This is a genomic window from Pseudomonas sp. JUb42, from assembly GCF_024807945.1.
Classification (GTDB): Bacteria; Pseudomonadota; Gammaproteobacteria; order Pseudomonadales; family Pseudomonadaceae; genus Aquipseudomonas.
Window position 1 is genome coordinate 1 of the sequence record NZ_JANUFD010000007.1, and the last position, 57,296, is coordinate 57,296.

Genomic DNA, 57,296 nt, shown 5'->3' on the forward strand with positions numbered 1-57,296 from the left:
GACAGCGGTGAAGGATCAAAGCCCCGTTATGTCAGAGGCGGTCGAGGGAAGATACGACGGGTGTTGTACATGGCCGCGTGGGTCATGGTCAGGTACGACGCTGGCTTCAAGGCGAGGTACGAACGCTTACGAGAACGAGGTAAGTGCGCGAAGGTGGCGATCGTAGCTTGTATGCGGGTGATTGTCCGTTTGAATGCAATGCTGCGTGATGGCACGCCCTGGCGTTCTGAAGTTATCTGATTCGCCGTCGATGCCTTGCTGAGGCCAGAAAGACACCGACTTGCTCGGCGGGGCAGGACTTACGACGCCCTGAGGTAATTAGTCGTGATCAAAGGCACTGAAGACAGTTGCTCCTACTGACGCATGGTGTCAGGTGCTCTCGCGCTCAATCAAATGGCAATCCAGCAGATTCAGCCGCTGGATCTCACCCTCCGGCACCAGCACTCCGAGGCTTTCCAGCACCCGCTGCGCCGCCAGCACGCCGATCTCCAGAGCGGGCGGTTTGATGGTGGTCAGGCTGGGCATCAGCATGTGGGCGAAAGGGTAGTCGCCAAAGCCCATGATTGCGCAGTCCTCGGGGATACGCAGGCCCGAGCGTTGCCCCGCGAGCAGGCCGCCGGCGGCGAGGTTGTCGTTGGCGAAGATAATCGCGTCGGGGCGCTGTTCACCTGCCATCAACTGCTGCATGGCCTGTTTGCCTGCCTCGAATGGCGCCAGGTCCGGCTCCGGGGCGAACACCCAGGGTTGCAGCCCCAATAACTCCAGGGTCCGGGCATAGCCGTTGCGCCGCTCAAGGGCGCTGAGGTCGCCGACGGCGCTGTTCTGCACGAAGGCGATGCGTCGATAGCCCTTGTCATGCAGGTAGCGGGCGGCCGTCACGCCGACTTCGTCGTGGGAGAAACCGATCTGCATCGGCCCGCGTTCGGGCTGATAGTCCCAGGTCTCGACCACCGGGATATCTGCCTGCTCGATCATCTTTTCCGTCGCGGCACTGTGGAAATGACTGGTCAGCACCAACGCCGCTGGCGACCAGCCAAGAAAGGCCCGCACCGCGCTTTCTTCCTGCTCTTCAGAGAAGTAACTGGATGCCAGCAGTAACTGGAAGCCGTGGCGGCTGAGGGTGTCGCTGAAGCCCTGGATGGTGTTGGCGAAGATCGGCCCGGAGATGTTCGGAATGACCATGGCGACGATACGGCTGCGTGCCGAGGCCAGCCCGCCGGCCACCAGATTGGGCACATAGCCCAACTCACTGACGGCCTCAGCGATGCGCTCGCGGCGCTCCGGCGAGACCTGGTCCGGCTGATTGAAATAGCGCGAAACCGTAATGGCCGAGACCCCGGCGTGCCTGGCCACGGTATTGAGGGTTACCCGGCCGACGCCCTTGCGTTTGCGTGTGGCTGGCGAGTCATCCGACATGGGCAATCATCCGCATAGGTTTAAAAGGCATATAAAAGTAATTTTTCATTATTTGACGATCTATTCGTCCCTTGCTGATACTGATGATGTTAGCGCTACCAAGTTGGTTTGTCTGCTACTCGCTCAAGCGAATGCCCAAAACCGCGCAGGTACACAACTTCAGGCGTCAGTCCGCAGAAGACTGACCGATCAGGGCATATCGAGCAGGCACACCATGCAAAACACAATCGGGGAAATCGTCAAACGCACGCTGCTGGCCCAAGCCATCAGCCTGGCCGCACTGCCAATGGTGCAGGCCGCTACTTCCGGCGACGAAGCCGTCAGCAGTCAGGAACCCGTGCTCAAGTCAGTGACCGTTACGGCAACCCGTCGCGAAGAGTCGCTGCAAAAGGTGCCGGTAGCGGTATCGGTGATCGACGGCGAGCAACTGGAGCGCGATAACCGCAACGGCGTGGCCAGTATCGTCCAGCAGATTCCGTCGCTGAACTTCCGTACCGGCGCATCGAACAAGGACACCTCGCTGTTCATTCGCGGCGTCGGCACCATCTCCACATCGCCGGGCGTCGAGCCGACCGTGGCCACGGTGATCGACGGCGTGGTCTATGGCCGCCCCGGCCAGGCCACCCTGGATCTGCTCGACCTGGACCGCATCGAAGTCCTGCGCGGCCCGCAAGGCACGCTGTTCGGCAAGAACGCTTCCGCCGGTGTGCTCAACGTGGTGACCAAGGCGCCGACCGAAGAGACCCACGGCTATATCGATCAGTCGTACTACAGCGGCAATGAAAGCCGCACCCGTTTCGGCATTGGCGGCAGCCTGATTCCCGGCACCTTGAAGGGCTCGGTAACGACCCTGTTCGGCAGTTACGACGGCAATGTCGACAACAAGCTCAATGGCCAGGAGGTCAACGGCTACAACCGCAAGGGCATTCGCGGCAAGCTCGAGTTCACGCCCAATGAAGACGTGACCTTCACCCTGGCCGCCGACTACATGCAGTCCAGGGACGACACGCCCAATGGCGTGGTCAGCAAGGCCCTGACCCCGGCCTTCGCCAGCGCCCTGGCGCCGGTCAGCGCGCAGAGTGACAGCCGCAAGCTGAGCAGTGATTTTCGCAGCCATGTCGACGACATCAACAAGGCCTGTCCGGCCAGCTCGACTGGAAACTGGGCGACTACACCCTGACCTCGATCACCGCCTGGCGTGGCTGGAACAACGCGCAGTATCAGGACGGCGACCGCCTGGGCACCATCACTGCGGCCTTCCCCGGCACCGAAGACAAAGGCCGCCTGGACTACGACCAGTACTCCCAGGAGCTGCGCCTGGCATCGCCCAAGGGTGAGTTTCTCGAATATGTCGGTGGCCTGTTCTACATGCACGGCAAGGACACCGAAACCTACCAGCGCACGCTGATCACCACGACTCGACAGGACCGTGGGGTGGCGGACTACAGCACCACCAGCGACAGTTCCTCGGTCTTTGGCGAAGCCACCTTCAACTTCCGTCCGGATCTGCGCCTGATCGCCGGCCTGCGCTGGACCCACGACGAACTGGAATACGATCACCGCCGAGTCTCGACCTCGGCGACGACAGTCAGCGGCATTCAGCCAGCCACCAGCAGTTCGGGTTCGGTGGATGAAGACGGCAAGTCCGGGCGCCTGGGCCTGCAATACGACCTGAGCGACAGCGTCACCAGCTACGTTACCTATTCCCGTGGCTACAAGGGCCCGGCGTACAACGTGTTCTTCAACATGCAGCCGCGTGACACCGATGCGCTCAAGCCGGAAACCTCCAACACCTGGGAAGTCGGCATCAAGGCGACCAGCTGGAACAATCGCCTGACCACCAACCTGGCGGTTTTCCACAGCGACTACGACAACTATCAGGCTAATTTCTACGACACCGTGGCCGGGCAAGTGGTGACCCGCCTGATCAACGCAGGCAGCGTCAGCACCGAGGGCGTCGAGCTGGATTACGCCCTGCAGGCAACGCGCAATCTGAAGTTCTCCGGCGCCCTGGCCTACACCAAGGCACGCATCGACAGCTTCCAGTGCCCGCCTGGCGCGGCGGCGTCCTGCAACGTCAATGGCAAGACGCTGCCCTACAGCCCGGACTGGAAAAGCTACGTGCGCGCCGATTACACCATCCCGCTGGATAACGGCCTGGATATCGAGCTGGGCACCGATTACAGCTGGCAGAGCGAAGTGCAGTACGACATCAGCCAGAACCCGGACACCAAGCAGGGCGCCTACGGCATCTGGAACGCCAGCGCGGCCCTGGCCGACTACAGCAATGGCTGGCGTGTAGCGCTACTGGCGAAGAACCTCGCCGACAAGTCCTATTCGCCGATGCTGGCCAGTGGCACCGGCTACATCTACCGCGCCGTCCCAAGAGACGACGAGCGCTATTTCGGCGTGCAGTTGCGTAAGGATTTTTGAGCCGTTGCGTGCGACAACCCTCAATGAATCGCTAAGGAACAGGTTATGAGTCGTCAAATGAAGCTGGGCGCGTTTTTAATGGCCACCGGGCACCATGTCGCGGCCTGGCGCCACCCGGATGTGCCCGCCAATGCCGGGCTGGATATTCGCCATTACCGCCACTTGGCACAGGTTGCGGAAGCGGCGCGGTTCGATGCGCTGTTCGTCGCCGACAGCGTGGCGGCGCCGACCGGGGATATTGCCAGCCATATGGCGCGCTCCGATCATTTTGAACCGCTGACCCTGCTCTGCGCCCTGAGCGCGGTGACCGAGCACATCGGCCTGATCGCCACCGCGACCACGACCTATAACGAGCCGTACCATGTCGCGCGCAAGTTCGCCTCCCTTGATCACCTTTCCGGTGGCCGGGCCGGCTGGAACCTGGTGACCTCCGATGCCGCTGCCGAGGCGCAGAACTTTGGTCGCGACCAGCACCTGGGGCATGCCGAGCGATACAGCCGTGCTCGGGAGTTTCATCAGGTCGTGACCGGGCTATGGGACAGCTGGGCTGACGATGCTTTTATCCGCGACAAGGCCAGCGGTCGCTACTACGAGCCGAGCGGGCTGCATGTGCTGAATCATCAGGGCGAGCATTTCTCGGTGAAAGGCCCGCTCAACGTCGCCCGCTCGCCCCAGGGGCAGCCCGTGGTGGTGCAGGCCGGATCGTCCGAAACCGGTCGCGATCTGGCGGCGCAGACGGCCGAAGTGGTGTTTACCGCCCAGACTTCATTGCGCAACGCCCAGGCGTTTTACCGTGACCTCAAGGCACGCTTGGCCGACTACGGGCGCAGCGAGGACTCGCTGAAGATCATGCCGGGTGTCTTTATCGTGGTCGATGAAAGTGCCGAGCGGGCGTGGGAGAAGTTCGAGGCGTTCCAGGCGCTGGTTGAGCCGCAAGTTGGCGTGGCGTTACTGGGGCGCATGCTCGGTAACTTCGACCTGTCGGGCTATCCCCTCGATGGGCCGCTGCCTGAGTTGCCGTTGACTGACAGCGGTCAGCGCAGCCGCCAACTGTTACTGACCGAGCTGGCAGGGCAAGAGCAACTGACGCTTGCCCAGTTGGGTCGCCGCATCGCCGGAGGTCGCGGGCATTACAGCCTGGTCGGTACACCGACGCAGATCGCCGACGAGCTGCAGGTCTGGTTCGAACAGGGCGCCGCCGATGGCTTCAATGTGCTGGTGCCGCATCTGCCTGGCGGCCTGGAAGATGTCGCGCGCTTGCTGGTGCCGGAGTTGCAGCGACGCGGGCTGTTTCGCACTGAGTATGAAGGCAGCACGTTGCGGGAGAATTTGGGGCTGCAGCGGCCAGCCAATCGATTTCAATTCAAACAGTCATAGGTTGTTTATGAGAATACGCACATTGTTCGCCCTGACGCTGGCGCTCTGGGCCTTTGCCAGCACCATCTGGGCTGCGGCCCCGCCGGGACTGCGCATCGGTTACCAGAAAGGCTCCATTACACTGGTACTGGCCAAGGAGCACGGCCTGCTGGAACAGCGCTTTAACGGCACGAAGATCAAATGGATCGAGTTCCCCGCCGGGCCGCAGATGCTCGAAGCCCTGAACGTTGGTAGCCTCGACCTTGCCTCGACCGGGGATATCCCGCCGATCTTCGCCCAACTTGCCGGAGCCGATCTGGTGTACGTCGGCAGTGAGCCGAGCAAGCCCCACGCGGAAGTGATTCTGGTGCGTAACGACAGCGCCGTGCGCAGCGTGGCGGATCTGAAAGGGCGCAAGGTGGCGTTCCAGAAAGGCTCGACTTCGCACAATCTGGTCCTGCGCGCCTTGAGCAAGGCGGGGTTGAGCTTCAAGGATATCCAGCCGATTTACCTGACCCCGGCCGATGCCAAGGCGGCCTTTGAAAACGGCAGTATCGATGCCTGGGCGATCTGGGACCCGTACTACTCCATCGCCCTTGAAGAAGGCCGCAGCCACTTGCTCGCCGACGGTGAAGGGCTTGGCCTGTCAGGGCCGGTCTACACCGCGCGCCGCGCCTATGCCCAGGCCAATGCTGAGTTTATCCAGCAGGTGCTGAATGAGCTGAGCGCTGCCGAGGACCTGACCCGCAGTCAGCGTCAGGCCAGCATCGATATCCTCACCCGCAGCATGGGTCTGCCTGCCACGGTGATTGCCCAGTACATCGACCATCGCCCGGCCTCGCCGAGCCAGCCGGTCACCGCCGCGACCATTGCGGCCCAACAAGTGACCGCCGATCTGTTCTACGACAACCATCTGTTGCCCAAGCGGGTCGACATCCAGCAAGCCGTTTGGCAGAAGCCGGCACTCTGACTCTTCACTGGACAACGCAAACGATTGCTACACACTGGTAATCGTCCGACAACATTCAACAAGAGAGGATCCGATGACGTATATCGCTGCCGAAAATCGTTACGAAGCCATGCCCTATCGCCGTACTGGCCGCAGCGGGCTGGTCCTGCCTGCGTTGTCTTTGGGGCTGTGGCATAACTTCGGCGACAGCACGCCGATCGATGTCCAGCGCGCCATGCTGCGCACCGCATTCGACCTGGGTATCAACCACTTTGACCTCGCCAATAACTACGGCCCGCCCTACGGCGCCGCCGAGATCAACTTCGGCCGTCTGCTGCGCGAAGACTTCAAGCACTACCGCGACGAACTGATCATCTCCAGCAAGGCCGGTTGGGACATGTGGCCGGGGCCTTACGGCCAGGGCGGCGGCTCGCGCAAGTACGTGCTGGCTAGCCTCGACCAGAGCCTGCAACGCATGGGCCTGGACTATGTGGATATCTTTTATTCGCACCGCTTCGACCCCGACACCCCGCTGGAAGAAACCGCAGGCGCATTGGCCACTGCTGTACAGCAGGGCAAGGCGCTTTACATCGGTATCTCTTCGTACTCCGGGGCGAAAACCCGTGAGATCGCGGCATTGCTGAAAGAGTGGAATGTGCCGCTGCTGATTCATCAGCCGGCCTATAACCTGCTCAATCGCTGGGTCGAGAAAGACCTGCTGGACGCTACCGAAGAGCTGGGCGCCGGGGTGATTGCCTTTACCGCGTTGGCCCAGGGCCTGCTGTCGGACAAATACCTGAACGGCATTCCCAAGGATGCCCGGGTCAATCGTCCCGGTGGCGGCTCGCTGCAGGCCTCGCACTTGTCGGAAGAGAACATTGCCCATGTGCGTGCACTGAACGAAATTGCCCAGCGTCGCGGCCAGAGCCTGGCGCAAATGGCCCTGGCCTGGACCCTGCGTGACCCACGGGTGACCTCGGCCCTGATTGGCGCCAGCCGCCCGGAGCAGATTGTCGAAAACGTCGGCGCCTTGAGGAATTTGGCGTTCAGCGCTGAAGAGCTGGCTGAGATTGACCGTTTTGCGGTGGAAGGCGGGATCAACTTGTGGGAAAAGCCGTCGACGGCTGAATAGCAACCAAGGCCTGCCTGGGAGCGAGGCAAAACTTACTGGATCACGGTAACTTTGTGGGAGCGAATTCATTCGCGAATGAATTCGCTCCCACGGGATTTTCTCCCATTCCCCCTAGGTCTTGGGAGCGCCTCAGCGCGCGGGGGGAGATCTCTTACTGATCGGATCAGGCTATATCCACCCGCAAAATCGCCCCATCCTGCGCCACCACCCGCACCTGGGCGCCAACCGGCGCATCAGGTCCGGTGACGATCCACACGCCATCCCCGACCTTGATCTTGCCGCGTCCTTCGACAATGGCGGTGTGCACGGCGAAGGTGCGGCCGATCAGTTCCTGCCCACGCATGTTCAGCCCCGGCTGATCGGACGGGCGATTGACGCTGCGCTGGCGCCGCCACCAGTACACCGCCGTGAGGATCGACAGCGCGGCAAACAGCAGAAATTGAATCGTCCAGTGCATGGGCAGCAGGAAGGTCAGCACGCCGACCCCCGCCGCCGCGATGCCGACCCACAGCAGATAGCCGCCGGCGCCGAACACTTCAAGAATCAGCAGCACCGTGCCCAGGCCCAGCCAGTCCCAGAACGACAGGTTTTGCAGGTAGTCCCACATCAGACTTTCTTGCTGTCGAAGGTGGCTTTGACGATCTCGCCGATACCGCCCACGGCGCCAATCACCTGGCTGGCTTCCAGCGGCATGAGGATGACCTTGCTGTTGTTGGCCGAAGCCAGTTTGCCCAGGGCGTCGATGTACTTCTGCGCGACGAAATAGTTGACCGCCTGCACGTTGCCGCTGGCAATCGCTTGCGATACCACTTGGGTTGCCCGGGCTTCTGCTTCGGCCTGGCGCTCCCGGGCTTCAGACTCAAGGAAGGCCGCCTGACGACCGCCTTCGGCTTCGAGAATCTGCGCCTGCTTCTTGCCTTCGGCGGTGAGAATCGCGGCGGCGCGCAGGCCTTCGGCTTCGAGTATCTGGGCGCGCTTGATGCGCTCGGCTTTCATCTGCCCGGACATGGCCGCCATCAGGTCGGCGGGTGGGCTGATGTCCTTGATCTCGATGCGAGTGATCTTGATGCCCCACGGCGCCGTGGCTTCGTCGACCGTGCGCAGCAGGCGTTCGTTGATGTTGTCGCGCTGGCTGAGCATGGCGTCCAGTTCCATGGAGCCGAGCACGGTGCGGATATTGGTTTGCAGCAGGTTGCGGATCGCATGTTCGAGGTTGTTCACCTCATAGGCTGCCTGGGCAGTGTTGACCACCTGGAAGAAGCACACGGCGTCGATCTGTACCGTGGCGTTATCTGCGGTGATGACTTCCTGGGGCGGGATATCCAGCACGCTTTCCATCACGTTGATCTTGCGCCCGATGCGATCCATCACCGGCACGATGATATTCAGGCCCGGCTTGAGCGTGGTGGTGTAGCGGCCAAAGCGTTCGACGGTCCATTGATAGCCCTGGGGCACCACCTTGAAACCCATGAACAGAATGACGATCGCCAGAACGACGAACAGCAGGACGACGGTACCTAGTTGCATAACTTTTCCCTGTTTTACACTTATTAATACATCGATTAGCCGCCGGTTGTGGGAGCGGATTTATCCGCGAAGAGGGCATTCCAGTCGATGAAGATTTGTCGAATGTACCTGCCTCTTCGCGAATGAATTCGCTCCCACATATAAAGCAATCGGCGGGAATGGTCTGTCTTTAGCGCTGCTCACTCTGCGGCGTAACCCGCAGCACTTCTTCCAGCGTCGTCAGCCCCGCCGAGACCTTTTGTGCGCCGGACAGACGCAGGCTGCGCATGCCTTCCTTGAACGCCTGGCGGCGCATGGCGGTGAGGTCGAGGTCGGCGCTGATCAGGTCGCGCACGCCATCGGACATCAGCATGATCTCGTACACCCCGGCGCGGCCGCGATAGCCGGTTTCCCGGCACTCGATACAACCGACGGCGCGATGGGCGCCGGCTGGCACCGGAGCCTGCCACGGGCGGGTGAGGGTTTGCCAGTCCACCTCGTTCAACTCGATAGGCGCCTTGCAGTGCGGGCACAGGGTTCGCACCAGGCGCTGGGCCATGACGCCGAGGATGGTGGCCTTGAGCAGATAGTGCGGCACCCCGAGTTCCAGCAGGCGGCTGATGGCACTGGGCGCATCGTTGGTGTGCAAAGTGGACAGCACCAAGTGACCGGTAAGGGCGGCCTGGATGGCCATTTCGGCGGTCTCCAGGTCGCGAATTTCGCCGATCATGATGATATCGGGGTCTTGGCGCATCAGTGCGCGTACGCCGCTGGCGAAGGTCAGGTCAATGTTGTGCTGGACCTGCATCTGATTGAACGCCGGTTCCACCATCTCGATGGGGTCTTCGATGGTGCAGAGGTTGACCTCCGAGGTCGCCAGCTTCTTCAGCGTGGTGTAGAGCGTCGTCGTCTTGCCGGAACCGGTGGGGCCGGTGACCAGAATGATGCCGTTGGGCTGGCAGGTCATGTCCTGCCAGCGGCGCAGGTCATCGTTGGAAAAACCGAGCTGGTCGAAGTCCTTGAGCAGCACTTCCGGGTCGAAGATCCGCATGACCATTTTCTCGCCGAACGCGGTGGGCAGGGTCGACAGGCGCAACTCGACTTCGCCGCCATCGGGCGTGGTGGTCTTGACCCGGCCATCCTGGGGTTTGCGTTTTTCGGCGACGTTCATCCGACCCAGGCTTTTCAGGCGGCTGACCACGGCCATGGTCACCTGGGGCGGGAACTGGTAGATGTTGTGCAGCACGCCGTCGATGCGAAAACGCACCGTGCCTTGTTCCCGGCGCGGCTCGATATGGATGTCACTGGCGCGCTGCTGGAAAGCGTACTGGAACAGCCAGTCAACGATATTGACGATATGCGCGTCGTTGGCGTCGGGTTCCTGATCGCTGGAACCGAGCTTGAGCAACTGTTCGAAGTTGCCGATGTTGTTCATTTTCTGATCGACGGCATTGGCGCCGCTGACCGATTTCGCCAGGCGGAAGAACTCCACCGCCACTCGCTGGATATCTGCCGGGTTAGCCACCACGCGTTTGATCGAGCGCTTGAGGACGTGGGTCAGGTCGGCTTCCCAGGCTTTGACATAGGGCTGGGCGCTGGCAATGGTCACCGATTCGCGGTCCACCGCCACGGCGAGGATCTTGTGGCGTTGGGCGAAGGCGTAGGACATCAGCGGCGTCACCGAGGCGCTGTCGATCTTCAACGGGTCGATACGCATGTACGGTTGCCCGGCGCGGGCGGCCAGCCACACTGTGAGGGTCTCAAGGTCCAATTTGCGCCCCGGACGCTTGAGGTCATCCAGTTGTTGCGCAGCCATGAACTGCAACGGGTGCAGCTGCATGTTGGCGGCACTGCGCCGCTGGGTCATGGCGTGCTCGGCGCTGGCCTGGTCGATGAAACCTTCGGCGACCAGATCGCGCAGCAGCTCGTTCAGATCCAGCCAGCGGTCCTGGGTTGATGGTGCGAGGACGGACATGCAGCTTCCTTTGGGCGGTTCAGCTCATAACGATCAGCAAGAGTAGCCCCAAGCGTGCCAGTTGTTGCGCCCTCTGTGTGGTTAAGCGTTGCGATTATTTTCAGCGGTGCTCAGCTGGCAGCCAGGGAGACGGATTGAATTGAGACGTGGGAATGCCCGAGTTGTTCCAGCTCCACTGTACAAACATTGATCAGGTTGCGCATTTTTTCTCCAATCACCTGGGCGCGATGCCACGACAGACGGTCGATCTGCACATCGATCATCAGCATGTCCTCGGCCTGCTGCACGTTCACCTGTTGCGGGATCAGGTACTGCATGGCGAACAGATTGAGCACCCGGCACAACAGGTCAGGCTCGGCCTCGGCAAGAATCCTGTACTGGGCCAGGCAGTGGCTGTTATGGGCTGACCAGGTGTCCGGACGGTGTGGGGCGGTTTCCACGGCTTCGAGGTTGGGCATGGGGCGTCTCCTGTTTCGACTGGGGAAATTCTTGCATGTAGAAAAAGAAATTTCTGATCCATGATCGAATGGATTAGCCTTGTTTCGACTAGTTAATGCGTGAAAACCTCAAAAAGAGAAATAGTTATGTCTATTGAGCTGGATGGCTATGACCGCAAGATCCTCGCGCTGCTGCAAGAGGACGCTTCCCTGTCCAGCGCGCAGATTGCAGAACAGGTCGGGCTGTCGCAGTCGCCGTGCTGGCGGCGGATTCAGCGGCTCAAGGATGAAGGGGTGATCCGCCGGCAGGTGTCATTGCTCGACCGCAAGAAGATCGGCCTCAACACGCAGATCTTCGCCGAGGTCAAACTCAACGCTCACGGACGCTCCAATTTCACGGAATTTACCGACGCGATTCGTGGTTTTCCTGAGGTGTTGGAGTGTTATGTGCTGATGGGAGCGGTGGATTTTCTGTTGCGGATTGTCACGCCGGATATCGAAGCCTACGAGCGCTTCTTCTTCGAAAAGCTGTCGATGGTGCCAGGGATTCAAGAAGTGAACTCGATTGTGGCGTTGTCGGAAATCAAATCGACGACGAGTTTGCCGGTGGGGTGACTTGCTCCTCGGGTTCAGCAGGGCGCTTGTGAATGTGGGAACAGGCTTGCCTGCGAAGACGCCGGTTCAGCCTGCACATTTTTCGGCGGCAGACAGATAGCTTTCGCAAGCAAGCTTGCTCCCACATATTGTATTTGCAGCGCGAGGTTACATTTTCAGCAACAATTTCCACGCCTTGTTCTGCAACACGGCAATGGTCTGCTCAACCCGGGCGTCGATGATTTCATCGCTGATCGGCTGGTTGGCCAGTTCTTCCAGTTTGTTCAGCTCGCCGTACAGGCGGTCGACTTCCGGCAGGTCGAGGACCTGGCGGGCGTGGTGCATCCACGCCTGGATACGTTCGATGCGCGGCAGTTGCTCGGCCAGGTCTTCCGGTTGCTGCTGATAGCGATTCAGTTGCAGGGCGGTGGCTTCGTCCGCCAACAAGCGTGGCAGCCAACTGGCGAGGAGGGCGGCGCCCTGGCGGTTGCCACGGTTGTTACGCTCGGCGGTCCAGCTACGAGCCAGCAGCCAGCGCGAGGTGTTCAGCGAGAACAGGCCCCAGCGTGGATCCTGCAGTTCTTCGATGAACTGCGCGTGGGCGGCGGCGCGGACGTCACCGTCTTCCTGGCCGGCCTGAACCAGCGGGCGCCAGTCTTCCAGCAGGGCGTCGAGGGCGCCGCGCAGTTCGCTGGTAGCGGTGCGCGGGGCGGCCTGGCCGAGGCTGGTGGTCAGGGCACGCAGTTCGGCCAGTTGCTCGACCCAGTCCTGCAGCAGGCGCCAGTGGCCATTAAAGCGATATTGCTCGGCCAGGCGCTGGCTGCTGCCCAGCAGATGCCAGGCCAGGGCGGCGTAGGCGTCGTCCAGTGGCGTTTCGCCGTCGAGCTGCGGTGCAGGCAGGCTCAGGGAGTAGCTGTTGGCGTCGAACAGGCGGTAGCCGCGCTCGGCCTTGCTGATATCGCACGGCATCAAGGCCAGGGTCTGGGCCAGCTCGGCGGCCAGTTCCAGCAGCGCGGCAGGTTCGCCTTCACGCAGTTCCAGTTCCAGCTCGCAGATTTCTTCCTTCTGCTTGCCGACGATGACGTTGCCCAGATCCAGGGCGGCCTCGATCACTACCTTGGTCTTGCCGCGGCCCCAGGCGATTTCGGCTTTTTCCCGGACGAAGTCAGTGGTGAACAGTGGCTTGATGGTCTTCTTGTCCAGGTCCGCCAGCTGCTCGGGCCAGCATTCGCCGTCGAGCTTCTTGATATCGAGCTTGGCCTTGGCCAGGTCCCAGTTGTATTCGTTGCGCTCGGACAGCCCGGCCACGCTTTGCCCGCGGGTCTTGAGGGTCTGGATAATGGCATCGCCATCACGACGCAGGCGCAGGGCTACCTTGGCGTTGGCCAGGTCGCGCTCGGGGGTGTCGAAGTATTGGTTAAACAGTTCCAGACGTTCCCAGCCACTTTTGTTGCGCTTTTTCAGCAACGGGTGTTCACGCAGCGCCGCCAGGGTTTCGCGGCTGACGCGCAGTTTGATTTCGGTTTCTTTGTGCATGGCCGGGAGTCCAGACGCTGTAAAGCTGATAACGGGAGGCGCAGCCGGGGGGGGCAGGGCTGCGCGATGGCGTGCAGTGTACAGGACATGCCCGGTAACGGTTTATTCCAGACAGCATCTGGCCCTATGATGAACTGGCGTGTCGCCCCGCCTTGAGGAATGTCTATGCCCGTGCCGTCGATGAAAGACCAGTTCGCCGCCCTGATCGCCGCACCTTCGGTGAGCTGCACCCAGCCGTCGCTGGATCAGTCCAACCGTGAAGTGATTGATCTGCTGGCCGGTTGGCTGGGCGACCTGGGCTTTGCCTGCGATATCCAGCAGGTCTCGCCGGGCAAGTTCAACCTGCTGGCCACCTATGGCACCGGCCCTGGCGGCCTGGTGCTGGCCGGGCACAGCGATACCGTGCCGTTCGACGAGGCATTGTGGAAAACCGATCCGCTCAAGCTGACGGAAGTCGACGGGCGCTGGGTCGGCCTGGGCAGTTGCGACATGAAGGGCTTTTTTGCCCTGGCCATCGAAGCGGTGCGCGGTCTGCTTGATCAACCCTTCAAGCAGCCGTTGCTGATTCTTGCGACTTGCGACGAAGAAAGCTCCATGGCCGGCGCGAGGGCCCTGGCCGAAGCGGGTCGGCCCCTGGGGCGTGCGGCGGTGATCGGCGAGCCGACCGGGCTGCGGCCAATCCGCCTGCACAAGGGCGTGATGATGGAGCGCATCGATATTCTTGGGCGCAGCGGCCATTCCTCCGACCCGAGCCTGGGGCACAGCGCGCTGGAAGCCATGCACGACGCCATCAGTGAGCTGAAAGGCCTGCGTGCGCAGTGGCAGCAGGAGTACCGCAATCCGCAGTTCAGCGTGCCGCAGCCGACCCTTAACTTCGGCTGTATCCATGGCGGCGACAACCCCAACCGGATCTGCGGCCAGTGCTCCCTGGAATTCGACCTGCGCCCGCTGCCGGGCATGGACCCGAACGTGCTGCGCGCGGCGATCCAGCAGAAGCTGCAGCCCTTGGCCGAGCGCCATAAGGTGCAGATCGATTACGCGCCGCTATTCCCTGAAGTGCCGCCCTTCGAACAGCTCGCCGATGCTGAACTGGTGCGGGTGGCGGAACGTTTGACCGGTCATACTGCCGAAGCAGTGGCATTTGGCACCGAAGCGCCTTATCTTCAGCGCCTTGGTTGCGAGACCCTGGTTTTAGGCCCTGGCGATATCGCTTGTGCGCATCAGCCGGGGGAATACCTCGAAATGTCACGCTTGCAGCCTACAGTGACCCTGTTGCGACAGTTGATTGAACATTATTGCCTGAGCCCGCAGTGAGCGGATTTGGATGTTGCGATGTAATGTGGGACCGGCTTTAGCCGGGAATGCGTCTTTCCGGCTAAAGCCGGTCCCACAGGAAAATCCCAGAGATAAAAGGAGAGTGCACGTGTTGCCAAGCCTGTTCCGACGATAACGACTACAGAGTTGTGCGTGTTGCTGTCCTTCGTCCAATTTTCTACAGGCTTTTCAGGTTATGCCCGATTACGTGAACTGGCTTCGCCATGCGTCTCCCTATATCAACGCCCACCGGGAACGGACCTTTGTCGTTCTGCTGCCCGGCGACGGTGTGGAACATCCCAATTTCGGCAATATCGTCCACGACCTGGTGCTGCTGCACAGCCTTGGCGTGCGACTGGTGTTGGTTCATGGTTCGCGCCCGCAGATTGAAAGCCGCCTGAGCGCTCGCGGCTTGACCTCGCATTACCATCGCGACATGCGGATTACCGATGCGCCGACCCTTGAGTGCGTGATCGATGCCGTGGGCGCGCTGCGTATCGCTATCGAAGCACGCCTGTCCATGGACATGGCCGCCTCGCCGATGCAGGGCTCGCGGCTGCGGGTGACCAGTGGTAACCAGGTCACCGCCCGGCCGATCGGTGTGCTCGAAGGTGTGGATTACCAGCACACCGGTGAAGTCCGTCGCGTCGACCGCAAAGGCATCAATCGCCTGCTGGACGAGCGTCATATCGTCCTACTGTCGCCTCTGGGCTATTCGCCGACCGGTGAGATCTTTAACCTGGCCTGCGAAGACGTTGCCACCCGCGCCGCCATCGACCTGGGTGCCGACAAGCTGCTGCTGTTCGGTGAAGAAACCGGTTTGCTCGACGAGAACGGCCGACTGGTCCGTGAACTGCGTCCGCAGCAGGTTCCGGCGCATCTGGCACGGCTGGGCAATAACTATCAGGCCGAGCTGCTGGATGCGGCGGCCGAAGCCTGCCGCGGTGGCGTGGGCCGCAGCCATATCGTCAGCTACACCGAAGATGGCGCCTTGCTCACAGAGCTGTTCACCCGTGACGGTGGCGGTACTCTCGTCGCTCAGGAGCAGTTCGAACGGGTTCGTGAAGCCGCTATCGAAGATGTCGGTGGCTTGATGGATTTGATCACGCCGCTGGAGGAGCAGGGCATTCTGGTGCGCCGCTCCCGTGAAGTGTTGGAGCGCGAGATCGAGCAGTTCAGCGTGGTCGAGCGCGAAGGCCTGATCATTGCCTGTGCGGCGCTGTATCCAATCGCCGATTCCGAGGCCGGCGAACTGGCTTGCCTGGCGGTCAATCCCGAGTACCGCCATGGCGGTCGCGGTGATGAGCTGCTTGAGCGCATCGAAACACGGGCGCGGGAACTGGGCCTCAAGACCCTGTTCGTCCTCACCACCCGCACCGCGCACTGGTTCCGTGAGCGCGGCTTCGAGCCGAGCAGCGTCGAGCGCCTGCCGGCCGCCCGTGCGTCGCTGTATAACTTCCAGCGTAATTCGAAGATCTTCGAAAAAGCGCTGTAATTGACGGCCGTCGGCGCTGCCAGTCCAGGCCGCGCCGATAGCCTATAGTTTGCCGTCAGACTCATCACGCGACCCACTCATTGCGATCCTTGTGCAACCTGTTGTCGGGTCCTCAAACAAGGAATATGCCAATGGACCGAAGAGCAAAGCTGCTGTCGGGGTTGACCCTGGAAGGTACGCTTGGCCTGGAGATCGGTGCGCTATGCCGCCCCTTCATCAAGGCTGCCGACCACGCAGTCATCTACGCCGATCACGCCAGTACCCAAGCGCTGCGTGACAAATACCGTCATGACCCGGATGTACAGATCGATGAAATAGTCGAGGTAACGGCTGTTCTCGCTGAAAAGACCCTGGCGCAGGCGGTGGGTCGCAAGGTCGATTATGTCGTCGCCTCTCACGTTATCGAACATGTGCCGGACCTGATCGGCTGGCTCAACGAGCTGACGTCGATCCTGCAGGAGGGCGGGGAGATTCGGCTGGTAGTGCCGGACAAGCGCTTCACCTTTGACTACCTCAGGAACACAACTCGCTTGAGCGATGTGCTGTATGCCCATCTGGTCGAAGCGCGCTGGCCGTTGGCGCATATCGTGATGGATTATGTGCTCAACGTCGTCAAACTGGATGGCGCCAAGGCGTGGCGCGGGCTGATCGAGCCTGACCGGCTTGAACATCACCATAGCCTCGGCGATGCGCAGGGAATTGCACGGCAGATACTGGATTCAGGGGCTTATCACGACGTGCACTGCTGGGTGTTTACCCCGCAGTCTCTGGCGCAGTTGTTCGTCGAGCTGATCGACCATCGCCTGATAGCCCTTGAGTGCGTGAATTTTCACGACACGGCCCAGGACACCATCGAGTTTTTTGTCGGACTGAGGCCCACCCAGGATTATGTGCGGGCCAGACGGAGCTGGTTGGCGATGGCGGATGCGGCGCGGGAGGTGCGTACGAGCAGAAAATCCGATATGGAATGAGGTCCTGTGGGAGCCGGCTTGCTGGCGATGACGTCGGATCAGTCACCGACGCAATTGCGAGTGCTCCGCACTCGATCGCCACCAAGGCGGCTCCCACACCGGCAAGCCGACGTCTACAGCACGCTAGTTACTGATCGCCAGAATGCTCGCCTGATAGGCACCGACGAAGGTGTCGAAATCGACGGGCTCTTCGGTCTGCTCCAGCTCCGCCTGTTCAGCGATCGAGGTTCTGGCCAGGCTTTCGAAGCGAGCCTGTTCCTCGACGCTCAGTGGCTGGCTGCGGAAGTACTCGGCATGAGCCTGGCTCTGGCGGAACGAGAAAGCGGTGAAGCCTTCCTTGTGTTCGGTCATGCTCGCCAGAATCTGTGCCGATGGCGTCAGGGACGAGTCCTTGACCTTGGCCAGTTGAACTTGCAGCGACTTGGCGTGCTCGTCGCCGCCCTGAGCCTGATCCAGCAAGGCTGCAATCGGCGCTATTTTCTCAAGCAACTCGGTGGCCCAGACCTTGAGCTCGACGTTGCCGTTGGGCCCTTGCAGTTCCAGGCCCGGACGCCGGCCTTCCTTCACGACGGTGAGGAAGTTGGTAGACGCGCCGCTGCATTCGTTGTTCGCCAGTTGCGGGCTTTCCTGCAAGGCGCAGTACAGCACGAAGGCGTCGATGAAGCGGGCTTGCTGCAGGTCGATACCGGTCGGCAGGAACGGGTTGATATCCAGGCAGCGCACTTCCACATATTGCACGCCACGGGACATCAACGCCTGAATCGGCCGCTCGCCCGAGTAGGTCACGCGCTTTGGGCGGATGGTGGAGTAGTACTCGTTTTCAATCTGCAACACGTTGGTGTTGAGCTGAATCCATTCGCCGTCCTTGTGCGTACCGATTTCGACGTACGGCGCATACGGGGTGGCTACCGCCTTGCGCAGGCTGTCGGTGTAGCTGATCAGGTCGTTGTAGCACGGCGTCAGATCGGCCTGGGCGTTGCTCTGGTAACCCAGGTCGCTCATGCGCAGGCTGGTGGCGTAGGGCAGATACAGGGTATCGGCGTCGAACTGTTCCAGCTGATGCGAACGGCCGCGAAGGAAACCGGCATCCAGCGCAGGCGAAGCACCGAACAGGTACATCAGCAACCAGCTGTAACGACGGAAGTTACGGATCAGCGCGATGTAGGAATGGGACTGGTAGTCCCGGGCATCGCCGTCAAACGTCTCGGTCTGCTTGAGCAGCGGCCAGACGGCCTCGGGCAGGGAGAAGTTGTAGTGAATCCCGGCGATGCACTGCATGGTTTTGCCGTAGCGCAGGGCCAGGCCCTTGCGGTACACGTACTTGAGCTTGCCGATATTCGAAGTGCCGTAATAGGCAATCGGAATGTCTTCCTCGGCAGGCAGCGGGACGGGCATGGACGGGCTCCAGAGGAACTCGTTGCCCAGCTTGCTGTAGGCAAACCTGTGAATCTTGTCGAGGCTGTCCAGGGTTTCGGCCGGACTGGCCAGAGCCGGTGTGATGAACTCCAGCAGCGACTCGGAATAGTCCGTGGTGATCAGACCGTTGGTCAGTGCCGAGCCCAGGGCTTCCGGGTGCGGGGTCTGGGCCAGACGGGCTTCACCGGTCACGCGCAGGCATTCACGCTCGATACCGTGCAGGCACTGTTCCAACAGGCTAAGGTTTGCGCGCTCGCCAAGCAGAGCCAGACGGCGGTTGAGAAGTTCGCTCAAGATGGATTCCTTCACGCATCATTCGCCCCGATATGGGGGTGGAAAAGACGATCTACAAGGGTGAAGAAAGAAACTGGCGTTGTCGCCTGGTCTGGGTCAGAAACGCCGGGTCCGATCACGGGGTCTAATCGCAGTGCCGAGAAGGTTTCGGCACTGCTTTCGTAGTGCCGAAATTACTCCAAATCAAACCGACACGGCTATAGCACTGCGAACGTGCCTTGCGCTTTAGCGACCAGTTTGTCGCCCTGCACGACTTCTGCCTCGACCACCAGCGTGCGCCGCCCGGCGTGCAAGACCTTGGCGATGCACAGCACTTCGCCATCGCCGACCGCGCGCACATAGTTGATCTTGCACTCGACCGTGACACTTTGCTGGTCGAAGCCATGGGCGCAGGAACAGGCCAGGCCCATGGTGATATCGACCAGACTGAAGATCGCCCCGCCGTGCATCACATTGCCGCGGTTGCGCAGGTGCGGTTCCAGCGCCAGGGCGACCGTGGCAACACCGCTTTCGTCCAGGCTGCGGACATCGCAGCCAAGGGTGCGGAAGTAGGCGCTATGGGTCAGGTTCTCAGGGATATCCATCAGCGTTTCTTCAGTTGTTTGGCGTTGGCGAACAACGAAGCCATGGCGTTGTTGGCCGGGGCTGCGGTCTGGGTTTCCTTGCGTGGCGCTGGCGTCGAGGACTGACGCGGGCTTGAGCCTGGGCGCGCACCACGGGCACCGTCGATCTTCTCGCCGGGGGTATCGCTCATGCGCATCGACAGGCCGACGCGTTTGCGCGGGATATCGACTTCCATGACTTTGACCTTGACCACGTCACCGGCTTTCACGGCTTCACGCGGGTCCTTGATGAACTTCTCGGACAGCGCCGAGATGTGCACCAGACCGTCCTGATGGACGCCAATATCGACGAACGCGCCGAAGTTGGTAACGTTCGTGACGACACCTTCGAGGATCATGCCCAGTTGCAGATCCTTGAGGTCTTCCACGCCATCCTGGAATTCAGCGGTTTTGAACTCGGGGCGCGGGTCGCGGCCGGGTTTTTCCAGCTCTTGCAGGATGTCGGTGACGGTCGGCAGGCCGAAAGTCTCGTCGGTGTACTTCTTCGGGTCCAGACGCTTGAGGAAGCTGGCGTCGCCGATCAGCGAGCGGATATCGCGGTCGGTTTCAGCGGCAATACGCTGCACCAGTGGATAGGCTTCCGGGTGCACCGCCGAGGAGTCCAGCGGGTTGTCGCCGTTCATGACGCGCAGGAAGCCGGCGGCCTGCTCGAAGGTCTTCTCGCCCAGACGGCTGACTTTCTTCAGCGCCGCGCGGGTCTTGAAGGCGCCGTTTTCATCACGGTGCGAGACGATATTCTGCGCCAGGGTGCTGTTGAGGCCGGAAATCCGCGCCAGCAGTGCCACCGAAGCCGTATTGACGTCGACGCCGACGGCGTTCACGCAGTCTTCCACCACCGCATCCAGGCCACGGGCCAGCTTCAGCTGCGACACATCGTGCTGATACTGGCCGACACCGATGGATTTCGGGTCTATCTTCACCAGTTCGGCCAGCGGGTCCTGCAGGCGACGGGCGATGGATACGGCGCCGCGGATCGACACGTCCAGGTCCGGGAATTCCTTGGCAGCCAGCTCGGAAGCGGAATACACCGAGGCACCGGCTTCGGAGACCATGACCTTGGTCATTTTCAGGCCTGGGTATTTTTTGATCAGGTCGGCGGCCAGTTTATCCGTCTCGCGGCTGGCAGTGCCGTTGCCGATGGCGATCAGGTCCACCGAATGCTTGGCGCACAGGGCGGCGAGCACGGCGATGGTCTGGTCCCACTGGTTCTTCGGCACATGCGGGTAGACCGTGGCGTAGTCCAGCAGCTTGCCGGTGGAGTCGACCACGGCGACCTTACAGCCGGTGCGCAGGCCCGGGTCCAGGCCCAGGGTGGCGCGTGGGCCGGCAGGTGCGGCCAGCAGCAGGTCATGCAGGTTGTGGGCGAACACGTTGATCGCCTCGGTTTCCGCAGCGTCGCGCAGTTCGCCCAGCAGGTCGGTTTCCAGATGGCTGTAAAGCTTGACCTTCCAAGTCCAGCGCACCACTTCGCCCAGCCATTTATCCGCCGCACGGTTCTGATTCTGCAGGCCGAAACGTTCGCTGATCATCATTTCGCACGGGTGCAGGGTGCCCGGCAGTTCCTCGCCGACTTTCAGCGACGAACTGAGGATGCCTTCGTTGCGGCCACGGAAAATCGCCAATGCGCGGTGCGACGGCATGCTTTTCAGTGGTTCGTCGTGTTCGAAGTAGTCGCGGAACTTGGCGCCTTCCTCTTCCTTGCCAGGCACGACGCGAGCGCTGATCACGGCTTCGTGCTTGAGGAAGCTGCGCAGCTTGTCGAGCAGGCTGGCATCTTCGGCGAAGCGCTCCATGAGAATGTACTTGGCGCCTTCCAGGGCGGCCTTGGTATCGGCAACGCCTTTGTCGGCATCGACGAACCGCGCGGCTTCGCCTTCCGGGTTCAGGCTCGGATCGTTGAACAGACCGTCCGCCAGCTCGCCAAGGCCGGCTTCCAGGGCGATCTGGCCCTTGGTGCGGCGCTTCTGCTTGTATGGCAGGTAAAGGTCTTCGAGGCGGGTCTTGGTGTCGGCCAGATTGATGTCGCGGGTCAGTTCCGGAGTCAGTTTGCCTTGCTCTTCGATGCTGGCCAGGATGCTGGCGCGGCGCTCGTCGAGTTCACGCAGGTAGCGCAGGCGTTCTTCCAGATGACGCAGCTGCGTGTCATCCAGGCTGCCGGTGACTTCCTTCCGGTAACGGGAAATGAAGGGTACGGTGGAGCCTTCATCCAGTAGAGCTACGGCCGCTGCGACCTGTTGTGGGCGTACGCCGAGTTCTTCGGCGATGCGGCTGTTAATGCTGTCCATAAAGACCACCTGGCGACGATGTGAGCAAAAAATCCAAGATACTAGCGAACTGCTATTGTCTGGCGTTGCCTGACTTTCGAGGCGGCGCATTATACCCAGCGAAGCCGGGTTAGGGGATTCACCGATGTAACAGCCCCCATTCGAGCAGTGAAAAGGCCGCAAAAGGCGGCTACCGTAAAATCTGCTAACAATGCACACGGTGCGCTTCACATTAGCTACGCCATAATGCGCGCCGAGATTAGAGGAGCATCCAATGAGCAGCACTGCACAAATTGCTGAAGGCGAAAAAATCCTGATCGTTGATGACGATCCGGGTTTGAGCAGCCTGTTAGAGCGTTTTTTCACCAGCAAGGGCTACCGCGCCCGGGCGGTGGCCAACGTTGAGCAAATGGACCGGCTGTTGTCCCGTGAGGTCTTCAACCTGGTGGTGCTGGATCTGATGCTGCCCGGTGAAGATGGCCTGTCTGCCTGCCGTCGTCTGCGCGCCGCGAACAATCAGGTGCCGATCATCATGCTGACCGCCAAGGGCGATGAGCTTAGCCGCATCAAGGGCCTGGAACTGGGCGCCGACGATTATCTGGCCAAACCTTTCAACCCCGATGAGTTGATGGCGCGCGTCAAGGCAGTACTGCGTCGCCAGGCTGCGCCGGTTCCTGGGGCTCCGGCCAGCGAAGACGAGTCGGTGTCCTTCGGTGACTATGAGTTGTCCCTGGCGACCCGCGAACTCAAGCGCGGTGAAGAAGTACATATGCTGACCACCGGCGAGTTTGCCGTACTCAAGGCGTTGGTCATGCACGCTCGCGAGCCGCTGACCCGGGACAAGCTGATGAATCTGGCCCGCGGCCGCGAATGGGATGCTCTGGAGCGCTCCATCGACGTGCAGATTTCCCGTCTGCGCCGCCTGATCGAGCCTGATCCATCCAAGCCGCGTTACATTCAAACCGTCTGGGGTGTGGGTTATGTATTTGTGCCGGATGGCGCCGGCACCAAGCAATAAGGTGCATTCAGGCGTTCAGAGCGCTGTTTTTGCCCAATACGTCGGTAACCCTTTGCGGGGTTATCGACGTTCGTGTATGTGCGATATGCACATTTTTTCGCCGCTCCTGCACAGCTCAAAAGCCCCTCTATGAAGACCCCGCTCTGGTTCCCACAAAGCTTTTTCTCTCGCACGCTCTGGCTGGTGCTGATCGTCGTGCTGTTTTCCAAGGCACTGACCTTCGTCTATCTGCTGATGAACGAAGACGTGCTGGTCGACCGTCAGTACAGCCATGGCGTGGCGCTGACGCTGCGCGCCTATTGGGCGGCCGACGAGCATGATCGCGAAGCCATTGCCGAGGCAGCGGGCTTGATCCGGGTGGTAGGCGGCGGGGTGCCGGAGGGTGAGCAGCACTGGCCCTACAGCGAGATCTATCAACGGCAGATGCAGGCCGAGCTGGGTGAAGACACCGAAGTTCGCCTGCGCGTGCACGCACCGCCCGCGCTGTGGGTGCGGGCGCCGAGCCTGGGGGAGGGTTGGCTGAAGGTGCCCTTGTATCCGCATCCGTTGCGCGGGCAGAAGATCTGGAGTGTGCTGGGCTGGTTTCTCGCCATCGGCTTTCTGTCGACCGCCAGTGCCTGGATTTTCGTACGTCAGCTCAATCAGCCGCTCAAACGTTTGGTGTTCGCGGCGCGGCAACTGGGCCAGGGGCGCAGCGTGCGTCTGCCGGTCAGCGATACGCCCAGCGAAATGACCGAGGTTTACCGCGCCTTCAACCAGATGGCCGAGGATGTCGAACAAGCCGGTCAGGAGCGCGAGCTGATGCTGGCGGGGGTGTCCCATGATCTGCGCACACCGCTCACGCGCCTACGGCTGTCACTGGAGTTGATGGTCGACGACAACGAACTGACCCAGGGCATGGTCCGGGATATCGAGGACATGGACGCGATTCTCGACCAGTTCCTTGCGTTTATCCGTGATGGTCGTGATGAGCAGATCGAAGAAGTCGACCTCGGTGATCTGGTGCGTGAAGTCGTGGCGCCGTTCAACACGGCGGAAGAACAGATACGCCTGTGCCTGGAGCCCATCCCGCCGTTTCCGTTGCGGCGAGTGTCGATGAAGCGCCTGCTGACCAACCTGATCGGCAACGCCATGCACCATGGTGGCAGTGGTATCGAGGTGGCGGCTTATGTCTCCGGCGACAGCAGCGCGCCTTATGTCGTGCTGAGCGTTCTGGACCGCGGCGCCGGCATCGATCCTTCCGAGCTGGACGTGATCTTCAACCCCTTCATTCGCGGCGACCGCGCCCGTAGCGGCAAGGGCACCGGGCTGGGCCTGGCGATCGTCAAGCGCATTGCCTCGATGCATGGCGGGATTGTCGAGTTGCGCAACCGCTCCGGCGGCGGGCTTGAGGCCCGGGTGCGGTTGCCGTTGGGATTGATGCTTCCAAGGGATGCGGTCTGAAGGCGGCTACAGGCTTCAAGCCATAAGCTACAAGCGAGGCCAAACCTTCTTGCAGCTTGTAGCTTGTAGCTGCGTTTTTAGCCCTTCCCCCGCGTACGTGTCATATGCGGCCCGCTGTTCTTCTCCAGATACTCGATGATCATCCCGGCCACGTCCTTGTTGGTCGTGGTCTCGATGCCTTCCAGACCCGGCGAGGAGTTGACCTCCATCACCAGCGGCCCATGGTTGGAGCGCAGGATATCCACACCCGCAACGCTCAGGCCCATGACCTTGGCGGCGCGAATGGCGGTCATGCGTTCTTCCGGGGTGATCTTGATCAGGCTGGCGCTGCCGCCACGGTGCAGGTTGGAGCGGAACTCCCCCGGCTTGGCCTGGCGCTTCATCGAGGCGATAACCTTGTCGCCGACTACGAAGCAGCGAATATCGGCGCCCCCGGCTTCCTTGATGTACTCCTGAACCATGATGTCCTGCTTGAGGCCCATGAACGCCTCGATCACCGATTCGGCCGCTGTGGCCGTTTCGCACAGGACCACGCCGATGCCTTGGGTGCCTTCCAGCACCTTGATCACCAGCGGGGCGCCGTTGACCATCTGGATCAGGTCGGGGATGTCGTCCGGGGAGTGGGCAAAGCCGGTTACCGGCAGGCCGACGCCGCGTCGAGACAGCAACTGCAGTGAGCGCAGCTTGTCCCGGGAGCGGGCAATGGCTACCGATTCGTTGAGTGGAAATACGCCCATCATTTCGAACTGGCGCAACACCGCGCAGCCATAGAACGTCACCGAGGCGCCAATGCGCGGAATCACCGCATCGAAGCCTTCCAGCGGTTTGCCGCGATAGTGAATCTGCGGTTTGTGGCTGGCGATGTTCATGTAGGCGCGCAGGGTGTCGATCACCACCACCTCATGGCCACGTTCAATACCAGCTTCGACCAGTCGACGGGTTGAATACAGACGCGGGTTACGCGAAAGCACAGCGATCTTCATGCAGCACCTGTGGCAGAGGTAGTAGAGGCCGGGAATGCCGGCTTGTCCTGAACATATGTAATGCCCGGATTGACGACCAGTTGGCCGTCGATCAAAGCGTTGGAACCCAGCAGCAGGCGATACCGCATGGCCTTGCGACAGGCCAGGGTGAATTCCACGGGCCACACCCGGTCGCCCATGGCGAGCGTGGTGCGAATCACATAGCGCACCTGGGAATGACCGTTGGAACTTTTTATGGTTTTCATAGCCACCAACTGGGCTTCGCAACGCCGATGGCGCAGCTGTACCAGGGTGCCCAGATGAGCGTTGAATCGGACCCACTTCTGGCCGTCGCGTTCAAAGGGTTCGATTTCCGTGGCATGCAGGCTGGATGTGCTGGCCCCGGTGTCGATTTTTGCGCGCAGGCCGGCGACCCCTAGGTCAGGCAGCGCCACCCACTCGCGCAGGCCGATAACTGTCAGATGATCGAATGTTTTCAAGGCGATTCCGTACTTATCACGCTGTCTGCCAGACGCCAGGGTCGACCTGGGCCAATGCTTTGAATGCAGGTTTGGCGAACCAGTAGCCTTGCATCAGAAAAATCCCGCAATCGGCGAGAAAGTCACGTTCTTCGGCTTGTTCAATGCCTTCGGCGATGACTGTAACCCCCAAGTCCGTACACATTGTGACAACCCCGCGCACGATCGCCTGGCGAGCCCGATCGAGATGAATATTGCGGATCAGGCCCATATCCAGTTTCAGCAGGTCGGGCTGAAAATCAGCAAGCAGCGCCAGGCCGGAATAGCCGGCACCGAAATCGTCAATGGCGGTCTTGAAACCGAATTCGCGATATTCACGCAGAACGTGCGTCAGATGGCGATAGTTATCTATGTGTTCGCTTTCCAGAGTTTCGAAAATCAGCCTTTCCAGCGGGAAATTGTGCTCTCGCGCTGCTTCCAGGGTACTGCGAATACACAGCTCGGGACGATAGACCGCGTTGGGCATGAAATTGATCGACAGATACGAACTCATTCCCAGATGAGAAGCGCCTTTGATGGCTTTGGTGCGGCACTGCTGGTCGAAACGATAGCGGTTGCTGTCGTTGACCTGTTCCAGCACCGAGGCCGCGCCTTCACCTTTAGTGCCCCTTACCAGAGCTTCATGAGCAAAGATCGAGCGGTCGCGCAGGTCGATGATCGGTTGATAGGCGAAGTCGAATTCAAATCCGAGCGGGGTATTTTGGCTGCAGCCCTCGCAACTGGTGGAGGGAGAGATCAATGATTCAGGAAATTCAGTCACTTCACACTCCTTGAGCAGGGGCCGGATCCGGTCATTGCAGTCTAACCGCGAAGATCCATTACTGCGTGCCCGATATGACGTAGTACAGTTCCGATAAATTCTGCCGAGGAATCCATATGGCACAAAAACCAGAAGATGACGACAAGGTTCGTCTGGATAAATGGCTGTGGGCTGCGCGGTTCTATAAGACCCGGGCGTTGGCCAAGGCGGCGATTGAAAGTGGCAAGGTGCATTGTCGCGGCGAACGGTGCAAGCCGGGCAAGGAGCCGCATATAGGCGACGAGTTGCAGATACGTACCGGATTTGACGAGCGCACGGTGGTGGTTCAGGCGCTGTCGATCGTTCGTCGTGGCGCACCTGAGGCGCAGACGCTCTACAGCGAGACGCCGGACAGTATCGCCCGTCGGGAGAACGCCGCAGCCCAGCGCAAGGCAGGCAATCTGGGCGTTACTACCGACGGCAAGCCGACCAAGAAACAGCGTCGGCAGCTATTTCAGTTTCACAGCAGCGACTAACGGCCGCTGACCACGCTCATGCGATTGAGCAGCGGCAAACGCTCCAGCAGCCTAAAGATCGGCGCGGTCACCTTCAGCCAGAAGTTGGTCGCCACGGCCGCGAACGGCGTGTAGTAACCCCAGCCCAGGGCCAGCAGGGCGATCATCACGCCACCGATGTAATCGTCCTGGCCCCAATGCGCACCCGCCACCAGGCGCGGCATCATGAACAGCAGGCACAAGGCCCAGATCACCAGGCGCTGGACGAAGGTGCGGCTGAACACCGTCATGAAGAAGGCCCAGATCAGCAGCACGGAAGCGTGGTCACCGGGGAAGCTCTGGCCGGAACTGTCTTTCAAGGCCCAGCGCTTTTCCAGATGCGGGAAGATATCGCTCAGCCGAATGGCATCCTTGAGCACCAGCGACGGGCTGTCGTGCTGCAACGGGGTGCCGTCGATCAGCTTGGAAAACAGCGTGCGGATGACCAGCAGCAGAAGCAGGATCGAGACGAAGCCGAAGATCGCTGAGCGCACCTGAATCGCCTTGAACACCCAATTCCCCTTGATAAGCAACATCAACAGAATCAGGCCGACGATAGCGTCGAAAGGCCGCATACTGGCGACAGTCCAGACGTTCAACCACATGGCGTTCTGCTCCAGTGGTCGGTTAAGCAGATGGAACAGCCACTCGTCGAATTGAGTGAGCAGCGCGTGCCCCATGGGCCATGCCCAGATCGCCAACAGGGCGAAGGCGATCAAATTGCACAACACAAGCTGGCGGACGTTCCACCTGGCTTGGAAGAGTGCCGGATACTCCATAAACTGCCCCTTAATCCGCACCGCCTCGGTGCCAAACGGCGATTTATAGTCGCTTGAACACATTTTGTCATTATTCAGATGCCCTCTCTTATGCATGAATTCCCGGATATCGATTTCTCCCAGCGTTTTATCTTCGACGACAGCGACACCCGTGGCGAGTTGGTTGCCCTTGAGCGCAGTTATGCCGAAGTGCTGGCCAAACACCCGTACCCCGAGCCGGTCGCGCAATTGCTGGGTGAGCTGATGGCGGCGGCTGCGCTGCTGGTCGGCACCCTCAAGTTCGATGGTCTGCTGATTCTTCAGGCGCGTTCCAGTGGCGCCGTGCCGCTGCTGATGGTCGAGTGCTCAAGCGAGCGCGAGCTGCGCGGCATCGCCCGTTACGACGAATCCCTGATTACCCCCGGTGCCGGGCTTCAAGACCTGATGCCCGACGGTTCGCTGGCGCTGACCATCGATCCGCGCCAGGGCAAGCGCTATCAGGGCATCGTTGCCCTGGACGGCGTGGACCTGGCTGCCAGCCTGTCCAGTTACTTCGTCATGTCCGAGCAACTGGGTACGCGCTTCTGGCTTAAAGCCGATGGCAAGCGCGCCCGTGGCCTGCTGCTGCAACAACTGCCCGTTGCGCGCCTTCCCGATCAGGACGAGCGCGCCGCCAGCTGGGAGCATTTGCTGACGCTGGCCGATACCCTCAGCGCCGAAGAAATGCTCAGCCTGGACAACGAAACCATCCTGCATCGTCTATACCACCAGGAAGTGGTGCGGCTGTTCGAAGTGCAGCCGTTGCAGTTCCGTTGCAGTTGTTCGCGCGAGCGTTCGGCCAATGCGCTGGTCAGCCTGGGTCTGGAAGACGCCCTGCAGTTGGTGGAGGAACATAACGGCTCGGTGGAGATCGACTGTCAGTTCTGCAACCAGCGCTATCTATTCGATGCCGCTGACATCGCCCAGCTGTTCGCCGGTGGCGGCGTCGACTCCCCATCCGATACGCGCCATTGATAACGTCTTGATTGCGCTCGGAACGGCCCTTGGAAAGCCCAGGGCCTGTTCTGACCGGAGGGTCCTACCTTTTTCAGGCAGTTCTGGCATAATCCGGCCCACTTTTAAGCTGTAGTAGTGGTTGTTTTTTTACTACAAAAACGTTCGGAACACTCGGCCACTGGCCGACGGGGACCCTCATGACGCAAGCAAACAACACCGTGTACACCGATCTGAGCATCGACGAGCTGGTTAAAGAAGCTCTGCAGCGCGAAGAAGGTGAACTGTCTGATACCGGCGCACTGGTTGTGAAAACGGGTCATCGTACTGGCCGTTCGCCAGTCGATCGTTTCATTGTTGAAGAGCCGAGCACTCAGGACGCCATCGCCTGGGGACCGATCAACCGCAAGTTCCCGGCCGACAAGTTCGACGCCCTGTGGGACCGCGTTGCTGCCTATCTGGGCGAGCGCGAGCGTTTCGTTTCCCACGTTCATGTAGGCTCTGACCCGGCGCACTACCTGCCGGTCAAGATGACCACCGAGACCGCCTGGCACAACCTGTTCGGCCGTTGCCTGTTCATCAATCCTGAACAGTACAACCCGGCTGGCAAGGACGAGTGGCAGATCCAGAATGCTCCTTGGTTTGTCTGCGAGCCTGAGCGTGACGGCACCAACTCCGACGGCACCGTGATCATCAATTTTGCCGCCAAAAAAGTCCTGATCGCTGGCATGCGTTACGCCGGTGAGATGAAGAAAGCCCTGTTCTCGGTGCAGAACTTCCTGCTGCCAGCGGTCGACGTTCTGCCGATGCACTGCGCTGCCAACATGGGCGAAGAAGGCGATGTAACGCTGTTCTTCGGCCTGTCCGGCACTGGTAAAACCACCCTGTCGGCCGACGAAAGCCGTTACCTGATCGGTGACGACGAGCACGGCTGGGGCGTTGGCGTGGTGTTCAACATCGAAGGCGGTTGCTATGCCAAGTGCATCGACCTGTCCGAGAAGAACGAGCCTGTTATCTGGAAAGCCATCCAGCACGGCGCGGTCCTGGAGAACGTGGTCCTGGACCCGGTCACCAAGAAAGCCGACTACGCCGATGACAGCCTGACCCAGAACAGCCGTGCCGCTTACCCGCGCGAACTGATCGAAAAGCGCGCACCGAAAAACCTCGGTGGCGAGCCAAACGCCGTGATCTTCCTGACCTGCGACCTGACCGGCGTACTGCCGCCAGTGTCGATCCTCAGCGAAGAACAGGCCGCGTACCACTTCCTGTCGGGCTACACCGCACTGGTTGGCTCTACTGAAATGGGTTCAGGCGCGGGCATCAAGTCGACCTTCTCCACCTGCTTCGGCGCGCCGTTCTTTCCGCGTCCGGCTGGCGAATACGCTGAGCTGCTGATCAAGCGCATCCGCGGCTTCGGCTCCAAGGTCTATCTGGTCAACACCGGCTGGACTGGCGGCGGCTACGGCGTCGGCAAGCGTTTCAACATCCCGACCACTCGCGGCGTGATCGCAGCGATCCAGAGCGGTGCGTTGATCGGTGCTGAAACCGAGCACCTGGAAACCATCAACCTGGACGTCCCGAAACTGGTTCCAGGCGTAGAAACCGGCTTGCTGAACCCGCGCAACACCTGGGCAGACAAGGCGGCCTACGATGAGTCGGCCAAGGCCCTGGCGACCCTGTTCATCGAAAACTTCAAGAAGTTCGACGTGAGCGACGCGATCAAGGCAGCGGGTCCGAAGCTGTAATCGGACTGGCTGACTGAAAAGAACCGCCCTTCGGGGCGGTTTTTTTTGGCCTGGTCTGTACCGAACCGGATTCTGTGGGAGCGGATTTATCCGCGAAGACACTGTTTCAGGCGTCGCAGATGCATCGAATGTACGGGCCTGTTCGCGGACGAATCCGCTCCCGCACTAACAATGCCAAATATGCAAAACGTTGTAAGAAAACAACATTTCGTAAAATCGCCCTTTTTGCCGATTCCCGAAGCGCATTACTAAAACCGCGAAGCCTCGGCTTTTTTCGGTTTTTTCTCGGTGATTTGAAAAAAATTTCAGCGATTTAGCCTATCGGATTGAAGTTGCTCGCCGCGCTGCAAAAACGCTCCTGGGCGACCTTGCTGCCAACGCCTCCGCTCTGATCCCAGCGCTTGCCCCAGCTCTGGCACTGATCGCGGAAGTACACTTTTGCACCCTTGCGGCATTCGCGATATTCCACTGAGCCGCGCCGGTAATTGCCGCAGACACTGCTGTCATCGATGCGATTGGCTTCTACCAGCCATTGGGCGAAGTACGTGCGCTTGCCATCCCATTGCCAGATAGTCGCCTGCTCTACACTGGCAAGCGCTGTACGATTCTGATGGGGGGCGGGGCGATCGGCCTTGAGCCGCGCCATATATTGCGCAGATACCAGGCCCGCTCCGTTGGTCTGGGTCGTTGCCTGGGGAAACTGGCCGTAATGACACGTCGCGACAGCCTCATCGATGAGGTTGCCGGGCTTGATGCAGTCGCTCAGTGGGCGCTTCGCCGGGGCGTGAGTGGTGGTGTAGATCGGCGGAACGGGGTCGGCCACAACCGGGTATGGGGTCTGGAAAGCAATGGCGTCAGGTTTTACCAGTGGTGGTAAATCCCTGAAGGCGAAAACAACCGCGGCCATGCATAGCGCTAACACCAGGCTGGCCCAACAGACTGCTCGGGTGATACCCGAACGACGCTTGCGGTTGCGCTGCGGCCTGTCCTCGTCGTCCACGCTTAGGGGCTCGTAGCTACCCGGTTTTTCCAGGTCTCGATAATTCCTTGCGCTCATTGCTCATCCTTGATGCGAAGCGTTGTCAGCAAGGGAGGGTAAGGCCAATAAAAGCGCAAGGCCAGTATTAATGAGTAGATTTATCGATACTTTTTCGAACAACTAACGATTCAACCAAACAGAGGTGTTCGTACGCGTTAGATACCCTCGTTAGCGTTGATCAACCCTAGGGTTCGTAACTTCCCATAGCCTCGCAATAACGCTGCTCCATTCTCTTGCTGGCGTCGTCACGGTCGCGTCTGAAGCGTATGCCCCAGTCGTTGCAGGCTTCTTTGAAAAATACTTTGGCGGCCTTGCGGCACTCGCGTCGTTCGACGGATTCGGCAGGGAAGTTGGCGCAGACGCTGGCGTTGTCAACGTGGTTATCGATGCTGCGCCATTTTGCCTCGTAGCGATTGCGGCCGTCCCATTCGCGAATAGCGATGGTCGTATATTCCGCCGCAGATGTGGAGCGCGCTGGCTTGTTGCGTGCCTTTTCAGCCTTTAACTCAGCCATGTAACTGGAAGAGACCATGCCCTGGGCCACCGGCTTGCGCTCCGGGCGCGGCAATTGGCCAAAGCGGCAGTTCAGCACGTTTTCGTCGATGACATTGCCGTCTTTCAGGCAGTTGTCCAACGGTTGCACCTCGACGGGCTGCGGGCGAGTAACGACATTGGGACCGTCGTAAGGCTCCAGCTGAATTGGATTTGCGGCGGAGGGTTGCGGCGTTCTGACAGGTGCAACCGCAGCAGCGACGGGCGCGACAGGCGTGAGCTGGGGCTCTGGCTGGGTATCCGTAACAGGCGCGGCAACAACTTGGTCGATAGCGGGCGTCGGCGCAGGACGGCGTGGCAATAATTGAGCGACCAGCAAAGCGCTGACGATCACGATCCCCAGGATGATGGCATAGAGTTCATAGGGCGGGCGTCTGCGGGCTGCAGCAGGCTTGCGCTTGCTGGCAGGGCCCAGCACTACGTCGAACTGGTCCGGGGTCAGTCGCTGGATGCGAATGATGCCGTCGTCGGCTTGCTGGTTCTGGGAATCCATTCCGTTTCACTGGTCTCTTTGGGCGTGGCAATAGTCCGTGCGGCGAAGGGTAAACCGCCTTTATAGCTGTTTGCTAGTATTGCGTGTCGATCCCGAAACAAATCTTGCCCGCCCCCCCCTGAACAAGAGGCTGTCCATGCCCGAGCAAACCCCGCAACGCACTGATTACCGACACTTCCAGCCGATCACCACGCGCTGGCATGACAACGATATCTACGGTCATGTAAATAACGTCACCTACTACAGCTTTTTCGACAGTACCGTGAACACCTACCTGATAGAGCGCGGCGGGCTGGATATCTATGATGGCGCCGTTGTCGGCTTTGTCGTCAGTTCTTCCTGCGATTACTTTGCCTCGATTGCCTACCCGGAAATGATCGAGGTTGGCCTGCGCGTGAGCAAGTTGGGCAACAGTTCGGTGCAGTACGAGTTGGCGGTATTTAAAGTTGGCGAGGAAGAAGCCTGTGCCGCCGGACGTTTCGTGCATGTCTTTGTCGACCGTGCTTCGAATCGTCCGGTAGCCATTCCTGAGGCGTTGCGCCTGGCCATGCAGGTTTTGCTGGTCTGAATTTGAACCAGCCCTTCAGGACTTAGCGATGGCGGTAGTGGCCGCGAGCATGACCGCGGCGGCCGTGGTAGTCGCGGTGGTCATCGCGACCCCGGTAGCGACGGTCGTTACGGCCGTCGTCGCGGCTTTCGTTACCCATGTAGTTGCCCAGAGCGCCACCGGCACCACCGCCTGCGGCTGCGCCGATCAGGCTGCCGGTATTACCACCAACACTGCGTCCGATCACGTTGCCGCCTGCAGCGCCCAGGCCGCCGCCAATGGCGGCTTCGGTACGGTTGCGCCGGTCAGCACCCACCGCGCCGCCTGCTGCACCACCCAGGCCTGCACCAATGGCCGAACCGGTACTGCCGCCCAATTGTTGGCCGACTACCGAGCCGAGTACCCCACCCAATGCTCCGCCTACACCAGCCTCTGCAGTTCCGCCAGCCGAGGCGAAACCACTGGCCAAAGTAAGAGACAACAGCAGAATCGAGGAATACTTCATGTAGTGAATCTCATAGGGATGACGGCGCGATCCTGAGGCGCAACTAACAATCTCTCAACTCGTTTCCGACGAGTAACACGACTGCTACACAAATAACTAACATGTTGTTTTTACTATGAAACTTAGTTGGTTTTGAGTGGTCATAAGTTACTTAAGCAAAAGGCCCGTTTCGCAGGAAACGGGCCTTTTTTGTTTTCTGCACCGGCGCATTGTCAGAGCGATTATTGCTGTGGGAGCGAATTCATTCGCGAAAGCGGTGTTTCAGGAGATGTGTCTGAGGCGGATGCACCGGCCTCTTCGCGAATGAATTCGCTCCCACATAATTCGCCCTCCCTCCCACAGCGTTCGGCCCCTATCCATTGCCGGCGTTAGATAATCCGCGCCGACTCGCTCGCCCGTTCCAGTTTGATTGCCACGAACTTCGAGGTCGGTGTGCTGCTGCCCGCGCCGACGCTTTCCAGCGGCACCAGCGGGTTCACTTCCGGGTAGTAGGCCGCAGCCTGGCCGGCCGGAATATCGAATGGCAGCAGGGTGAAACCTTTGACCCGACGCACATGCTCATCGCCCCAGATAGAACTGATATCGACCTTCTGACCCGGTTGGAAGCCCAGGCGCACGATGTCCGCTTCGTTGACGAACAACACGTCACGCTGGCCCTTGACCCCGCGATAGCGGTCGTCCAGGCCATAAATAGTGGTGTTGTACTGATCGTGGGAGCGCATGGACTGCATGATCAGGTCCGGGATCTGCCCGGTCGAACGAACGCTCTCGTGGATCAGGTCCAGCGGCAGGGCATTGGCCTTGAAGTTGGCGCGGGTGGTGGCGGTGTTCCAGCGGCGCTCGCCGGCGGCGTTACCCAGGTAGAAGCCGCCGGGATTCTTGACCCGCTCGTTGAAGTCCTTGAAGCCTGGGATGGTGTCGGCGATCAGGTCGCGGATGCGGCTGTAATCTTCTACCAGCCACAGCCAGTCCACCGGTTGCTTGCCCAGGGTCGCGTTGGCGATACCGGCGAGAATGGCCGGTTCCGAGCGCATCTGGGTTGATTGCGGTTTCAACTGGCCGTTGGAGGCGTGGACCATGCTGAACGAGTCTTCCACGGTCACGGCTTGCGGGCCGTTTGCCTGGATGTCGATGTCGGTACGGCCAAAGCACGGCAGGATCAGTGCGTCTTTACCGTGGGTCAGGTGGCTGCGGTTGAGCTTGGTGCTGATCTGCACGGTCAGGTCGCAGTTGCGCAGGGCCGCCACAGTGCGGGCGCTGTCCGGCGTCGCCTGGGAGAAGTTGCCGCCCAGGCCGATGAACACCTTGGCGCGGCCTTCGGCCATGGCATGAATTGCCTCGACCACGTTATGGCCGTTTTCGCGAGGGACCTTGAACTGGAAACGCTTTTCCAAAGCATCAAGGAAGAACACCGGAGGGCGCTCGTTGATGCCCATGGTGCGGTCGCCCTGCACGTTACTGTGGCCGCGCACCGGGCACAGACCGGCGCCCGGGCGGCCGATGTTGCCGCGCAGCAGCATCAGGTTGGTGATTTCCTGGATGGTCGGCACCGAGTGGCGATGCTGGGTAATGCCCATCGCCCAGCACATGATCACGTTCTTGCCTTTGAGGTACATCCGCGCCGACAGCTCGATATCCTGCAGCGTCAGGCCGGACTGCTCGACGATAGACTCCCACGAGGTGTCGTCGATGGCGGCCAGATAGTCCAGCACGCCGTGGGTGTGTTCGTTGAGGAACGCGTGGTCGAACACCGAAGGGGCGTTGGCCTGCTGGGCTTCACGTTCCCATTGCAGGAGGAACTTGGCCATGCCGCGCAGCAAGGCCATGTCACCACCCAGGGCCGGACGGAAATACGCGGTGTTGGTCGGTTCCGAGCCGTTGGTGAGCATTTCCAGCGGATGTTGCGGGTGCTGGAAGCGTTCCAGGCCGCGCTCTTTGAGCGGGTTGACGCACACCACCTGCGCGCCGCGCTTCACCGCTTCGCGCAATGGTTCGAGCATGCGCGGGTGGTTGGTGCCGGGATTCTGGCCGAGGACGAAGATCGCGTCGGCATGTTCGAAGTCGTCGAAGGTCACAGTGCCTTTGCCGACGCCGACGCTCTGGGACAGGCCAACGCCGCTGGCTTCGTGACACATGTTCGAGCAGTCAGGGAAGTTGTTAGTGCCGTAGGCGCGCACGAATAGCTGGTACAGGTAGGCGGCTTCGTTGCTGGCCCGGCCCGAGGTGTAGAACTCGGCCATGTTCGGGCTTGGCAGGTTGTTCAGGTGTTTGGCGATCAGGGCAAAGGCGCCGTCCCAACTGATCGGCTTATAGCGATCGGTCTCGACGTCGTAGACCATCGGCTCGGTCAGGCGGCCCTGATATTCAAGCCAGTAATCGCTTTGTTCAAGCAGGGCGCTGACGCTGTAGCGCTCGAAGAACGAGGGGCCGACCAGGCGTTTGGTCGCTTCCCAGTTCACCGCCTTGGCGCCGTTCTCGCAGAACTTGACTATGCCGCTTTCCGGCGAGTCGCCCCAAGCGCAACCGGGGCAGTCGAAGCCGCCGTTCTGGTTGGTCTTGAGCATCATGCGCAGGTTTTTCAGCGCGTTGTCGCTGGTCAGCCAGGCCTGGGTCACGCTGATCAGTGCGCCCCAACCGCCCGCCGCACCTTTGTACGGCTTGTAACGTGGGGTAGGGGTCTTGTCGGCTTGATTGTGCATGCTCACGCTTGACTCTCCATCGCAGGGCTATAGACCCGCGGCGCACTGTGTTGCGGCAGGTGAATTAAATTGAGGTTGTGCCGACGCGCCCATTGCAGGGCCAGGCCGGTGGGGGCGGACAGGCTGACCAAGGTCTGGATGCCGGCACGCAGGACTTTCTGGATCAGCTCAAGGCTGCAACGACTGGTGACAATGGCTGTGCCGCCTGCCAGAGGAATGTCCTGACGGATCAGGCCGCCGATCAGCTTGTCGAGGGCGTTGTGTCGGCCGATATCTTCGCGACCGAGCAGCAATTGGCCCTTATCGTCCATAAACACGGCGGCATGTACCGCGCCGCAATAACGACCCAGAGGCTGGAACTCGCCTATGCGCTGACGCAGGCCTTCCAGCCATTGCGCAGGCGGCAGCGGTGCGCCGGGCAATACATTCAGTTCGGGTAAAGCTTGCTCGACCGCTTCCACGCCGCACAGGCCGCAACCGCTGGTGCCCGCCAACTGGCGGCGCTGTTGCTTGAGGTTCCAGAACGCACGGCTGGCGATTTCCACTTCGGCATGTTGCGCCGAGCCACAGCCGCTGAGCTTGAGGTCGTAGATTTCATCGGGCGAGGCAATGATGCCGCTGCCCAGGCTGAAACCGACGATGAAGTCTTCGAGATCGGTCGGGGTCACCAGCATGACCGCCTGGCTGATGCCGTTGTAGGCAATGGCCAGGGCGACCTCTTCGGCGAGCGCAGTCTGCGCCGAATCATCGACCGTAAGATTCGAGTAACTGTAGGACTGGCTGGCGGCAGGCGCAGGCGAATACTGTGCGGGCGCCGTGCTGACCGTGCGCTTGGCGTGCATGGTTAAGTACCGGCAGAGTGATAGCTAACAGCCTATGCCTCTTGTCGGATGGCGTCTAATCGGTGGTTCTGATGCACCGATAGATGACGTCGATCAATGTTCTTCGCGCAGTTTCTGATAGAGGGCGAAGCACGCCTCGGCCAGTGCCGAACGCGGTGCACTGCGACGCATGATCAGGCCCAGCCCGGCGAGGGTTCGGGCATCTTCGATGGGATGCAGGCGCAGGTGTTCGGTAAGGGTTTCCAGACCGCCGTCCAGGGGCATGATGGCGCAGCACAGGCCGCCATGAACCGCCTGTAATAACTGATGCACGGCATCGGTCTGCAATAGCGGGCGAGGGTGCAGGCCGCGACTGTGGAAGTTGTAATCGATGGATTGGCGAAAGTGCATGCCGCTGGTGAGCAGGCCCAGGGGCATTTCAATCAGTTGTGCCCAACCCAGGGCTGGCTCATCGAAGTTGAAATGGCGCTGATCGTAAAGCAGGCCCATGCGGGTCTCGGCCAGTTCCAGCGAATCGAAACGCTCGGTATCGAGGCGTTCGAGATAGGACACGCCCAGGTCGATGCGATTGCTCGCCAGTTGTTCGAGAATCTGCTCGGAACTGAGAGACGACAGCTCGAAATTCAGCTCCGGGTGGATTTCGTGCAGGCGGCGCAGCAGCGGCAGTGGGTCAAAACTCGACAGCGGCACCACGCCCAGGCGCAGGGTCCCGACCAAGTTACCGCGACAAGCTGCGGCTTCGGCCTGCAAGCCATCGTAGGCGGCCAGTACGGTCCGGGCCCAGGCCAGCACCCGTTCGCCGGGGGCGGTAAAGCCCTCGAAGCGCTGGCCGCGGTTGACCAGGGGCAAGTCCAGCTCTTCTTCCAAATTGCGCAGGCGCATGGACAGGGTCGGCTGGGTGATATTGCAGCGCGCGGCGGCCTGGCCGAAATGTCGGGTTTCATCGAGGGCGATCAGGAATTTGAGTTGTTTGATGTCCATCTTCACTCCGGGACGCAAGGCAGGCGCCTGATTCTACGCGCACATACGCCCAAGTGCTGGTGCAACGCTGGTCGGAACGCTCGGCCCGCCAGGCAGTTCGAACTAAAGTTAACAGGGACGGCAGTAACAACAATAAATGAAGGAGAACGGTTATGAGCCTGTTCAGCTTCGTAAAAGAGGCGGGCGAAAAACTGCTCGACCTGTTGCACCTCACAAATGCCCCGGCGCAACTCAAGAAACATCTGGCGAATGCGGGATTGGATGATCCAAGTATTCAATTAGTCGTCGAAGGCGACAAAGTTATTGTCAGCGGTGAAGTGGCGACGCAGGAGCAGAAGGAAAAGGTCCTGCTGGCCGTGGGCAATACTCACGGCATCAAGCATGTTGAGGATCGCATGACTGTACATGCAGCCGCCCCGCAGGTTGCGCAGGCGCGCTTCGTGACGGTGAAGGCGGGCGATACGCTCAGTTCCATTGCCAAGGCCGAGTACGGCGACTCCGGCAAGTACACCAAGATATTCGAAGCCAATAAACCGCTATTGTCCCATCCTGACAAGATCTATCCGGGGCAGGTGTTGCGGATTCCGCAATAGTTAAGAGATATCAATAAGGTTCGTTGGAGCGAGGCTTGCCCGCGACAGGTTTGACGCGGTATTCCTGATAATCCGTGCCGACCTCTTCGCGGGCAAGCCTCGCTCCAACGAAATCGCGTTCGGTTACAACCCTTCCAATAACTCCCGGTAATCCCCCACCGCCGCAAACTCCTCGGTGTCCTTCGGGCCTTTCTGGCTATTGGGTTCTTTCACCGCCAACAAGTGCGCAATCCCGAAGCTGCGCGCGCTGCGCAGGATCGGCAGGGTGTCGTCGATAAACAGGCAGCGTGCCACATCGAAACCGATATCGGCCTGCAGGGCGTCCCAGAACTGCGTGTTTTCCTTGGGGAAGCCGTAGTCATGGGAGCTGATCAGGCGCTCGAAATAGGGCGCCAGTTGCATGCGTTCCATCTTCAGGGACAGCGAGTCGCGATGGGCGTTGGTAATCATGATCACCCGCTTGCCCGCCTTCTGGATCGCCGCCAGAAAGGTCTCGGCATCCGGGCGCAGGGCGATCAGGTGCGCGGTTTCGCGTTTGAGCTGGCGCAACGGCAGGTTTAGCTCGGCGGTCCAGAAGTCCAGGCAGTACCAGTTCAGGGTGCCGGCATTCTTCTCGAAGATCGGGCGGATTTCTTCCAGGGCCAGGGCCGCGCTGATGCCGTGGCGCTCGGCATAACGCTGGGGCAGGTGTTGCAGCCAGAAGTGGTCGTCGTAATGCAGATCGAGCAGGGTGCCGTCCATGTCGAGCAGGACGGTATCGATATCACGCCAGGGCAGGGAGGGCATTCGTAAGTCTCTTTGGTCAAATCGTAGGCATTTGCGACACAGACAATCGGAAAAGCCACGGTATAGTACCCCGCTTACGCCAAGGAGCTTGCCATGCGCCAGAAACCCACCGTCCTCGCCCGCGAAATCGTCGCCAGCAGTCGCCTGTTCCGGGTCGAGGAGTTGCAGCTGCGTTTTTCCAACGGGGTCGAACGGACCTATGAGCGGCTGGTGGGACGTGGCACCGGTTATGGCGCGGTGATGATCGTCGCCATGCTTGACGCTGAGCATGCCGTGCTGGTCGAAGAATATTGCGGCGGCACCGATGAGTATGAGCTGTCCCTGCCCAAGGGCCTGATCGAGCCGGGCGAAGACGTGCTGGCCGCTGCCAACCGCGAACTCAAGGAAGAGGCCGGTTTTGGCGCGCATCAATTGGAGCATCTGACTGAGCTGTCCCTGTCACCCGGTTACATGAGCCAGAAAATTCAGGTGGTGCTGGCCACTGACCTTTACGAAGAGAGCCTGCCGGGCGATGAGCCCGAGCCGATGCGCGTGGACAAGATCAACCTGCGCGAGCTATCAAGCTTGGTCCAGCATCCGCAGTTCAGCGAAGGCCGTGCCCTGGCGGCGCTGTATCTGGCCCGAGACCTGCTGACCCAGCGCGGAGTGTTCTTGCCATGACCGACGTTTTTGCCCAACTGCCCCATCCTTTGCTGGCCCCGGTGATCAAGCTGGCGCGCCAGGCCGGTGAGGCGATCCTGCCGTTCTGGCGGGCCAATGTCGCGGTGAATACCAAAAGCGACGATTCCCCGGTGACTGCGGCCGATCTGGCGGCCCATCACGTATTGGTCGATGGTCTGCTGGCCCTGGCGCCGGACATCCATGTGTTGTCCGAAGAGGACGCCGATATCCCTGTCAGTGAGCGGGCGCAATGGCAGCGCTGGTGGCTGGTCGACCCGCTGGATGGCACCAAGGAGTTCATCAACGGCAGCGAAGAATTCACCGTCAATGTCGCGTTGATTGAAAACGGGCGCGTGGTGTTCGGTGTGGTGTCGATGCCGACCAACAACCGCGCCTATTTCGGTGGTGACGGTCTGGGCGCCTGGCGCAGTGACGACGAAAATCACTTGGCGCCGATCAGCGTGCGCAATGCCCCGGCCGAAGCCTTCACCGTGGTTGCCAGCCGCCGCCACAGCAGCCCGGAGCAGGAGCGTCTGCTCGGTGGCCTGAAAGAGGCGATGGGTAGCCTGGAACTGGCCAATATCGGCAGTTCGCTGAAGTTTTGCCTGCTGGCCGAAGGCGCCGCCGATTTCTACCCGCGTCTGGCGCCGACGTCACAATGGGACACCGCCGCCGCCCAAGGCGTACTGGAGGGTGCCGGGGGCGAGGTGCTGGAGTTGTCGGGTGAGGTGTTTACCTATCCGCCCAGGGAGTCGCTGCTTAATTCGTTCTTCCTGGCATTGCCGGCCAAGGCGCAGTGGCGTGAGAAGATGTTGGCGTTGGCGCGTTCGAACTGACAGATGCAGGAGCCGATTGTGGGAGCGGATTCATCCGCGAATTCGCCAGTGAATATACCGATGCCTTCGCGGATGAATCCGCTCCCACAGTAAAGAGTTGCTCCAATTCAACCAGGCGATGAGCCTCAGCGATGCAACACAAACTGCCCGACAAACCGCACCGCGTCCGCCTCACTGCCCTCGGCGACAATCCGTGTGTGCAGCGCCAGCCGCGCGCGTCCGCGGCGTTGGTAGGTGGTGATGAATTTGTCCCAGAGTGCCGCATCCGGCGCGTCGCAGATGGCCACGGCATCGCTCTTGACCGGCAGCGGATAGCTGATCTGGCCATCCTGAATGACGATATGCCCGTCCTCGATCCCCGCCTCGCGCAGGCGCACATGCAACCAGCCCCAACCTGCCAGCACCGCGCCGCAATACAGGCTGCCGCCGAATAGCGTGCTCTTGTGATTGATGTTCGGTGCCAGTGGCAGATGCAGGCGCAGTTGCCCGTTTTTCCAGCTCAGGACCTTGAGACCCATGTCGCGGGTCAGGGGGATGTCGTGGTGCAGGACCTGTTCGAGGTCGTGGGCCATATGCTCAGTCATTTGTTATCCAGTAGTACAGGTAGCCGCGATTTTGGTCGATCCTGTGGGAGCGAATTGCGGAACTGAATTGTGGGAGCGAATTCATTCGCGAAGAGGCCGATACATTCGATACATCTCTATCGATCAAAACATCGCCTTCGCGAATGAATTCGCTCCCACCATGTAACGATCATTCATGATCATCCTGACTATTCGCACTATCGGCGAAATTCAGCCCATGTTTGCGTAACTTGTCGTGCAAGGTCTTGCGCGGCAGGCCCAGGGCTTCGGCGAGGCTGCGCATGGAACTGTGAGAGCGGGTCAGTTCGGCGGCGATCAGGGCGCGTTCGAAGTTCTCCACCTGTTCGCTCAAGCCGCCGTTGGCATTGGCAGACACTTCCTTGCCTTCCAGCTCCAGCTCCAGGCCGAGGGCAAAGCGTTCGGCGGCGTTTTGCAGTTCGCGTACGTTGCCCGGCCAGTTATGCCGCAATAGCAGGGCGCGCTGGCCCGGCTGCAATTCGTGCTTGCCCAGGCCATGGCGCAGGGCGGCGGCGTCGGCGAAGTGCTGAAACAGCATCAAGGCGTCTTCGCCACGCTCACGCAGGGGCGGGATGCGCAGCGGCGCGACGTTGAGGCGGTAATACAGGTCGGCACGGAAGCGGCCCTGATCCGCCGACTGGCGCAGGTCTTCCTTGGTCGCAGCGATTACGCGGATATCCAGGGGTATCTGTTGATTGCCACCCAGGCGCTCGACCACGCGCTCCTGCAACAGCCGCAGCAGTTTGACCTGCACGTCCATGCTCATGCTTTCGATTTCATCGAGGAACAGCGTGCCGCCATTGGCGAATTCGAACTTGCCGATGCGGCGTTTCTGCGCCCCGGTAAACGCCCCCGGCTCGTGACCGAACAGCTCGCTTTCTACCACCGACTCGGCCAAAGCCCCGGCGTTGATTGCCACGAACGGGCCGTTACGGCGGCTCGACAGGTCGTGCAGCGCCCGGGCCACCACTTCTTTACCCGCGCCGGTTTCGCCGAGGATCAGCACGTCGGCACGTGTGCCGGCCAGAGCACCGATCTGTTCGCGCAGGCGCAGCATCGGCGCCGATTGACCGACCAGACGAGTGCTCAGTTGCTGACGATCACTCAGGGCCAGGCGCAGGCTGCGGTTATCCAGAACCAGGCGGCGCAAGGCCAGGGCACGGCGCACACTGTCGAGCAGGGCATCGCTGGCGAAGGGTTTTTCCAGAAAATCATAGGCCCCGGCGCGCATGGCCTGCACGGCCAGGGGGACGTCGCCGTGACCGGTGATCAGCAGCACCGGTAGTTCCGGATCCTGCTCATGCAGCTGCTTGAGCAGTTCCAGGCCATCGATGCCCGGCATACGGATATCGCTGACCACCACGCCCGGCCAGTCCCGCTCGATGCGCGCGGCCACGCCCTGGGCTTCGGCCAGCGACATGACTTTGAGCCCGGCCAGGTCCAGCGTCTGGCTCAGGGCCTGGCGCAGATGGGGGTCGTCGTCGATCAGCAACACCTGGGTCCGGCTGTCGATGGCGGTGTCCATGCTCATGCGGAAAGATCCTCTGGCGGTTGCAGGTTGACTCCGGAGGCACCGGCTCGCAGACGCAGGGTCAGCAGGGCGCCGCCGTCGGGGTGGTTGGCGAACAGCAATTCGCCGCCCAGGGCGCGCATCAGCGTATCGCAGATGGCCAGGCCCAGCCCCAGACCCTGAGTGCGGGTCTTGGTGGTGAAAAACGGCTCGCGGGCCCGGGCCAGTGCTTCGGCTGAAAACCCCGGGCCGTTATCGCGAATGTACAGGTTGACGCCCTCGGCGCTGGTTTCGGCACTGAGCCAGAGTTTGCGCGGCGGGCCTTTCTCGGTCAGGGCATCGAGGGCGTTGGCCAGCAGGTTGCCCAGTACCTGGCGCAGACGGGTTTCCCCGGCCTGCACCCACAGGGTCGCAGCGGGCAGGTCGCGGATCAGCTCCACGTCCATGGCCCGTCGGCGTTTGGCCAGCAGGGCCAGGGCATCGTCCAGCGCCGGTTGCAGGGCGACGCTTTCCGGGGCATGGCGGTCGCGGCGGGCAAAGGCGCGCAGGTGGGCAATGATCGAGGCCATGCGGCCGGTCAATTCGCTGATCAGCTTGAGGTTGCCACGAGCGTCGTCGGTACGTTGATGGTCCAGCAGCACCTCGGCGTTTTCCGCATAACTGCGAATCGCCGCCAGGGGTTGATTGAGTTCATGGCTTATGCTCGCCGACATGGTGCCCAGCGCCGACAGCTTGCCGGCCTGAACCAGTTCGTCCTGAGCGCGGACCAGTTCCTGCTGGGCCTGCTCGCGCTCCAGGACTTCCTGACGCAGGCGGCTGTTGAGGCCTTCGAGGTCGCTGGTGCGTTCGATCACGCGCATTTCCAGCTCGCGCCGGGCCTTGGCTTCGAAGGCGATGCGGTCCAGATAGTGGCGGCGGCGCTGCATCATGATGCCCAGCAGCGAGATCAACACCAGCAAGGCTGCCGCGCCGACTGCGACCACAGTGCGTACCGGGCGGTCGATCAGGGCGCGGGGCGCGAGAATATTTACGCTCCAACCGATTTCGTCGATCTGCTGGGTCTGGGTCAGCCAGGCTTGTTCATCCAGGCGCAGGGGCAGGGGATCGTTGGTCGGATAAGTCTGCACCGAAACAATCGATTGCTTCTCGGCATTGGTCAGCGGGCGTGTCGCCCGAAAGCGCCAGTCCGGGCGCGAGGTCAGAATCACCACGCCGTTCTGGTCAGTCAGCAACAGCTGTTCCGGCGTCTTGCCCCACAGGGTTTCGGTGTGGTCCAGATCGACCTTGATCACCAGTACGCCAATGACCTGATCGCCATCATGCACGGCACCGGCGAAGAAGTAGCCACGCTTGGCCGAGGTGGTGCCCAGACCGAAGAAGCGGCCCAGCTTGCCCGCCATGGCTTCGTTGAAATACGGACGGAAAGCGAAGTTGCGTCCGACGAAGCTATCGCGCTGATCCCAGTTGGACGCGGCCAGAGTGCGGCCATTGGTATTCATCAGGTACATGACGTCGGCGCCGGTCTGCTGGGCGATATCACGCAACAGGTGGTTGGCCTTATCGACGTTGTTAAGGCTCTGCGGCATCAGCAGGGTGTCGCGCAGCACCGGCAGGTCATTGAGAATCTGCGGCAGGGTCTCGTAACGGTGCAGGGTGCCGAGCAGGTTGGCGACGTAAAGGTCCAGGGTCTGGCGGTTCTGGCTGACCAGCTCGCTGCGGTAATAGTGCTCGGCCAGGTGTTGCAACGGCCACAGCAGCGGCGTCAGGCACAGGGCCAACAGGGCGAGACTGCGCCAGCGGGGGCGGCGGGGGACGGTCGATGAGTTCATGCTGGGCATTATGCTGTAGGAGCCGGCTTGCTGGCGATGGCGCCAGGTCAATCACCTCAGGGGTAGCGTTTGGCACTTGTTGCCACCCACTTGGCTCATTTCAACGGGATAGCTTTTGCTCAGTAAAATCTCGGCAATAGGTGGCGTTCTCAGCCCTGCGCCGCCAGACACTCCAATAACGCCCCATGCCAATGCGCCTGATGCACGCCCCATTGTTCCTGCAACCGCCCGCAATCCAGCCGCGAATTGAGCGGGCGGGTGGCCGGGGTGGGGTAGGCGCTGGAGGGAATGGCCTTGAGGGTGGCGCAGCGTTTGCCCTGATTGATCAAATCTTGACCAATGGCCTCGGCAAAACCGAACCACGAGGTCTCGCCATTCGCCGTCAGGTGATAGGTGCCCCATTCGCCTGCCTGACCAGCCTGCCAGCGCTCGATCAACTGGCGGGTGCTGGCGGCGATGGTGCCTGCCCAGGTCGGTGCACCGATCTGGTCGCTGACCACGGACAGCTCGTCGCGCTCTTGCAGCAGGCGTTGCATGGTCAGCAGGAAGTTTTTGCCGACCGTGGAGTAGACCCAACTGGTGCGCAGGATCAGGTACTGCCCGCCCACCGCCGCGATGGCCTGTTCACCGGCCCACTTACTGGCGCCGTAGATGCTCTGCGGGTTGACCGGGTCGTCCTCGCTATAGCGCCCGACTTTACTGCCGTCGAACACGTAGTCGGTGGAGTAGTGAATCAGCGGGATCGCCAGCACCTTGGCCGCTGTGGCCAAGGCTCCGGCGGCCAGACTATTGACCCGCAACGCCGCCAACGCATCGCTTTCGGCCTGATCCACGGCGGTGTAGGCCGCTGCGTTGATGATCAGGTCCGGCTTGAGGGCCAGCACGCGTTCGACGATGGCCGCCGGTTGCGCCAGGTCCAGCTCGTCGCGACCCAGTACCACCAGCTCGCCCAGATCCGCCAGGCTGTGTTGCAAGGCCTGGGAAACCTGGCCGTGGCGGCCGCTGATCAAAATCTTCATAGGCTTCATGGAAACAGGTCCGCGTCTTTCAGGTCGCTGCCTTGCTGGTCCTTGCCCGACAACAGCGGCGCCTGGTCCAGTTGCCAGTCGATGGCCAACTCGGGGTCATCCCAGCGAATGCAGCGTTCGGCAGCGGGGGTGTAGTAGTCGGTGGTCTTGTAGAGAAACTCGGCGTAGTCGCTGAGCACCACGAAGCCGTGGGCAAAGCCTTGCGGCACCCACAGCTGACGATGGTTTTCTGCCGACAGGCGCACGCCGACCCACTGGCCGAAGGTCTTGGAGCTGCGGCGGATGTCGACGGCGATATCCAGCACTTCGCCAGCAGTGACCCGCACCAGTTTGCCCTGGGCATTTTCGATCTGGTAATGCAGGCCGCGCAGCACGCCTTTCTGCGAGCGCGAATGGTTGTCCTGAACGAACTCGGTGCTGATCCCGGTAGCCTGGGCAAAGGCCTTGGCATTGAAGCTTTCATAGAAGAAGCCCCGGGCATCACCGAAAACTTTAGGCTCGATGATCAGCACATCAGGCAAATCACTGGCAATCACATTCACGGGTGTTCCCCTGCAAGCTTGAACAGATACTGGCCGTAGCCGGTCTTGCCGAAGTAGGCGGCGCGTTCGAGCAGGTGCTCGCGGTCGATCCACTCGTTCTGATAGGCGATTTCTTCGAGGCAGGCGACCTTCAGGCCCTGGCGGTGTTCGATGGTCTGCACGTATTGCGAGGCATCGAGCAGGCTGTCGTGGGTGCCGGTGTCGAGCCAGGCGAAGCCGCGGCCAAAGCGCTCGACGCGCAGGTCGCCGCGCTCCAGATAGGCGTTGTTGACGTCGGTGATTTCCAGCTCACCCCGTGGCGATGGCTTGACGTCCTTGGCGATGCGGATCACTTCGTTATCGTAGAAATACAGGCCGGTCACCGCGTAGCTGGACTTCGGCGCCTTGGGTTTTTCTTCGATGGACAGGGCATTGCCGTTCTCGTCGAAATCGATCACGCCGAAGCGCTCCGGGTCCTTGACCCAGTAGCCGAAGACCGTGGCCCCAGAGGTATGCTCGGCGGCCCGATGCAGCTGCTCGGAGAAGTGCTGGCCGTGGAAGATGTTGTCGCCCAGGATCAGGCACACCGAGTCATCACCGATAAACTCTTCGCCAATCAAAAAGGCTTGCGCCAGGCCATCGGGCTTGGGCTGTTCGGCGTAATGGAAGTGCACGCCGAACTGGCTGCCATCGCCCAACAGGCTGCGGTATTGCGGCAAGTCCTGGGGCGTGGAAATCACCAGGATCTCGCGAATCCCGGCCAGCATCAGCACCGAGATCGGGTAGTAGATCATCGGTTTGTCGTAGATCGGCAGCAGTTGCTTGGAAACGCCGAGGGTAATGGGGTGCAGGCGGGTGCCGGAGCCCCCGGCCAGTACAATGCCTTTGGTCATGCGATCAGATCCTTGGGGTCGGTGAAACCCAGTCTTTGTCCTTGGTAACTGCCGTCTTGAACCCGTTGGCACCACTCCAGGTTGTCCAGGTACCACTGCACGGTCTTGCGCAGGCCGGTCTCGAAGGTTTCCTGCGGTTTCCAGCCCAGTTCGCGTTCGATCTTGCTGGCGTCGATTGCGTAGCGCTGATCATGGCCGGGGCGATCGACCACATAGGTGATCAGGTCGGCATAGTGCGCCACGCCTTTGCGTTGCTCCGGGGCCAGCTCTTCGAGCAGGGCGCAGATACCGCGCACCACATCGATATTTTTCTGCTCGTTATGGCCGCCGATATTGTACGTCTCGCCGACGGCGCCCTCGGTGACCACCTTGAGCAGGGCGCGGGCGTGGTCCTCGACGAACAGCCAGTCGCGCACCTGCAGGCCGTTGCCATACACCGGCAGCGGCTTACCGGCCAGGGCATTGAGAATCACCAGCGGGATAAGCTTTTCCGGGAAATGGAACGGCCCGTAGTTGTTCGAACAGTTGGTGATCACCACCGGCAGCCCATAGGTGCGCTGCCAGGCCCGGACCAGATGGTCGGACGCCGCCTTGCTGGCCGAGTACGGCGAGCTGGGCGCGTAGGGCGTGGTTTCGGTGAACAGATCATCGACGCCGTGCAGGTCGCCATACACCTCGTCGGTGGAGATATGGTGGAAGCGAAACGCCCCACGCTCGCCTTCGGGCAGCGTCAGCCAGTAACGGCGCGTGGCTTCGAGCAGGCTGTAGGTGCCGACGATATTGGTCTGGATAAACTCTGACGGGCCATCGATCGAACGGTCAACATGGGACTCGGCCGCCAGGTGCATGATGGCCTGGGGCTGAAAGCGCACCAATACCGCACTGACCGTGGCCTGATCGACGATATCGGCCTGGACGAATTCGTAGCGCGTGTTGGTCGCGATGCTGGCCAGGGATTCGAGGTTGCCGGCATAGGTCAGTTTGTCGAAATTGAGAACATCGTGGTCCGTATGTTGGATCAGATGACGGATAAGCGCGGAGCCGATAAAGCCCGCGCCGCCGGTAACCAGTATGCGCATTGGATTGAGCCTTCTTCCTTGGTGGACGTCGGACATATGGAGCATAGCTTGTGGGGCGAAGCCGGGTCGCGCAAGCAGCATTGACCAGGAAGCCATCGGCGGGTGATGAAATATATTGATTGCGTTCGCGCGGTACGTCATAAAAATGCCGGTTAATGGGCCCGAAAGGCTGTCGCCATACCGGCGCTCTATAGTGAGGGGCCACCCTGGCGATCACGCCGCACTGTGGGAACGAGGCTTGCCCGCGAAGAACGATAATCCAGTGTGCCTGATTCACCGCATCGCACGCGCTTATCAAGCGTGGCACAGCTCTTTGGATTGGAATGACAGGGGGGAGTCGGCTTGCTGGCGATGGCGCCAGATCAGGCGCTAACGTTGCTGCGAGCGCTTCGCACTCGATCGCCAGCAAGCCGGCTCCCACCAGTGCTATGAAGCCGGTCCCACAAAAAATACTGTTAATTCAGATTCCGAGGTCCCCATGCCGCTCGCTACATTGATTCGCCGCTCCAGCCTGCCATGCCCCGACGTCAGTGCCGAACAGGCGTTGCAACTGCTGGCGAAGCATTACGGCCTTAGTGGCGCATTGACCGAGTTGGGCAGCCAGCAGGACCGCAACTTCCTGCTCGATACGGGGCAGGGGCGCTATGTCCTGAAAATCTGCCATGGCGCGTATTCGACCACTGAACTGGCCGCGCAACATGCCGCCCTGGGGCATCTGCAGCGGCACTCGGCGGCGCGAGTGCCGGCTGTGGTCGCGGCCAGTACCGGCGAAGAGCTGCTGTCCCTGGACATCGGCAATCAGCCGGTACATGCACGTCTGTTGTCGTTTATCGACGGTCAGTCCCTGGCCCATCTGCCACGCCTGGACCGGCATGTGCTGGTGGGCCTGGGCGAACTCTGCGCCCAAGTGGATTTGTCCCTGGCCGGGTTCAGTCATCCAGGCCTTGAGCGCACCCTGCAATGGGACCCACGCCATGCCCAGGCCCTGATCAAGCACCTATTACCAGTGCTGGTCGACGCCGATGCGCGCGATTGCATCGCCGCCGCCGCCGAGCAGGCCCATCAGCGTTTGCTGCCCTTGATCCCGGCGTTGCCGCTTCAGGCCGTGCATCTGGATATCACCGAATACAACGTGGTCTGGGCCCGTGATGAACAGCGCCAATGGCAACTGCAAGGCCTGATCGATTTCGGCGATCTGGTCAGCACCTGGCGCATTGCCGACCTGTCGGTGACCTGCGCGGCGCTGCTGCACCATGCCGATGGCGATCCGCTGTATATCCTCCCGGCCATTCACGCCTATCACGCGATCAACCCGTTGAGCCTGGCAGAGTTGCAGGCCCTGTGGCCGCTGATTGTCGCCCGCTCGGCGGTGCTGGTACTGAGCAGTGAACAACAGGCCAGTGTCGAGCCGGGTAACACCTATATCCAGACCAACCTGGCCAGTGAGTGGAATATCTTCGACGTCGCCACCTCGGTGCCCATGGCCTTGATGGAGGCAGCGATTCTGTCGGCACTGGGAATGGTTGCACCCGCGTCGCCCTCGTTGGCTATGACGCCGTTGCTGCCAGGTTTGCAGGGTGCACCCTTCACTCTGGTCGACCTCGGCGTGCTCAGCGAGCACTTCAGCGCGGGCAACTGGGAGCAGGAGGGTATCGACGAGCGCCTGTTGCAGCTGGCCGCGAAACAGACCGGCCAGGCCAGCAGCCGCTACGGTGAATATCGCTTGTCGCGCACTCGCCCCGACAGCTCCGATGAACCGGACACCTGCGCCCTGCATGTGGAGTTGTACCTGCCTGCGGGCACGGCCCTGCATGCACCGTTCGCCGGAACCCTGCGCCAGACCGCCGATGCCGCGCTGCTCTTGAGCAGCGATCAACTGAGCCTGCGCCTGTGGGGTGCAACCGGCGAACTGGGCATGGGCCGTGAGGTGGCCGCAGGCGGCGTGCTTGGCCTGGCCAATGGCACGGTACTGGTGCAACTCTGTACGCAACCCGAACTCAGCCCGCCGCTGTTTGCCCGACCCGGCTGGGCGGCGGCCTGGCAAACCCTGTGCCCTTCACCTGCGGCACTGCTGGGCTTTGATTGCGACGCCCCGGCCCTGGCCGATTCGGCGCAGTTGCTCGCCCGTCGCGACGCCAGCTTTGCCCGTTCGCAAAAGCATTACTACCAGGCGCCACCGCAGATCGAGCGCGGCTGGCGCAACCACCTGATCGACATGCAGGGGCGCTCCTATCTGGACATGCTCAATAATGTCGCGGTGCTCGGCCATGGTCATCCGCGCATGGCCCAGGTCGCCAGCCGCCAGTGGTCGTTGCTCAATACCAACTCGCGTTTTCACTATGCGTCGATTGCCGAATTCTCCGAGCGCCTGCTGGAACTGGCGCCTGAGGGCATGGACCGGGTTTTTCTGGTCAACAGCGGCAGCGAGGCCGATGACCTGGCCATTCGTCTGGCCTGGGCCTACAGCGGCGGGCGCGACATGCTCAGCGTGCTGGAGGCCTATCACGGCTGGACGGTGGCCACCGACGCGATTTCCACCTCCATCGCCGACAACCCGCAAGCCCTCAGTACCCGCCCGGACTGGGTCCATCCGGTGATGGCGCCGAACACCTGGCGCGGCGAATTCCGGGGCCCGGACAGCGGCCCCGAGTACGTGCGCAGCGTCGATGAGGTGCTGGCAAAACTGGATGCGCAGCAGCGTCAGATCGCCGGGTTCATCTGCGAACCGGTGTACGGCAATGCCGGAGGGATTTCTCTGCCCAAAGGTTATCTGCAGAGTGTTTATCAGAAGATCCGCGAGCGTGGCGGGGTGTGCATCGCCGATGAAATCCAGGTCGGCTATGGCCGTCTGGGCCACTACTTCTGGGGCTTCGAAGAGCAGGGCGTGGTGCCGGACATCATCACCATGGCCAAGGGCATGGGCAACGGCCACCCGCTGGGCGCGGTGATCACCCGCCGCGAAATCGCCGAAGCGCTGGAGGCCGAAGGTTATTTCTTCTCGTCGGCCGGAGGCAGCCCGGTCAGCTGTGCGATCGGCATGGCGGTGCTTGACGTCATGGAGCAGGAAAGCCTGTGGGAAAACGCCCGGGAAGTGGGCGATCACTTCAAGGCCCGCCTCGAAGCCCTGGCTGATGACCACCCCTTGGTCGGCGCAGTGCACGGCATGGGCTTCTACCTGGGCCTGGAGCTGGTCCGCGACCGCCAGACCCTGGAACCCGCCACCGAAGAAACCGCCGCCCTGTGCGAACGCTTGCGCGAACTGGGCATCTTTATGCAACCGACCGGGGATTACCTGAACATCCTCAAAATCAAACCGCCGATGTGCACGACACGCCAGAGTGTGGATTTTTTTGTGGATAGGGTTTCCAAGGTGCTCGCAGAACTCACGACCTAAGCCCGTTGGAGCAAGGCTTGCCCGCGAATGCGATCGTTCAGCCTCAGATAATGTATCGGATGTACGGCTCTCTTCGCGGGCAAGCCTCGCTCCAACGATTCTAATGACAGATTAATATCTGTTTATTTTGGGGTTATTTACGGTATTCATGGTTTTTAATGTTTTAAGGCGGATTTATATCGGCTATAAAAGCGCCAAAGATTGTCACACCCCGCCTGCTATGGTGGTAAGCCGCCCCTGGAGCCTTGATCGATGACCACACTTACCAGCACCCCACGCGCCGATGGCTTCCATATGCCTGCCGAGTGGGCGCCGCAGACCCAGACCTGGATGGTCTGGCCCGAGCGTGCGGACAACTGGCGCCTGGGCGGCAAGCCGGTGCAGAGCGCCCATGTCGCCGTGGCCAAGGCTATTGCCCGTTTCGAGCCAGTGACCGTTGCGGTGTCCGCCGCGCAGTATGACAACGCCTGCGCGCGTCTCGACATGCCGAATATCCGCGTCGTGGAAATCAGTAACAACGACGCCTGGGTCCGCGATACCGGGCCGACGTTCGTCATCAACGATCAGGGTGAAGTGCGCGGCGTCGACTGGGACTTCAACGCTTGGGGCGGTTTCGATGGCGGCCTGTATTCGCCGTGGAACCTCGACTCACAACTGGCGGGCAAGGTCCTGCACATGGAGCGCTGTCAGCGCTATCGCACCGAAGGCTTCGTGCTGGAAGGCGGCTCGATCCATGTCGACGGCGAAGGCACCCTCATCACCACCGAAGAGTGCCTGCTCAATCGCAACCGCAATCCGCACCTGACCCGCGAAGCCATCGAGCAGGTCCTGAGCGACAACCTGGCTGTGGATAAAGTCATCTGGCTGCCCGACGGCCTGTTCAATGACGAAACCGACGGTCATGTGGATAACTTCTGTTGCTACGTGCGTCCGGGCGAAGTGTTGTTGGCCTGGACCGATGATCCCAAAGACCCCAACTACCCACGTTGCCAGGCAGCAATGGGTATTTTGGAAAACTCCCGTGATGCCAAGGGCCGCCCGTTCATCGTGCACAAGATGCCGATTCCGGGTCCGTTGTTCGCCACCGAAGAAGAATGCGCAGGCGTCGATCAAGTGCACGGCAGCCAGGAGCGCAACCCTTCGGTGCGCTTGGCCGGCTCGTATGTAAACTTTCTGATCGTCAACGGCGGCATCATCGCGCCCAGCTTCGACGACCCTCTTGACGAAACCGCACGAAAAATCCTCCAGCAAATCTTCCCCGAACACGAGGTGGTGATGGTGCCGGGCCGTGAGCTGCTGCTGGGTGGCGGCAATATTCACTGCCTGACACAACAGCAGCCAGCCCCCCATATCGCCTGAAAAGTAACCTGCTCGTAACACCCCTGTTACGGAGTTGGTCTCGTTCTTGCTGTGGTAAGCCCATCCGACGATGGGCTTTTTTGTGGGTAACGCTTTGCGCGTTTATTCCCGCGATTAGCCGACGGCGGGTATTGCGTCGTTTCGTTGCTTTGTAACAAAACGCACGTACATTTAGCCCCTCACGCACCAAGAGGTTGTCCTATGAACGCAGGTATTGAGTCGCATCGCGCTCGTGGTCTGTCTGCTAGTAGCGAAGCTCGCCAGCTGATGGCGGATTGGTTAAGGACTACGAAAACCTCCAAGCCTCAGCGACCGGACGTTCGGCAAATGCTGCTGCAACGTTACCCCGCAGGCTTGATCGACGACGTCGAGCTTGAAGCTTTGCTTAATGTGCTCAAGGACTGAGCGCCCCCCCTTTCCAGCCATTTCGCAAACCGGTTGCAATATTTCTGTAACCCCCGAAATTGACACCTCCACGACCCACGGCTAGGATTCGCGTCCTCCGCCTGTGGCCGTGTGCCATAAACGTGCATCAGTAGTCCACTGCGATGATTTCGTGCCGCTTGCCCCGCCGGTCTTTGTGCCGCGAGCAAGCATCAGACACCCGAACAGGGCCGTCGCCACAGCGCGCGTGATTAATCTGCCTAAGGAAAACAAGATGTTTAATGCACGTTTCGCTCTGCTCGCCGTGAGCATCATGAGCGCAGGCCAAGCCATGGCCGAAGGTCAGGCCGACGCCAAGGGTTTCGTCGAAGACAGCAGCCTGAACCTGTTCCTGCGCAACGCCTACATCAACCGTGACTACAAGAATGGCAAAGACGACCGTGGCGAATGGGGCCAGGGTTTCACTGCCAACTTCAGCTCCGGCTTCACCCAGGGCACCATCGGCGTCGGCGTTGACGCCTTCGGCCTGTACGGCGTGCGTCTGGACGGTGGCAAAGGCCGCAGCGGTGCCGGTGGCATCGACTTCTTCAAGCAAGGCGACAGCGGCGAAGCCGCCGACACCCTGGGTCGTATGGGCGGCGCGGTGAAAGCCCGCTTCTCCAACACCACCATCAAGTACGGCGACCAGATGCCGCAACTGCCGGTGCTGAGCTACGACAACTCGCGTCTGCTGCCGGAAACCTACACAGGCACTTACATCTCCTCCAAAGAGATCAAGGACCTGGAAATCGTTGCCGGTCGTTTCACCCAGGAAGCCCGCAAGAGCGCTCAGGGTCGTGACAGTGGCGACCTGAAAAGCATCAACGTCTACGGTGCCAGCTACAAGTTCACCGACGCCTTCAGCGCCTCGTTCTACGGCTCCGACGACGAAGATGTGCTGAAGAAGCAGTACCTGAACCTGAACTACGTCTTCGCCCTGCCAGAAAGCCAGTCCCTGACCCTGGACTTCAACGGCTACAAGACCAAGCTGGATCGTGATTTCGCCGTCGACGACGCGCGCGACAACAAGATCTGGAGCCTGGCCGCGACCTGGGCCGTGGGCATCCACTCCTTCACCATCGCGCACCAGCGCAGCACCGGTGAAACCGGCTACAACTACGGCGGCTACCGCAACGCTGGCGGCACGGGCGATGGCGGCAACACCATCTACCTGGCCAACTCCTACTGGTCCGACTTCAACGGCAAGGACGAGCGCTCCTGGCAGTTGGGCTACGGCATCAACCTGTCCACTCTGGTCACTCCGGGCCTGAGCTACAAGGTTGCGTACGTGCGCGGCGACGACATCGACGACGGCACCAACCGTGGCAATGGCGAAGAACGCGAACTGTTCAGCCAGCTGAGCTACGTGGTCCAGAGCGGCCCGGCCAAAGACCTGTCGGTACGCCTGCGCAACTCGTGGCTGCGCGTGTCCGACAACGCCAGCGCGTACAACAGCGAAGGTAACGAAACCCGTATCTTCATTGACTATCCGATTAACGTGTTCTAATAATCGGCCGCTTGAAAAAACGCCTCGACTTGTCGGGGCGTTTTTTTGTCAGTTAGTGCCGCAAAAGGGCGCAAGGCTGACCGCGATGCCAACAATCTCGCTAACATGTAACAACTCTATTCAAGCCAGATCCATCATGGCCCTCGCCGCACCGCCTGACCTCAGCGATATCGCCGTCCCCGTGCAGCCCCTGGCGCGGACCTATCCTCGTGGGCGTTTTATCGAGCCCCATGAGCACGTCTGGGGGCAGGTGCTGTACGCCACGTCCGGGGTGATGTGGGTGGAAACGCCGGTCGAGGCCTTTGTCGTGCCGCCGCAACGGGCGGTGTGGCTGCCGCCCGGGGTGGTTCACGGGATTCGCGTGGTCACCGACCTTGAGATGCGCAATATCTACCTGCGCCCGGCCATTGCCGCGACGATGGAAAAGACCGTGCAGGTGTTCGAGGTGGGCGGGCTGATGCGCGAGCTGATTCTCGGCCTTGTCGCGCTGGATCGGGATCAGGAAGCCGAGTACTACGACGCCCTGGTGGGCCTGGCCCTGCTCGAACTGCAACGGGCCCGGCGCTCGCTGCTGAAAATCCCCCTGCCGGACGATTCCGACAGGCGCCTGAAAAATCTCTGTCAGGCGGTGATGAGCGATCCTTCCCTTGATATCCCCTTCGAACAACATGCGGAAAATGCCGGGGCCAGTGTGCGCACCCTGTCGCGCCTGTTTCAGAGCGCCCTCGGTATGGGCTTCGCCGAGTGGCGCCGTCAGGTGCAACTGGCCACCGCCGTGGCGGAGATCATTCAGGGCGTGCCGGTCAGCACCATCGCCCGCTCCCTGGGCTATTCGCCGAGCAGCTTCAGTGACATGTTCCGCCGCGAGCTGGGCATGGCGCCTTCGCAATACCCGGTCAGCCAGACCTGAGACAAGCTGGCCGAAATTCAGAAGTCCTTGGCCGATAGCTTTTTCGCCCCGTCCTTACACTCTGCGCATACCTGATGCATCGCCACGCGGTGCTTATGCACGGAGCCACTTATGAGCTACCTCATTTCCCTCGCCATCGGCACCGCTGTCGGCCTGCTGTACGGCGTCCTCGACTTCCGCTCGCCCGCGCCACCTGCTGTCGCGCTGGTCGGCCTGCTGGGCATGCAGCTCGGTGAACAACTCTGGCCCATGGGCAAACAGCTGTTCGCCCACTGGTTTGCCTGACCCCTTCTTGTGAATTTTCTGACGTCCGGAGACACCATGAACGCATTGCAATTTTCCCGTACCGGCGACCTCGCAGCCCTGGAATTCGTTGAAGTGGCCAAGCCTGTGCCTGCCGAAGGTGAAGTGCTGGTCGAGGTCAAGGCAGCGGGCCTGAACCCCAGCGATGTGAAAAACGTCCTCGGTCGTTTCCCCTACACCACCTTGCCGCGCATTCCCGGTCGCGACTTTGCCGGTGTCGTCGTCGAAGGCCCGCAAGACCTGATCGGCCAGGAAGTCTGGGGCACCGGCCGTGACCTGGGCTTCTTCCGCGACGGCTCCCACGCCCAGTACCTGACCCTGTCCGCCAAAGGCGTTGCGCACAAACCCAAGGCTTTGGACTTCGCCCAGGCCGCCAGCCTTGGCGTGCCTTACACCACCGCCTGGGATGCCTTGCAACGCAGTCTGGTCGACGCCAACACGCGTTTGTTGGTGATCGGTGCCAACGGCGCAGTGGGCAGCGCGACCTTGGCCCTGGCAAAAATCCTCGGCGCCAAGATCCTCGCCGCCGTACGCCGCCCGGAACAGCTCAAGGCCCTGCAGGCCCAAGGCTATGACGGCATCCTGTTGGACAAGGCCGAAGACCTGGGTTCCAGCGTCAACGCCGTATTCAAAGGCGGCGCCGACGTGATCTTCGACACCACCGGCTTCTGGCTGCCCGCCGCCGTCAGCGCCCTGGCCCCCTTCGGCCGCATCGCCATCATCGCTGCCCCGGTCGACGGCCACGTGCAACTCCCGGCCCTGGCCCTGTACCGCAAAGGCGGCTGCGTGGTTGGCATCAACTCCCTGCTCTACAACAGCGAAACCTGCGCGGGCATGCTCGAACAGTTCGGCAAATTCTTCGACCAGGGCCTGCTGCCACTGCCTGACGGCCTGCTGGAAACACCTCTGAGCCAAGGGCTGCAACGCTATGCCGAAGTGAATG

The 57,296-nt window shown here is 61.0% G+C and carries 51 protein-coding genes and 1 pseudogene (1 of these 52 running past the window's edge); 25 read left to right on the top strand and 27 right to left on the bottom strand.

All coding sequences use genetic code 11. The features are described 5' to 3' along the window. Positions 1-240: transposase (locus tag M2401_RS14850; protein WP_259103981.1), on the top strand; the 240-nt coding region annotated here is incomplete at its 5' end. A gap of 129 nt (positions 241-369) precedes the next feature. On the opposite strand, the gene M2401_RS14855 is transcribed toward M2401_RS14850, so the two are convergent. Further along, complete coding sequence (locus M2401_RS14855; protein WP_259103982.1) at positions 370-1,416, bottom strand: LacI family DNA-binding transcriptional regulator; 1,047 nt, start codon at positions 1,414-1,416, stop codon at positions 370-372. Between the two features lie 214 nt (positions 1,417-1,630). Between M2401_RS14855 and M2401_RS14860 the strand changes: the two are divergent. From M2401_RS14860 to mgrA, 4 genes and pseudogenes are all read left to right on the top strand, one after another. After that, positions 1,631-3,849: pseudogene (locus tag M2401_RS14860) on the top strand (TonB-dependent receptor). A gap of 45 nt (positions 3,850-3,894) precedes the next feature. Further along, complete coding sequence (locus M2401_RS14865) at positions 3,895-5,226, top strand: LLM class flavin-dependent oxidoreductase (RefSeq protein ID WP_259103984.1); 1,332 nt, start codon at positions 3,895-3,897, stop codon at positions 5,224-5,226. A 7-nt stretch (positions 5,227-5,233) separates the two neighbouring features. Next, on the top strand, positions 5,234-6,175 hold the full coding sequence (locus tag M2401_RS14870) for a sulfonate ABC transporter substrate-binding protein (RefSeq protein ID WP_259103985.1): 942 nt from the start codon (positions 5,234-5,236) through the stop codon (positions 6,173-6,175). 73 nt (positions 6,176-6,248) lie between these two features. Continuing rightward, the gene (mgrA, locus tag M2401_RS14875) at positions 6,249-7,286 is read left to right on the top strand and encodes an L-glyceraldehyde 3-phosphate reductase (protein WP_259103987.1); all 1,038 of its coding nucleotides are present in this window, start codon (positions 6,249-6,251) and stop codon (positions 7,284-7,286) included. Positions 7,287-7,449: 163 nt separating this feature from the next. Here the strand turns inward: mgrA and M2401_RS14880 are convergent, their stop codons facing one another. From M2401_RS14880 to M2401_RS14895, 4 genes are all read right to left on the bottom strand, one after another. Beyond that, entirely contained in the window at positions 7,450-7,893 is a 444-nt protein-coding gene (locus M2401_RS14880) for an NfeD family protein (protein WP_259103988.1), read from the bottom strand. Continuing rightward, positions 7,893-8,813 carry an SPFH domain-containing protein gene (locus M2401_RS14885; protein WP_259103989.1) on the bottom strand — a complete coding sequence of 307 codons (921 nt, stop codon included), beginning with the start codon at positions 8,811-8,813 and terminating at the stop codon, positions 7,893-7,895. The genes M2401_RS14880 and M2401_RS14885 overlap by 1 nt, the downstream gene beginning before the upstream one ends. Before the next feature lie 169 nt (positions 8,814-8,982). Beyond that, entirely contained in the window at positions 8,983-10,767 is a 1,785-nt protein-coding gene (locus tag M2401_RS14890; RefSeq protein WP_259103990.1) for a GspE/PulE family protein, read from the bottom strand. A gap of 110 nt (positions 10,768-10,877) precedes the next feature. After that, positions 10,878-11,225 carry a hypothetical protein gene (locus tag M2401_RS14895; RefSeq protein ID WP_259103991.1) on the bottom strand — a complete coding sequence of 116 codons (348 nt, stop codon included), beginning with the start codon at positions 11,223-11,225 and terminating at the stop codon, positions 10,878-10,880. Positions 11,226-11,351: 126 nt separating this feature from the next. Between M2401_RS14895 and M2401_RS14900 the strand changes: the two genes are divergently transcribed. Next, the gene (locus M2401_RS14900; RefSeq protein WP_259104468.1) at positions 11,352-11,819 is read left to right on the top strand and encodes an Lrp/AsnC family transcriptional regulator; all 468 of its coding nucleotides are present in this window, start codon (positions 11,352-11,354) and stop codon (positions 11,817-11,819) included. Between the two features lie 147 nt (positions 11,820-11,966). On the opposite strand, the gene M2401_RS14905 is transcribed toward M2401_RS14900, so the two are convergent. After that, positions 11,967-13,334 (bottom strand): inorganic triphosphatase, encoded by a 1,368-nt coding sequence (locus M2401_RS14905; protein WP_259103992.1) that lies wholly within the window; start codon positions 13,332-13,334, stop codon positions 11,967-11,969. A 165-nt stretch (positions 13,335-13,499) separates the two neighbouring features. On the opposite strand from M2401_RS14905, the gene argE reads away from it, so the two are divergent. From argE to M2401_RS14920, 3 genes are all read left to right on the top strand, one after another. Then, a complete protein-coding gene (gene argE / locus M2401_RS14910; RefSeq protein WP_259103994.1) occupies positions 13,500-14,648 on the top strand; it encodes an acetylornithine deacetylase in 1,149 nt (382 codons plus the stop codon). A 196-nt stretch (positions 14,649-14,844) separates the two neighbouring features. Next, positions 14,845-16,143, top strand: a complete 1,299-nt coding sequence (gene argA / locus M2401_RS14915) for an amino-acid N-acetyltransferase (protein WP_259103996.1) — start codon at positions 14,845-14,847, stop codon at positions 16,141-16,143. 131 nt (positions 16,144-16,274) lie between these two features. Then, positions 16,275-17,114, top strand: a complete 840-nt coding sequence (locus M2401_RS14920) for a class I SAM-dependent methyltransferase (protein WP_259103998.1) — start codon at positions 16,275-16,277, stop codon at positions 17,112-17,114. A 123-nt stretch (positions 17,115-17,237) separates the two neighbouring features. On the opposite strand, the gene gshA is transcribed toward M2401_RS14920, so the two are convergent. The 3 genes from gshA to M2401_RS14935 all read right to left on the bottom strand — a co-directional run bounded on the left by gshA (position 17,238) and on the right by M2401_RS14935 (position 21,732). Next, a complete protein-coding gene (gene gshA, locus M2401_RS14925) occupies positions 17,238-18,824 on the bottom strand; it encodes a glutamate--cysteine ligase (protein WP_259103999.1) in 1,587 nt (528 codons plus the stop codon). 197 nt (positions 18,825-19,021) lie between these two features. Beyond that, on the bottom strand, positions 19,022-19,408 hold the full coding sequence (locus tag M2401_RS14930; RefSeq protein ID WP_259104001.1) for a PaaI family thioesterase: 387 nt from the start codon (positions 19,406-19,408) through the stop codon (positions 19,022-19,024). Then, positions 19,408-21,732, bottom strand: coding sequence for a Tex family protein (locus M2401_RS14935; RefSeq protein WP_259104002.1), 2,325 nt, complete (start codon positions 21,730-21,732; stop codon positions 19,408-19,410). Before M2401_RS14935 ends, M2401_RS14930 begins: the two co-directional genes overlap by 1 nt. 253 nt (positions 21,733-21,985) lie before the next feature. Between M2401_RS14935 and ompR the strand changes: the two genes are divergently transcribed. Both ompR and M2401_RS14945 read left to right on the top strand, forming a co-directional pair. Continuing rightward, positions 21,986-22,729 (top strand): two-component system response regulator OmpR, encoded by a 744-nt coding sequence (gene ompR / locus M2401_RS14940; RefSeq protein WP_259104009.1) that lies wholly within the window; start codon positions 21,986-21,988, stop codon positions 22,727-22,729. A 129-nt stretch (positions 22,730-22,858) separates the two neighbouring features. Continuing rightward, a complete protein-coding gene (locus tag M2401_RS14945; protein WP_259104011.1) occupies positions 22,859-24,172 on the top strand; it encodes an ATP-binding protein in 1,314 nt (437 codons plus the stop codon). 77 nt (positions 24,173-24,249) lie between these two features. On the opposite strand, the gene rimK is transcribed toward M2401_RS14945, so the two are convergent. Genes rimK through M2401_RS14960 form a run of 3 tightly spaced genes read right to left on the bottom strand, consistent with a single transcriptional unit; the run spans position 24,250 to position 26,433 of the window. Next, complete coding sequence (rimK, locus tag M2401_RS14950) at positions 24,250-25,155, bottom strand: 30S ribosomal protein S6--L-glutamate ligase (protein ID WP_259104012.1); 906 nt, start codon at positions 25,153-25,155, stop codon at positions 24,250-24,252. Continuing rightward, on the bottom strand, positions 25,152-25,601 hold the full coding sequence (locus tag M2401_RS14955) for an ATP-dependent zinc protease (protein WP_259104470.1): 450 nt from the start codon (positions 25,599-25,601) through the stop codon (positions 25,152-25,154). The genes rimK and M2401_RS14955 overlap by 4 nt, the downstream gene beginning before the upstream one ends. Before the next feature lie 49 nt (positions 25,602-25,650). Beyond that, positions 25,651-26,433, bottom strand: coding sequence for an EAL domain-containing protein (locus M2401_RS14960; RefSeq protein ID WP_259104014.1), 783 nt, complete (start codon positions 26,431-26,433; stop codon positions 25,651-25,653). Between the two features lie 116 nt (positions 26,434-26,549). Between M2401_RS14960 and M2401_RS14965 the strand changes: the two genes are divergently transcribed. Then, on the top strand, positions 26,550-26,948 hold the full coding sequence (locus tag M2401_RS14965; protein ID WP_259104015.1) for an RNA-binding S4 domain-containing protein: 399 nt from the start codon (positions 26,550-26,552) through the stop codon (positions 26,946-26,948). Here the strand turns inward: M2401_RS14965 and M2401_RS14970 are convergent. Then, positions 26,945-27,745 carry a phosphatase PAP2 family protein gene (locus M2401_RS14970; protein WP_259104016.1) on the bottom strand — a complete coding sequence of 267 codons (801 nt, stop codon included), beginning with the start codon at positions 27,743-27,745 and terminating at the stop codon, positions 26,945-26,947. The two genes, M2401_RS14965 and M2401_RS14970, sit on opposite strands and share 4 nt — an antisense overlap. A 90-nt stretch (positions 27,746-27,835) precedes the next feature. Here M2401_RS14970 and hslO point away from each other — a divergent pair, with 90 nt between their 5' ends. Both hslO and M2401_RS14980 read left to right on the top strand, forming a co-directional pair. Next, the gene (gene hslO, locus M2401_RS14975) at positions 27,836-28,738 is read left to right on the top strand and encodes an Hsp33 family molecular chaperone HslO (protein WP_259104017.1); all 903 of its coding nucleotides are present in this window, start codon (positions 27,836-27,838) and stop codon (positions 28,736-28,738) included. A gap of 179 nt (positions 28,739-28,917) precedes the next feature. Beyond that, on the top strand, positions 28,918-30,462 hold the full coding sequence (locus M2401_RS14980) for a phosphoenolpyruvate carboxykinase (RefSeq protein WP_259104018.1): 1,545 nt from the start codon (positions 28,918-28,920) through the stop codon (positions 30,460-30,462). A gap of 313 nt (positions 30,463-30,775) precedes the next feature. On the opposite strand, the gene M2401_RS14985 is transcribed toward M2401_RS14980, so the two are convergent. Beyond that, entirely contained in the window at positions 30,776-31,519 is a 744-nt protein-coding gene (locus tag M2401_RS14985) for a hypothetical protein (protein ID WP_259104019.1), read from the bottom strand. Between the two features lie 166 nt (positions 31,520-31,685). Then, positions 31,686-32,546 carry a hypothetical protein gene (locus M2401_RS14990; protein ID WP_259104020.1) on the bottom strand — a complete coding sequence of 287 codons (861 nt, stop codon included), beginning with the start codon at positions 32,544-32,546 and terminating at the stop codon, positions 31,686-31,688. Positions 32,547-32,682: 136 nt separating this feature from the next. On the opposite strand from M2401_RS14990, the gene M2401_RS14995 reads away from it, so the two are divergent. Then, positions 32,683-33,114: a thioesterase family protein gene (locus M2401_RS14995; RefSeq protein WP_259104021.1), complete on the top strand. Its 432-nt coding sequence runs from the start codon at positions 32,683-32,685 to the stop codon at positions 33,112-33,114. Positions 33,115-33,136: 22 nt separating this feature from the next. Here the strand turns inward: M2401_RS14995 and M2401_RS15000 are convergent, their stop codons facing one another. The 4 genes from M2401_RS15000 to M2401_RS15015 all read right to left on the bottom strand — a co-directional run bounded on the left by M2401_RS15000 (position 33,137) and on the right by M2401_RS15015 (position 38,120). Beyond that, positions 33,137-33,598: a YMGG-like glycine zipper-containing protein gene (locus M2401_RS15000; protein WP_259104022.1), complete on the bottom strand. Its 462-nt coding sequence runs from the start codon at positions 33,596-33,598 to the stop codon at positions 33,137-33,139. A 368-nt stretch (positions 33,599-33,966) separates the two neighbouring features. Next, positions 33,967-36,297 (bottom strand): FdhF/YdeP family oxidoreductase, encoded by a 2,331-nt coding sequence (locus tag M2401_RS15005; RefSeq protein WP_259104472.1) that lies wholly within the window; start codon positions 36,295-36,297, stop codon positions 33,967-33,969. Between the two features lie 2 nt (positions 36,298-36,299). Next, a complete protein-coding gene (gene fdhD, locus M2401_RS15010) occupies positions 36,300-37,139 on the bottom strand; it encodes a formate dehydrogenase accessory sulfurtransferase FdhD (RefSeq protein WP_259104023.1) in 840 nt (279 codons plus the stop codon). A gap of 93 nt (positions 37,140-37,232) precedes the next feature. Beyond that, positions 37,233-38,120, bottom strand: coding sequence for a LysR family transcriptional regulator (locus M2401_RS15015; protein ID WP_259104025.1), 888 nt, complete (start codon positions 38,118-38,120; stop codon positions 37,233-37,235). 152 nt (positions 38,121-38,272) lie between these two features. Between M2401_RS15015 and lysM the strand changes: the two genes are divergently transcribed. Next, positions 38,273-38,713, top strand: a complete 441-nt coding sequence (lysM, locus tag M2401_RS15020) for a peptidoglycan-binding protein LysM (protein ID WP_259104026.1) — start codon at positions 38,273-38,275, stop codon at positions 38,711-38,713. A gap of 123 nt (positions 38,714-38,836) precedes the next feature. Here the strand turns inward: lysM and yrfG are convergent, their stop codons facing one another. Then, positions 38,837-39,499, bottom strand: coding sequence for a GMP/IMP nucleotidase (yrfG, locus tag M2401_RS15025; protein WP_259104028.1), 663 nt, complete (start codon positions 39,497-39,499; stop codon positions 38,837-38,839). A 93-nt stretch (positions 39,500-39,592) separates the two neighbouring features. On the opposite strand from yrfG, the gene nudE reads away from it, so the two are divergent. Together nudE and cysQ are read left to right on the top strand one after the other, a co-directional pair. Continuing rightward, a complete protein-coding gene (nudE, locus tag M2401_RS15030) occupies positions 39,593-40,159 on the top strand; it encodes an ADP compounds hydrolase NudE (protein WP_259104029.1) in 567 nt (188 codons plus the stop codon). Beyond that, positions 40,156-40,995 (top strand): 3'(2'),5'-bisphosphate nucleotidase CysQ, encoded by an 840-nt coding sequence (gene cysQ / locus M2401_RS15035; RefSeq protein WP_259104030.1) that lies wholly within the window; start codon positions 40,156-40,158, stop codon positions 40,993-40,995. The genes nudE and cysQ overlap by 4 nt, the downstream gene beginning before the upstream one ends. Positions 40,996-41,120: 125 nt before the next feature. Here the strand turns inward: cysQ and M2401_RS15040 are convergent, their stop codons facing one another. From M2401_RS15040 to rfbB, 7 genes are all read right to left on the bottom strand, one after another. Then, positions 41,121-41,579, bottom strand: a complete 459-nt coding sequence (locus tag M2401_RS15040; RefSeq protein ID WP_259104031.1) for a thioesterase domain-containing protein — start codon at positions 41,577-41,579, stop codon at positions 41,121-41,123. Positions 41,580-41,748: 169 nt separating this feature from the next. Further along, complete coding sequence (locus M2401_RS15045) at positions 41,749-43,128, bottom strand: sigma-54 dependent transcriptional regulator (protein WP_259104032.1); 1,380 nt, start codon at positions 43,126-43,128, stop codon at positions 41,749-41,751. After that, complete coding sequence (locus M2401_RS15050; protein ID WP_259104033.1) at positions 43,125-44,936, bottom strand: ATP-binding protein; 1,812 nt, start codon at positions 44,934-44,936, stop codon at positions 43,125-43,127. The genes M2401_RS15045 and M2401_RS15050 overlap by 4 nt, the downstream gene beginning before the upstream one ends. Before the next feature lie 149 nt (positions 44,937-45,085). Continuing rightward, complete coding sequence (gene rfbD / locus M2401_RS15055) at positions 45,086-45,955, bottom strand: dTDP-4-dehydrorhamnose reductase (protein ID WP_259104034.1); 870 nt, start codon at positions 45,953-45,955, stop codon at positions 45,086-45,088. 5 nt (positions 45,956-45,960) lie between these two features. Continuing rightward, on the bottom strand, positions 45,961-46,506 hold the full coding sequence (rfbC, locus tag M2401_RS15060; RefSeq protein ID WP_259104035.1) for a dTDP-4-dehydrorhamnose 3,5-epimerase: 546 nt from the start codon (positions 46,504-46,506) through the stop codon (positions 45,961-45,963). After that, complete coding sequence (rfbA, locus tag M2401_RS15065) at positions 46,503-47,378, bottom strand: glucose-1-phosphate thymidylyltransferase RfbA (protein ID WP_259104036.1); 876 nt, start codon at positions 47,376-47,378, stop codon at positions 46,503-46,505. The genes rfbC and rfbA overlap by 4 nt, the downstream gene beginning before the upstream one ends. After that, entirely contained in the window at positions 47,375-48,457 is a 1,083-nt protein-coding gene (rfbB, locus tag M2401_RS15070; protein ID WP_259104037.1) for a dTDP-glucose 4,6-dehydratase, read from the bottom strand. The genes rfbA and rfbB overlap by 4 nt, the downstream gene beginning before the upstream one ends. A gap of 478 nt (positions 48,458-48,935) precedes the next feature. Between rfbB and M2401_RS15075 the strand changes: the two genes are divergently transcribed. The 7 genes from M2401_RS15075 to M2401_RS15105 form a co-directional block, all read left to right on the top strand. Continuing rightward, positions 48,936-51,851 carry an aminotransferase gene (locus M2401_RS15075; protein WP_259104038.1) on the top strand — a complete coding sequence of 972 codons (2,916 nt, stop codon included), beginning with the start codon at positions 48,936-48,938 and terminating at the stop codon, positions 51,849-51,851. Positions 51,852-52,103: 252 nt separating this feature from the next. Next, positions 52,104-53,210 (top strand): agmatine deiminase, encoded by a 1,107-nt coding sequence (gene aguA, locus M2401_RS15080; RefSeq protein WP_259104040.1) that lies wholly within the window; start codon positions 52,104-52,106, stop codon positions 53,208-53,210. Positions 53,211-53,411: 201 nt separating this feature from the next. Continuing rightward, complete coding sequence (locus M2401_RS15085) at positions 53,412-53,615, top strand: hypothetical protein (RefSeq protein WP_259104042.1); 204 nt, start codon at positions 53,412-53,414, stop codon at positions 53,613-53,615. Between the two features lie 253 nt (positions 53,616-53,868). Further along, complete coding sequence (locus M2401_RS15090; RefSeq protein WP_259104044.1) at positions 53,869-55,140, top strand: OprD family porin; 1,272 nt, start codon at positions 53,869-53,871, stop codon at positions 55,138-55,140. A gap of 136 nt (positions 55,141-55,276) precedes the next feature. Beyond that, on the top strand, positions 55,277-56,050 hold the full coding sequence (locus M2401_RS15095) for a helix-turn-helix domain-containing protein (protein ID WP_259104045.1): 774 nt from the start codon (positions 55,277-55,279) through the stop codon (positions 56,048-56,050). Positions 56,051-56,161: 111 nt separating this feature from the next. Beyond that, positions 56,162-56,335, top strand: coding sequence for a XapX domain-containing protein (locus M2401_RS15100; protein ID WP_259104047.1), 174 nt, complete (start codon positions 56,162-56,164; stop codon positions 56,333-56,335). Between the two features lie 36 nt (positions 56,336-56,371). After that, positions 56,372-57,296 carry the 5' portion of a zinc-binding alcohol dehydrogenase family protein gene (locus tag M2401_RS15105; RefSeq protein ID WP_259104049.1) on the top strand. Its footprint extends 35 nt past the window's final position, so only the first 925 of its 960 coding nucleotides appear in the window; it begins with the start codon at positions 56,372-56,374; its stop codon lies beyond the right edge, outside the window.

Bases quoted from the DNA above. Each gene is read 5' to 3' on its own strand.
- M2401_RS14855 (WP_259103982.1), bottom strand. From the start codon at position 1,416: ATGTCGGATGACTCGCCAGCCACACGCAAACGCAAGGGCGTCGGCCGG.
- M2401_RS14865 (WP_259103984.1), top strand. From the start codon at position 3,895: ATGAGTCGTCAAATGAAGCTGGGCGCGTTTTTAATGGCCACCGGGCAC.
- M2401_RS14870 (WP_259103985.1), top strand. From the start codon at position 5,234: ATGAGAATACGCACATTGTTCGCCCTGACGCTGGCGCTCTGGGCCTTT.
- mgrA (WP_259103987.1), top strand. From the start codon at position 6,249: ATGACGTATATCGCTGCCGAAAATCGTTACGAAGCCATGCCCTATCGC.
- M2401_RS14880 (WP_259103988.1), bottom strand. From the start codon at position 7,893: ATGTGGGACTACCTGCAAAACCTGTCGTTCTGGGACTGGCTGGGCCTG.
- M2401_RS14885 (WP_259103989.1), bottom strand. From the start codon at position 8,813: ATGCAACTAGGTACCGTCGTCCTGCTGTTCGTCGTTCTGGCGATCGTC.
- M2401_RS14890 (WP_259103990.1), bottom strand. From the start codon at position 10,767: ATGTCCGTCCTCGCACCATCAACCCAGGACCGCTGGCTGGATCTGAAC.
- M2401_RS14895 (WP_259103991.1), bottom strand. From the start codon at position 11,225: ATGCCCAACCTCGAAGCCGTGGAAACCGCCCCACACCGTCCGGACACC.
- M2401_RS14900 (WP_259104468.1), top strand. From the start codon at position 11,352: ATGTCTATTGAGCTGGATGGCTATGACCGCAAGATCCTCGCGCTGCTG.
- M2401_RS14905 (WP_259103992.1), bottom strand. From the start codon at position 13,334: ATGCACAAAGAAACCGAAATCAAACTGCGCGTCAGCCGCGAAACCCTG.
- argE (WP_259103994.1), top strand. From the start codon at position 13,500: ATGCCCGTGCCGTCGATGAAAGACCAGTTCGCCGCCCTGATCGCCGCA.
- argA (WP_259103996.1), top strand. From the start codon at position 14,845: ATGCCCGATTACGTGAACTGGCTTCGCCATGCGTCTCCCTATATCAAC.
- M2401_RS14920 (WP_259103998.1), top strand. From the start codon at position 16,275: ATGGACCGAAGAGCAAAGCTGCTGTCGGGGTTGACCCTGGAAGGTACG.
- M2401_RS14930 (WP_259104001.1), bottom strand. From the start codon at position 19,408: ATGGATATCCCTGAGAACCTGACCCATAGCGCCTACTTCCGCACCCTT.
- M2401_RS14935 (WP_259104002.1), bottom strand. From the start codon at position 21,732: ATGGACAGCATTAACAGCCGCATCGCCGAAGAACTCGGCGTACGCCCA.
- ompR (WP_259104009.1), top strand. From the start codon at position 21,986: ATGAGCAGCACTGCACAAATTGCTGAAGGCGAAAAAATCCTGATCGTT.
- M2401_RS14945 (WP_259104011.1), top strand. From the start codon at position 22,859: ATGAAGACCCCGCTCTGGTTCCCACAAAGCTTTTTCTCTCGCACGCTC.
- rimK (WP_259104012.1), bottom strand. From the start codon at position 25,155: ATGAAGATCGCTGTGCTTTCGCGTAACCCGCGTCTGTATTCAACCCGT.
- M2401_RS14965 (WP_259104015.1), top strand. From the start codon at position 26,550: ATGGCACAAAAACCAGAAGATGACGACAAGGTTCGTCTGGATAAATGG.
- M2401_RS14970 (WP_259104016.1), bottom strand. From the start codon at position 27,745: ATGGAGTATCCGGCACTCTTCCAAGCCAGGTGGAACGTCCGCCAGCTT.
- hslO (WP_259104017.1), top strand. From the start codon at position 27,836: ATGCATGAATTCCCGGATATCGATTTCTCCCAGCGTTTTATCTTCGAC.
- M2401_RS14980 (WP_259104018.1), top strand. From the start codon at position 28,918: ATGACGCAAGCAAACAACACCGTGTACACCGATCTGAGCATCGACGAG.
- M2401_RS14985 (WP_259104019.1), bottom strand. From the start codon at position 31,519: ATGAGCGCAAGGAATTATCGAGACCTGGAAAAACCGGGTAGCTACGAG.
- M2401_RS14990 (WP_259104020.1), bottom strand. From the start codon at position 32,546: ATGGATTCCCAGAACCAGCAAGCCGACGACGGCATCATTCGCATCCAG.
- M2401_RS14995 (WP_259104021.1), top strand. From the start codon at position 32,683: ATGCCCGAGCAAACCCCGCAACGCACTGATTACCGACACTTCCAGCCG.
- M2401_RS15000 (WP_259104022.1), bottom strand. From the start codon at position 33,598: ATGAAGTATTCCTCGATTCTGCTGTTGTCTCTTACTTTGGCCAGTGGT.
- M2401_RS15005 (WP_259104472.1), bottom strand. From the start codon at position 36,297: ATGCACAATCAAGCCGACAAGACCCCTACCCCACGTTACAAGCCGTAC.
- fdhD (WP_259104023.1), bottom strand. From the start codon at position 37,139: ATGCACGCCAAGCGCACGGTCAGCACGGCGCCCGCACAGTATTCGCCT.
- M2401_RS15015 (WP_259104025.1), bottom strand. From the start codon at position 38,120: ATGGACATCAAACAACTCAAATTCCTGATCGCCCTCGATGAAACCCGA.
- lysM (WP_259104026.1), top strand. From the start codon at position 38,273: ATGAGCCTGTTCAGCTTCGTAAAAGAGGCGGGCGAAAAACTGCTCGAC.
- yrfG (WP_259104028.1), bottom strand. From the start codon at position 39,499: ATGCCCTCCCTGCCCTGGCGTGATATCGATACCGTCCTGCTCGACATG.
- nudE (WP_259104029.1), top strand. From the start codon at position 39,593: ATGCGCCAGAAACCCACCGTCCTCGCCCGCGAAATCGTCGCCAGCAGT.
- cysQ (WP_259104030.1), top strand. From the start codon at position 40,156: ATGACCGACGTTTTTGCCCAACTGCCCCATCCTTTGCTGGCCCCGGTG.
- M2401_RS15040 (WP_259104031.1), bottom strand. From the start codon at position 41,579: ATGACTGAGCATATGGCCCACGACCTCGAACAGGTCCTGCACCACGAC.
- M2401_RS15045 (WP_259104032.1), bottom strand. From the start codon at position 43,128: ATGAGCATGGACACCGCCATCGACAGCCGGACCCAGGTGTTGCTGATC.
- M2401_RS15050 (WP_259104033.1), bottom strand. From the start codon at position 44,936: ATGAACTCATCGACCGTCCCCCGCCGCCCCCGCTGGCGCAGTCTCGCC.
- rfbD (WP_259104034.1), bottom strand. From the start codon at position 45,955: ATGAAGATTTTGATCAGCGGCCGCCACGGCCAGGTTTCCCAGGCCTTG.
- rfbA (WP_259104036.1), bottom strand. From the start codon at position 47,378: ATGACCAAAGGCATTGTACTGGCCGGGGGCTCCGGCACCCGCCTGCAC.
- rfbB (WP_259104037.1), bottom strand. From the start codon at position 48,457: ATGCGCATACTGGTTACCGGCGGCGCGGGCTTTATCGGCTCCGCGCTT.
- M2401_RS15075 (WP_259104038.1), top strand. From the start codon at position 48,936: ATGCCGCTCGCTACATTGATTCGCCGCTCCAGCCTGCCATGCCCCGAC.
- aguA (WP_259104040.1), top strand. From the start codon at position 52,104: ATGACCACACTTACCAGCACCCCACGCGCCGATGGCTTCCATATGCCT.
- M2401_RS15085 (WP_259104042.1), top strand. From the start codon at position 53,412: ATGAACGCAGGTATTGAGTCGCATCGCGCTCGTGGTCTGTCTGCTAGT.
- M2401_RS15090 (WP_259104044.1), top strand. From the start codon at position 53,869: ATGTTTAATGCACGTTTCGCTCTGCTCGCCGTGAGCATCATGAGCGCA.
- M2401_RS15095 (WP_259104045.1), top strand. From the start codon at position 55,277: ATGGCCCTCGCCGCACCGCCTGACCTCAGCGATATCGCCGTCCCCGTG.
- M2401_RS15100 (WP_259104047.1), top strand. From the start codon at position 56,162: ATGAGCTACCTCATTTCCCTCGCCATCGGCACCGCTGTCGGCCTGCTG.